Annotated in this window: 59 protein-coding genes, 1 tRNA gene and 1 pseudogene (1 of these 61 only partly in view); 16 read left to right on the top strand and 45 right to left on the bottom strand. The window is 61.6% G+C overall.

Annotation, left to right across the window (positions count from 1 at the left end):
• The 3 genes from ABSE61_RS25705 to ABSE61_RS25695 form a co-directional block, all read right to left on the bottom strand.
• Positions 1-427 carry the 5' portion of a saccharopine dehydrogenase family protein gene (locus ABSE61_RS25705; protein ID WP_423873954.1) on the bottom strand. Its footprint begins 752 nt before the window's first position, so 427 of the gene's 1,179 nt are visible here — the first part of the coding sequence; it begins with the start codon at positions 425-427; the stop codon falls past the left edge of the window.
• Positions 428-455: 28 nt separating this feature from the next.
• Positions 456-1,241, bottom strand: coding sequence for a DUF169 domain-containing protein (locus tag ABSE61_RS25700; RefSeq protein ID WP_423873953.1), 786 nt, complete (start codon positions 1,239-1,241; stop codon positions 456-458).
• 89 nt (positions 1,242-1,330) lie between these two features.
• Positions 1,331-2,134: a YdcF family protein gene (locus tag ABSE61_RS25695; RefSeq protein WP_423873952.1), complete on the bottom strand. Its 804-nt coding sequence runs from the start codon at positions 2,132-2,134 to the stop codon at positions 1,331-1,333.
• A gap of 66 nt (positions 2,135-2,200) precedes the next feature.
• Here ABSE61_RS25695 and ABSE61_RS25690 point away from each other — a divergent pair, with 66 nt between their 5' ends.
• Positions 2,201-3,142, top strand: coding sequence for an acetamidase/formamidase family protein (locus ABSE61_RS25690; RefSeq protein ID WP_423873951.1), 942 nt, complete (start codon positions 2,201-2,203; stop codon positions 3,140-3,142).
• A 108-nt stretch (positions 3,143-3,250) separates the two neighbouring features.
• Entirely contained in the window at positions 3,251-5,002 is a 1,752-nt protein-coding gene (locus ABSE61_RS25685) for an adenylate/guanylate cyclase domain-containing protein (protein ID WP_423873950.1), read from the top strand.
• Here the strand turns inward: ABSE61_RS25685 and ABSE61_RS25680 are convergent.
• Positions 4,999-5,247: a hypothetical protein gene (locus ABSE61_RS25680; protein WP_423873949.1), complete on the bottom strand. Its 249-nt coding sequence runs from the start codon at positions 5,245-5,247 to the stop codon at positions 4,999-5,001. The genes ABSE61_RS25685 and ABSE61_RS25680 overlap by 4 nt on opposite strands.
• Between ABSE61_RS25680 and ABSE61_RS25675 the strand changes: the two genes are divergently transcribed.
• The 3 genes from ABSE61_RS25675 (at position 5,246) to ABSE61_RS25665 (ending at position 10,839) form a co-directional block, all read left to right on the top strand.
• Positions 5,246-8,029 (top strand): di-heme-cytochrome C peroxidase, encoded by a 2,784-nt coding sequence (locus tag ABSE61_RS25675; protein ID WP_423873948.1) that lies wholly within the window; start codon positions 5,246-5,248, stop codon positions 8,027-8,029. The two genes, ABSE61_RS25680 and ABSE61_RS25675, sit on opposite strands and share 2 nt — an antisense overlap.
• A gap of 628 nt (positions 8,030-8,657) precedes the next feature.
• Positions 8,658-10,391, top strand: coding sequence for a methyl-accepting chemotaxis protein (locus tag ABSE61_RS25670; protein WP_423873947.1), 1,734 nt, complete (start codon positions 8,658-8,660; stop codon positions 10,389-10,391).
• A gap of 286 nt (positions 10,392-10,677) precedes the next feature.
• A complete protein-coding gene (locus tag ABSE61_RS25665) occupies positions 10,678-10,839 on the top strand; it encodes a hypothetical protein (RefSeq protein ID WP_423873946.1) in 162 nt (53 codons plus the stop codon).
• A gap of 21 nt (positions 10,840-10,860) precedes the next feature.
• Here the strand turns inward: ABSE61_RS25665 and ABSE61_RS25660 are convergent, their stop codons facing one another.
• Entirely contained in the window at positions 10,861-11,256 is a 396-nt protein-coding gene (locus tag ABSE61_RS25660; protein ID WP_423873945.1) for a YodC family protein, read from the bottom strand.
• Positions 11,257-11,548: 292 nt separating this feature from the next.
• On the opposite strand from ABSE61_RS25660, the gene ABSE61_RS25655 reads away from it, so the two are divergent.
• Positions 11,549-11,938: a hypothetical protein gene (locus ABSE61_RS25655; protein WP_423873944.1), complete on the top strand. Its 390-nt coding sequence runs from the start codon at positions 11,549-11,551 to the stop codon at positions 11,936-11,938.
• 264 nt (positions 11,939-12,202) lie between these two features.
• The gene (locus tag ABSE61_RS25650; protein WP_423873943.1) at positions 12,203-12,388 is read left to right on the top strand and encodes a hypothetical protein; all 186 of its coding nucleotides are present in this window, start codon (positions 12,203-12,205) and stop codon (positions 12,386-12,388) included.
• Between the two features lie 139 nt (positions 12,389-12,527).
• Here the strand turns inward: ABSE61_RS25650 and ABSE61_RS25645 are convergent.
• The 7 genes and pseudogenes from ABSE61_RS25645 to ABSE61_RS25615 form a co-directional block, all read right to left on the bottom strand.
• Positions 12,528-12,605: transfer RNA gene (locus ABSE61_RS25645), tRNA-Pro, on the bottom strand.
• A gap of 147 nt (positions 12,606-12,752) precedes the next feature.
• Positions 12,753-13,322, bottom strand: a complete 570-nt coding sequence (locus ABSE61_RS25640; RefSeq protein WP_423873942.1) for a MerR family transcriptional regulator — start codon at positions 13,320-13,322, stop codon at positions 12,753-12,755.
• Positions 13,323-13,366: 44 nt separating this feature from the next.
• Positions 13,367-13,696: an integration host factor subunit alpha gene (locus tag ABSE61_RS25635; protein ID WP_423873941.1), complete on the bottom strand. Its 330-nt coding sequence runs from the start codon at positions 13,694-13,696 to the stop codon at positions 13,367-13,369.
• Between the two features lie 132 nt (positions 13,697-13,828).
• Positions 13,829-14,806 (bottom strand): beta-ketoacyl-ACP synthase III, encoded by a 978-nt coding sequence (locus ABSE61_RS25630; protein ID WP_423873940.1) that lies wholly within the window; start codon positions 14,804-14,806, stop codon positions 13,829-13,831.
• Positions 14,803-15,866: pseudogene (gene plsX, locus ABSE61_RS25625) on the bottom strand (phosphate acyltransferase PlsX). The gene ABSE61_RS25630 and the pseudogene plsX overlap by 4 nt, the downstream one beginning before the upstream one ends.
• Positions 15,867-16,299: 433 nt before the next feature.
• Entirely contained in the window at positions 16,300-16,893 is a 594-nt protein-coding gene (locus ABSE61_RS25620) for a YceD family protein (protein ID WP_423873939.1), read from the bottom strand.
• Positions 16,880-17,461: a ubiquinol-cytochrome C chaperone family protein gene (locus ABSE61_RS25615; protein ID WP_423873938.1), complete on the bottom strand. Its 582-nt coding sequence runs from the start codon at positions 17,459-17,461 to the stop codon at positions 16,880-16,882. The genes ABSE61_RS25620 and ABSE61_RS25615 overlap by 14 nt, the downstream gene beginning before the upstream one ends.
• A 107-nt stretch (positions 17,462-17,568) precedes the next feature.
• On the opposite strand from ABSE61_RS25615, the gene ABSE61_RS25610 reads away from it, so the two are divergent.
• The gene (locus ABSE61_RS25610) at positions 17,569-18,051 is read left to right on the top strand and encodes an outer membrane protein assembly factor BamE (protein ID WP_423873937.1); all 483 of its coding nucleotides are present in this window, start codon (positions 17,569-17,571) and stop codon (positions 18,049-18,051) included.
• 128 nt (positions 18,052-18,179) lie between these two features.
• On the opposite strand, the gene ABSE61_RS25605 is transcribed toward ABSE61_RS25610, so the two are convergent.
• From ABSE61_RS25605 to ABSE61_RS25535, 15 genes are all read right to left on the bottom strand, one after another.
• Positions 18,180-20,300 carry a sodium-translocating pyrophosphatase gene (locus ABSE61_RS25605; protein WP_423873936.1) on the bottom strand — a complete coding sequence of 707 codons (2,121 nt, stop codon included), beginning with the start codon at positions 20,298-20,300 and terminating at the stop codon, positions 18,180-18,182.
• Between the two features lie 210 nt (positions 20,301-20,510).
• Positions 20,511-21,512 carry a thiamine-phosphate kinase gene (gene thiL / locus ABSE61_RS25600; RefSeq protein ID WP_423873935.1) on the bottom strand — a complete coding sequence of 334 codons (1,002 nt, stop codon included), beginning with the start codon at positions 21,510-21,512 and terminating at the stop codon, positions 20,511-20,513.
• 1 nt (position 21,513) lies between these two features.
• Positions 21,514-22,026, bottom strand: a complete 513-nt coding sequence (nusB, locus tag ABSE61_RS25595; RefSeq protein ID WP_423873934.1) for a transcription antitermination factor NusB — start codon at positions 22,024-22,026, stop codon at positions 21,514-21,516.
• Positions 22,023-22,520: a 6,7-dimethyl-8-ribityllumazine synthase gene (ribH, locus tag ABSE61_RS25590; RefSeq protein WP_423873933.1), complete on the bottom strand. Its 498-nt coding sequence runs from the start codon at positions 22,518-22,520 to the stop codon at positions 22,023-22,025. Before ribH ends, nusB begins: the two co-directional genes overlap by 4 nt.
• 69 nt (positions 22,521-22,589) lie before the next feature.
• A complete protein-coding gene (locus ABSE61_RS25585) occupies positions 22,590-23,198 on the bottom strand; it encodes a riboflavin synthase (protein ID WP_423873932.1) in 609 nt (202 codons plus the stop codon).
• Positions 23,199-24,344, bottom strand: a complete 1,146-nt coding sequence (ribD, locus tag ABSE61_RS25580; protein WP_423873931.1) for a bifunctional diaminohydroxyphosphoribosylaminopyrimidine deaminase/5-amino-6-(5-phosphoribosylamino)uracil reductase RibD — start codon at positions 24,342-24,344, stop codon at positions 23,199-23,201.
• Positions 24,341-24,823, bottom strand: coding sequence for a transcriptional regulator NrdR (nrdR, locus tag ABSE61_RS25575; protein WP_423873930.1), 483 nt, complete (start codon positions 24,821-24,823; stop codon positions 24,341-24,343). The genes ribD and nrdR overlap by 4 nt, the downstream gene beginning before the upstream one ends.
• 12 nt (positions 24,824-24,835) lie before the next feature.
• The gene (glyA, locus tag ABSE61_RS25570; RefSeq protein WP_423873929.1) at positions 24,836-26,146 is read right to left on the bottom strand and encodes a serine hydroxymethyltransferase; all 1,311 of its coding nucleotides are present in this window, start codon (positions 26,144-26,146) and stop codon (positions 24,836-24,838) included.
• A 498-nt stretch (positions 26,147-26,644) separates the two neighbouring features.
• Positions 26,645-26,854: an MJ0042-type zinc finger domain-containing protein gene (locus ABSE61_RS25565; RefSeq protein WP_423873928.1), complete on the bottom strand. Its 210-nt coding sequence runs from the start codon at positions 26,852-26,854 to the stop codon at positions 26,645-26,647.
• Positions 26,855-27,610: 756 nt separating this feature from the next.
• Entirely contained in the window at positions 27,611-28,867 is a 1,257-nt protein-coding gene (locus ABSE61_RS25560) for a L,D-transpeptidase family protein (RefSeq protein WP_423873927.1), read from the bottom strand.
• A 107-nt stretch (positions 28,868-28,974) separates the two neighbouring features.
• A complete protein-coding gene (locus tag ABSE61_RS25555; protein WP_423873926.1) occupies positions 28,975-29,496 on the bottom strand; it encodes a hypothetical protein in 522 nt (173 codons plus the stop codon).
• A gap of 267 nt (positions 29,497-29,763) precedes the next feature.
• Positions 29,764-29,985 carry a hypothetical protein gene (locus tag ABSE61_RS25550; protein ID WP_423873925.1) on the bottom strand — a complete coding sequence of 74 codons (222 nt, stop codon included), beginning with the start codon at positions 29,983-29,985 and terminating at the stop codon, positions 29,764-29,766.
• Positions 29,986-30,026: 41 nt separating this feature from the next.
• The gene (locus tag ABSE61_RS25545; protein ID WP_423873924.1) at positions 30,027-30,251 is read right to left on the bottom strand and encodes a hypothetical protein; all 225 of its coding nucleotides are present in this window, start codon (positions 30,249-30,251) and stop codon (positions 30,027-30,029) included.
• Positions 30,252-30,458: 207 nt separating this feature from the next.
• On the bottom strand, positions 30,459-30,974 hold the full coding sequence (ldtR, locus tag ABSE61_RS25540; RefSeq protein WP_423873923.1) for a transcriptional regulator LdtR: 516 nt from the start codon (positions 30,972-30,974) through the stop codon (positions 30,459-30,461).
• Between the two features lie 332 nt (positions 30,975-31,306).
• Positions 31,307-31,762 (bottom strand): DUF6163 family protein, encoded by a 456-nt coding sequence (locus tag ABSE61_RS25535; protein WP_423873922.1) that lies wholly within the window; start codon positions 31,760-31,762, stop codon positions 31,307-31,309.
• A 361-nt stretch (positions 31,763-32,123) separates the two neighbouring features.
• Here ABSE61_RS25535 and hemB point away from each other — a divergent pair, with 361 nt between their 5' ends.
• The gene (gene hemB / locus ABSE61_RS25530) at positions 32,124-33,185 is read left to right on the top strand and encodes a porphobilinogen synthase (RefSeq protein WP_423873921.1); all 1,062 of its coding nucleotides are present in this window, start codon (positions 32,124-32,126) and stop codon (positions 33,183-33,185) included.
• Here hemB and ABSE61_RS25525 read toward each other — a convergent pair.
• Positions 33,182-34,387: an MFS transporter gene (locus ABSE61_RS25525; protein ID WP_423873920.1), complete on the bottom strand. Its 1,206-nt coding sequence runs from the start codon at positions 34,385-34,387 to the stop codon at positions 33,182-33,184. The genes hemB and ABSE61_RS25525 overlap by 4 nt on opposite strands.
• A 169-nt stretch (positions 34,388-34,556) precedes the next feature.
• Between ABSE61_RS25525 and gcvA the strand changes: the two genes are divergently transcribed.
• The 3 genes from gcvA to ABSE61_RS25510 all read left to right on the top strand — a co-directional run bounded on the left by gcvA (position 34,557) and on the right by ABSE61_RS25510 (position 37,110).
• Complete coding sequence (gcvA, locus tag ABSE61_RS25520) at positions 34,557-35,528, top strand: transcriptional regulator GcvA (RefSeq protein WP_423873919.1); 972 nt, start codon at positions 34,557-34,559, stop codon at positions 35,526-35,528.
• A 106-nt stretch (positions 35,529-35,634) separates the two neighbouring features.
• On the top strand, positions 35,635-36,183 hold the full coding sequence (locus tag ABSE61_RS25515; protein ID WP_423873918.1) for an RDD family protein: 549 nt from the start codon (positions 35,635-35,637) through the stop codon (positions 36,181-36,183).
• 150 nt (positions 36,184-36,333) lie between these two features.
• Positions 36,334-37,110, top strand: a complete 777-nt coding sequence (locus tag ABSE61_RS25510; RefSeq protein WP_423873917.1) for an arginyltransferase — start codon at positions 36,334-36,336, stop codon at positions 37,108-37,110.
• 23 nt (positions 37,111-37,133) lie between these two features.
• On the opposite strand, the gene ABSE61_RS25505 is transcribed toward ABSE61_RS25510, so the two are convergent.
• Positions 37,134-37,607 carry a RidA family protein gene (locus tag ABSE61_RS25505; RefSeq protein WP_423873916.1) on the bottom strand — a complete coding sequence of 158 codons (474 nt, stop codon included), beginning with the start codon at positions 37,605-37,607 and terminating at the stop codon, positions 37,134-37,136.
• A 115-nt stretch (positions 37,608-37,722) separates the two neighbouring features.
• Here ABSE61_RS25505 and ABSE61_RS25500 point away from each other — a divergent pair, with 115 nt between their 5' ends.
• Positions 37,723-38,187: a hypothetical protein gene (locus tag ABSE61_RS25500; protein WP_423873915.1), complete on the top strand. Its 465-nt coding sequence runs from the start codon at positions 37,723-37,725 to the stop codon at positions 38,185-38,187.
• 17 nt (positions 38,188-38,204) lie between these two features.
• Here the strand turns inward: ABSE61_RS25500 and ABSE61_RS25495 are convergent, their stop codons facing one another.
• A complete protein-coding gene (locus ABSE61_RS25495; protein WP_423873914.1) occupies positions 38,205-39,608 on the bottom strand; it encodes an Nramp family divalent metal transporter in 1,404 nt (467 codons plus the stop codon).
• Positions 39,609-39,761: 153 nt separating this feature from the next.
• Here ABSE61_RS25495 and ABSE61_RS25490 point away from each other — a divergent pair, with 153 nt between their 5' ends.
• Positions 39,762-41,000, top strand: coding sequence for an MFS transporter (locus ABSE61_RS25490; protein ID WP_423873913.1), 1,239 nt, complete (start codon positions 39,762-39,764; stop codon positions 40,998-41,000).
• Here ABSE61_RS25490 and ABSE61_RS25485 read toward each other — a convergent pair.
• The 4 genes from ABSE61_RS25485 to ABSE61_RS25470 are packed head-to-tail and all read right to left on the bottom strand — an operon-like array spanning position 40,997 to position 43,761.
• Positions 40,997-42,256 carry an adenylate/guanylate cyclase domain-containing protein gene (locus ABSE61_RS25485; protein ID WP_423873912.1) on the bottom strand — a complete coding sequence of 420 codons (1,260 nt, stop codon included), beginning with the start codon at positions 42,254-42,256 and terminating at the stop codon, positions 40,997-40,999. The two genes, ABSE61_RS25490 and ABSE61_RS25485, sit on opposite strands and share 4 nt — an antisense overlap.
• Positions 42,257-42,306: 50 nt before the next feature.
• A complete protein-coding gene (arsC, locus tag ABSE61_RS25480) occupies positions 42,307-42,711 on the bottom strand; it encodes an arsenate reductase (glutaredoxin) (protein WP_423873911.1) in 405 nt (134 codons plus the stop codon).
• Complete coding sequence (locus ABSE61_RS25475; protein WP_423873910.1) at positions 42,708-43,406, bottom strand: aquaporin; 699 nt, start codon at positions 43,404-43,406, stop codon at positions 42,708-42,710. The genes arsC and ABSE61_RS25475 overlap by 4 nt, the downstream gene beginning before the upstream one ends.
• The gene (locus tag ABSE61_RS25470; RefSeq protein ID WP_423873909.1) at positions 43,393-43,761 is read right to left on the bottom strand and encodes an ArsR/SmtB family transcription factor; all 369 of its coding nucleotides are present in this window, start codon (positions 43,759-43,761) and stop codon (positions 43,393-43,395) included. The genes ABSE61_RS25475 and ABSE61_RS25470 overlap by 14 nt, the downstream gene beginning before the upstream one ends.
• Positions 43,762-43,853: 92 nt before the next feature.
• Here ABSE61_RS25470 and ABSE61_RS25465 point away from each other — a divergent pair, with 92 nt between their 5' ends.
• Both ABSE61_RS25465 and ABSE61_RS25460 read left to right on the top strand, forming a co-directional pair.
• A complete protein-coding gene (locus ABSE61_RS25465; RefSeq protein WP_423873908.1) occupies positions 43,854-44,165 on the top strand; it encodes a hypothetical protein in 312 nt (103 codons plus the stop codon).
• 112 nt (positions 44,166-44,277) lie between these two features.
• Positions 44,278-45,465: an MFS transporter gene (locus tag ABSE61_RS25460; protein WP_423873907.1), complete on the top strand. Its 1,188-nt coding sequence runs from the start codon at positions 44,278-44,280 to the stop codon at positions 45,463-45,465.
• A gap of 18 nt (positions 45,466-45,483) precedes the next feature.
• On the opposite strand, the gene ABSE61_RS25455 is transcribed toward ABSE61_RS25460, so the two are convergent.
• The 11 genes from ABSE61_RS25455 to ABSE61_RS25405 all read right to left on the bottom strand — a co-directional run.
• Complete coding sequence (locus tag ABSE61_RS25455; RefSeq protein ID WP_423873906.1) at positions 45,484-46,386, bottom strand: alpha/beta fold hydrolase; 903 nt, start codon at positions 46,384-46,386, stop codon at positions 45,484-45,486.
• Entirely contained in the window at positions 46,379-47,197 is an 819-nt protein-coding gene (locus ABSE61_RS25450; RefSeq protein ID WP_423873905.1) for an N-acyl homoserine lactonase family protein, read from the bottom strand. The genes ABSE61_RS25455 and ABSE61_RS25450 overlap by 8 nt, the downstream gene beginning before the upstream one ends.
• Positions 47,198-47,323: 126 nt before the next feature.
• Positions 47,324-49,576 carry a DNA topoisomerase IV subunit A gene (gene parC / locus ABSE61_RS25445; protein ID WP_423873904.1) on the bottom strand — a complete coding sequence of 751 codons (2,253 nt, stop codon included), beginning with the start codon at positions 49,574-49,576 and terminating at the stop codon, positions 47,324-47,326.
• Positions 49,577-49,798: 222 nt separating this feature from the next.
• Entirely contained in the window at positions 49,799-50,548 is a 750-nt protein-coding gene (gene recO / locus ABSE61_RS25440) for a DNA repair protein RecO (protein WP_423873903.1), read from the bottom strand.
• A 208-nt stretch (positions 50,549-50,756) separates the two neighbouring features.
• On the bottom strand, positions 50,757-51,122 hold the full coding sequence (locus ABSE61_RS25435; RefSeq protein WP_423873902.1) for a hypothetical protein: 366 nt from the start codon (positions 51,120-51,122) through the stop codon (positions 50,757-50,759).
• A gap of 34 nt (positions 51,123-51,156) precedes the next feature.
• Positions 51,157-52,086 (bottom strand): GTPase Era, encoded by a 930-nt coding sequence (gene era, locus ABSE61_RS25430; protein WP_423873901.1) that lies wholly within the window; start codon positions 52,084-52,086, stop codon positions 51,157-51,159.
• Complete coding sequence (rnc, locus tag ABSE61_RS25425; RefSeq protein ID WP_423873900.1) at positions 52,079-52,894, bottom strand: ribonuclease III; 816 nt, start codon at positions 52,892-52,894, stop codon at positions 52,079-52,081. The genes era and rnc overlap by 8 nt, the downstream gene beginning before the upstream one ends.
• The gene (lepB, locus tag ABSE61_RS25420; protein ID WP_423873899.1) at positions 52,891-53,646 is read right to left on the bottom strand and encodes a signal peptidase I; all 756 of its coding nucleotides are present in this window, start codon (positions 53,644-53,646) and stop codon (positions 52,891-52,893) included. The genes rnc and lepB overlap by 4 nt, the downstream gene beginning before the upstream one ends.
• Positions 53,647-53,893: 247 nt before the next feature.
• A complete protein-coding gene (gene acpS / locus ABSE61_RS25415) occupies positions 53,894-54,313 on the bottom strand; it encodes a holo-ACP synthase (protein ID WP_423873898.1) in 420 nt (139 codons plus the stop codon).
• Positions 54,310-55,098, bottom strand: coding sequence for a pyridoxine 5'-phosphate synthase (locus ABSE61_RS25410; protein ID WP_423873897.1), 789 nt, complete (start codon positions 55,096-55,098; stop codon positions 54,310-54,312). Before ABSE61_RS25410 ends, acpS begins: the two co-directional genes overlap by 4 nt.
• Before the next feature lie 133 nt (positions 55,099-55,231).
• Positions 55,232-55,788 (bottom strand): ACT domain-containing protein (locus ABSE61_RS25405; protein ID WP_423873896.1); only part of this gene is annotated, 557 nt, incomplete at its 5' end.

Here is a 55,788-nt window from a genome sequence, read left to right as displayed (position 1 = left end):
CGTAGCCGCAGGAGAACATGATGCGCGCGCCGCTTCGCTCTGCGCTCGCCTGTTGCGCATCGATGACCTTACGCATCCACGGAACCTCGCCGCACAGATCGAAATAGTCGGTGCCTGAAGCCGCACAAGCCGCCACCAATTCATTTCCGTACAACAGATACGGGCCTACCGTGGTCACGACCGACCTGGTCTGATCGATCATCGCCTTGAGCGAAGCCGGATTGTCGGAATCAGCCACGATCAGCGGCGTATCGGCCGCCGCCCCAATCGCATCACGAACGGAGGCGAGCTTCTCCAGGCTGCGTCCGGCCATCGCCCATTTCAACGACGCGTCGTTCTTGTAATGCGCCGCCAGATATTCGGCGACGAGCTGGCCGGTAAATCCGGTCGCGCCATAAACGACGATGTCGAATTTCGCAGATTTCATTTTCATTCCCTGGCGATAATTGAGCGACTTACTTCTTGCCGTAGGACACGCCCATCCCGGCGCGCACGTCGCTCTGGATACCATAAGGAGCGATCGGATAGCGCAAGCCATTCTTGGCCAGTTGCTTCATTCCGGCGATGGCCTTGGCGAGATCGGACGGCTTGAGCGCCATCAGCATCTCCTCGTCAGGAACGCCGCCATAGCGCCGCTCGGCAAAACATGGCAGCGAAAGCGACGGCTCGCCGGTCTTGAGCGCGCGTCCCCACGAATCCGCGCATGCGGTCTCACCGACCACGCCCCATTCGAACTTCTTGTAGCCGGTATATTGCAGCCCGTTGATCAGGATGATCATCTGGCCCGGCGTCGCATAGACCAGACAAATATCCGGCGGGTTAAGCCGGCCGCTCGCGAGTGGAGAGACTGCCATCGCCTGATACTGGCCGAACGGAACGACGTCGAGTGCTTGCTGGCGTTTGCGCGCATCCTCGGCCGTGCCGTGCCACACCCCGACATAGTTTGCGCCTTCGAGCCATTTCTCATCCTGTGGGCCGAGCCCAATTACCGCGCGGCATTGCGCGCCGACGAGATCGTCTGCCGTGATGCCCACGGTCCAGCCGAGCCGCGAGGCCATGCTGACGATCTGATCCGTGGTGTGGACCGCGGTCGGCCGCCTGATCTTCGGGATATCAGTCATTTCCTCGAGGGTTGCGAACATCTTCAGGCCGATCACCGTCGTCTTGAGGCGAAGCAGGGTGTTCAAATCGGCCGCCATGCCGGCCAGGTCGAGTGTTTCGGATGATGTCCGCTGTTGCATGGCGTTTCCTCCGGGACCGGCGCTTTTGATCGCGCGCTTCTCACCGATCCTAACCCGATTGGCCGGCGGGTGCGACCACGAGGCTAAAGCTAATTCTGGCCTGGCCCCGGCAGGAAATCGTCGGTCTTTCCGGTCAACCGGTAAGCGGTCAAGCCAATCCATTCACGCATGGCGATCTCGGTGCGCTCCAAACCATTCACGGCAACTGAGGAAAATGACAGTGCCTGGGATGGGCTCACGCGCCAATCGACGGGATAGGCCTCCACCTTAAATCCCGCCCTGCGGAACAGGCCGATTGAGCGCGGCATATGAAAGGCCGATGTCACCAACAGCCAGCGCTCGCCTTCCTTCGGATTGGCGACCGTTTTGACGAATTCCGCATTTTCGACCGTGTTGCGCGAATGCCGCTCGGCAGTCAGTCGCGCTTTGGCAACACCGAGGCTCTCGAGCATGGACAATGCGTAGTCGGCCTCTTTTGCGGAATCATCGCCAACCAAATTGGCGTTGCCGCCGGAATAGACGATGCGGGCATTGGGATATTGACGGGCAAGCTCCGCCGCCGCGACAAGCCGGTCGCCCGAGTGGCTGAGGATCGGTCTGCCATGGGCAGCCGATAGATCGGGCTCGATCCCTCCGCCCAGTACGACAATGCCATCCGGGGCGCCGCGCGCGGGGTCCCATGGTGGAAACCGCTGCTCAAGCGGCAGGATCAACAGCTTTCCGACCGGCGAAAATCCACACAGCGCCAAAAGCACAACGGAAGTGGCCAACACCCTGCGGCCGAGCACGGCGTAACGGGTAGTCAAAAGCATAGCGCCCAGCACACCGGCGCCGATCAGGAAGTTCACCGGTAACAACATCGTGCCCAGCGTTTTCGACAACAAAAAAAACACGAGGGACCCCTTGGATTGTCTGATACAGCGTCATACGCGACCTCCTTTAAGCCTATAAGCCCCGTCATGAAGCATCATCACCTGCACGCCAGCCCCGAAACCTGCCACTGGGGCTTCTTCGAAGCCAAACTGCGTCCGGTCCTTACCATCGAAAGTGGCGATGAGATCACCATCGACACCGTCAGCGGCGGGCCCGACGTGGTGCCGGATCGCAGCCGTTTTCACGTTCCCCCGGAATTGGACGACATTCATGCCAAAAGCGAACGGATGGTGCCAGGTCACATCCTGACCGGGCCGGTTGCGGTTGCGGGCGCCGAAGTCGGTGACGTGCTCGAAGTCGAGATCCTCGATATCCAGTTGCGTCAGGACTGGGGCTACAATCTCATCCGGCCACTGGCGGGCACGTTGCCGGACGATTTTCCCGAGCCCCGGCTGATGAATATTCCGCTGGACAAAACGCGGATGGTGGGCCGGATGCCGTGGGGGCTTGACCTGCCGCTGGCGCCGTTCTTCGGCGTCATGGGCGTGGCGCCGCCGCCAGCCTGGGGCCGCATCACCTCACTGGTCCCGCGCACGATGGGTGGCAATCTCGACAATAAGGAACTGACGCCGGGCGCCAGGCTCCATTTACCGGTGTTTGTGCCGGGCGCCCTGTTTTCTTGCGGCGACGGCCATGGCGTTCAGGGCGACGGCGAAGTCTGCGTCACCGCCATCGAAACGGCTTTGCAGGGACGCTTCAAATTGACCCTGCGAAAGGATTTGCGGCTCGGTTATCCGCGCGCGGAAACGCCGACGCATTATATGACGATGGCCATGGATCCCGATCTCGACCAATGTGTCGTCAAGGCGTTGCGTGACATGATCGTGCTGCTGGGTGAAAAACGAAACCTGTCGCGTGAAGATGCCTATACGTTGTGCAGCCTGGCGGCCGATCTTCGGGTCACACAGACGGTCAACGGCTCCAAAGGCATCCACTGCATGATCGCCAAGGCAATTGTTCACGGGTGAACGCTCGCGCAAGTGCCCTTGGACATCGCGCTTAAGCCATTGGATTCAGCGCCCCGACCGCGTACCTTCCGGCACGTCGGGACCACGACCACAGGAGATTGGCTAAGGATGGAAAGACGCCTGGCCGCCATCGTTTGCGCTGATGTCGCCGGCTACTCCCGCATGATGGGCGCCGACGAGGAAGGCACGCATGCGACTTTCAAGGCCCACCGCAGCGCGATCTATCCCGTTATCCTCAATCACGGCGGCCGCCTGGTGAAGAATACCGGCGACGGGTTCCTGCTGGAATATCCAAGCGTCGTTGGCGCGCTCCAGTCGTCCATCGACATCCAGATGCTGATGGCCGAGCGTAACAGCCAGTTGCCTTCGGACCGGCTCATGCAGTTTCGTCTCGGCGTTCACATGGGCGATGTGATGGCTGACGAGGACGAGGTTTTCGGCGACGGCGTCAACATCGCCGTTCGCCTGGAATCCGTCGCCACTCCCGGCGGGGTCGCCGTTTCTGGAAAGGCCTACCAGGAGGCGAGCAAACATATCCACGTTCCCCTGATCGATGCCGGCACCCGCCGCTTCAAGAATATCGAGGATGCGATCAGCGTATGGACCTGGGATCCGTGCGGGTTGGAACCCAACGACCCCGAGCCTCACAACAGGTCGAATCTTCCGGCTCAGTATCGAACCGCTATCATAGGCGTGCTTCCCTTCGTCAATCTCAGCGACCGTGCGGAGGAGTATTTTTCCGACGGTCTTACCGAAGACCTGATTCACGCTTTGTCGCTGCAATCTTTCTTCCGGGTTCTCAGCCGAAACGCGACCTTCTCGTTCAAAGGCAAAGATCTCAGTACCCGCCTCATCGCGCGCGAAATCGACGCGACCTATCTGATCCAGGGTTCAGTGCGGCGCGCCGGCAACAAGATCCGCGTGACGGCGCAACTGATCGCTCCCGAGAGCGGGGAACAATTGTGGGCTGGCCGATATGACAGCGATATCGGCGACCTGTTTGCGATGCAGGATGAACTCACCACGAATCTGTCGGCTGCGATCGCACCGGAAATTTTCCGCGCCGAGGCTTCAGCACCGGCCCGGCCGTCAGCCGACCCGACCGCATGGGACCGGTTCCTGAAAGGCCTCTCCCGTTATTACAGGCACACGAAGACCGACTTCGAAGCCTCGATCGATTTGTTCAGGCAGGCCATCGTTCTCGATCCTTCGCTTTCGATTGCACGCGCCTATCTCGCGACGATCATGGTGCAGGGCATCCAATACGGGTGGATCCAGAGCACCAGGGAATTGTGGACCGAGGCGATGAGCCTCGCGGAAAGCAGCGTTCAACTCGATCCCCGCTCCTCCTTTGCGTTTGGCCTCTTGTCTTACATGCACGCCATGGAAGGAAGTCACGACGCCGCGATGGAAGCGGCGAAGCGAGCGGTCAGCCTCAATCCGTACGACATGGGCGCGCGGGGAATTCTCGGACTATGTCACTTTGCCATCGGCGAGCATGAACAGGCCATCGAACTGTTCTCCACGGCCGTGCAGCGCGGCAACAGCGACCCCCGGTATAAGTGGACGGCGTTGCTCGCCTTCACCCACTATATGCTTAGACAATATGACGCCGCCCTGTCCTGGACGCGCGAAGCGATGTACCTCAATCCCAATCACCTCCAGGTGCTCTCGGTCAGGGCGGCGACGCTGGCGCAAATGGGACAGGCTGAGGAGGCTGCAAAGGCAACGCAAGTTCTTTTGAATTGCTTTCCCTCTGTGACCGTCGAACGGCACTTAAGGAATTTCCGCTGGAAAAACCCTGCCGATATTGCCCACTATCGTGAGGGGCTTCTGAAAGCGGGCGTCCCGGCCAGTTAATTCAGCCGATCGTCCTGCCCCGAAAACGCCTCGACAAAATCAGACAAGCCGTCGATGACGCGCGCGGACAAGCGAAAAATTGCGCAGTGCAATTTGCCTGCGTAGAGTTGACACTGAATCGGATTATGCTGAAGCTCGACCACACCCAGAGGTAGAGCGATGCCGGTTGAAGCTTCTATTCTCATTCCTCTCCAATCCGAAACCGCCCGTTTTGACACTGCCGCATTTTGAGGATTGATGGTCATGTCAGACCCGAACGCTCCCGGCCCCAATCAACCAATTCCCGCTTCGCCCGACAACCCCTGCCCCTTCCTGCGCGGCCTGGTCGCGGGTGGGTATGTCGGCGGGCATATCGTGCCGCTGCCGAAGCTGACAGGAAAAATCGAAGCCGCAAGCGGCACAGAAGGTCTGAAGAAAAAATTCGTCGGAATGGAAACCTTTGGGGTCGCGCTGATCGCCAACGGGCTCAGTCCGTGGCGCCTGCTCAGGAGTTGGTGGTCAGGTGCCGTTCTTGACGCGTTGCGCAATGGCCCCCTGGACAAGCGTGGCGCCGGCTCGCGAATCCTCAATGTCGACGGCGAGGTCGACGAATCCGAGATCACGCGCCTGGCCGAATTTGGTTCGGACTATCCGAATCCTGACGGCGGCACCGAACGCGGGCTGAACTCGCAGCAGATCACGACCTACATGAACGCCAATTTCGAACGCGCCAAGGGGCATCGGCGCGCGATCGACCGCTTGCTGATGAACGGCGAATGGCCGGTGCTGCTCAATATCCAGGGCAAGGGCGAAGGCAATGATCGTTACCTCAGCGTCGCGGAAGTCAGGACGCTGTTCGTGGAGCGGAAATTTCCTGCACGCATCGTGGCGAGACTGGCGCAGCCTGCCCCGGCGCCGGGCTCTGTTTTCAGATTAGCCAAGGCAGCCGTCGGCGTGGTTGCGGCCCTGATTTTGTTGCTCGGGCTCGCAATCACACAATTTCCGGATCTGCTTCGAGGATTCTTGGCGAGCTTGCCTGGCGAGGCGGCGCAGCTGGCGCAGTTGCTGCCTCCGCCGCTGCCGGACACGCCGGCCGTCAAGTCGGCGCGCTGGCTCGATCAGAACTGGTCCACGGAGGACCGGCACTGGTTTCATCATGTGAGCCAGGGCACCAAGACTTTTCCGGTTCCTTACGCCTGGTTCGTGGCGCTGGAGCAGCCGAGAATATATCTATTTTCCCGACCGGGTCTGCTCAGCGACAGCGCCTATCTCGAGCGCTTCGGCTTCATTCCAAGTCCAAAGACTATCCACGCCGACAAGGCCACGCTGCTCAGCTATGGCTATACGGAATCCGCCGATGCACCGGCGTCAACGCCATCGCTTTCAGACAAGTGGCCGGTCGAGAATTTCGACGGTCTGCCCGTCGGCTTTGCGCGCCTGAGCGGCGCGACCGATCCCGCGACCAGCGCGCCCTTGCCCGATATGATCGGCCTGACCTGTGCGGCCTGCCACGTCGGCAGCATTTATTATAGGGGGACCAGCATCCGCTATGACGGCGGCCCGGCCATGGTGAACCTTTTGAAGCTCGAGCAGGCGACCGGTCTCTCCATCGCGTATACGCTTATTTTCCCCACCCGCTTCAACCGCTTTGCCGCGCGCGTGCTCGGACCCAACGCAACTGCTGCCCAACGCGCAGAATTGGAGAAAGGTTTGTCGGACGCGGCAGCGTTCGTGAAGGCACAGGCAACCACGCTGGGAAATCTTTACAGCCGCGTGCATGGGCAGGACACCGAAGAAGGTTACGGCCGGCTCGATGCGCTGAACCGGATCGGCAATCAGGTGTTCTACACCGATATGACCCTGAGCGGGTTCACGGTGTCTGACAAGAACATGCACCTGCGCGATGCGCCGGTCAGCTTCCCGCCGATCTGGACCGTGCCGTGGTTCTGGTGGGCGCAGTACGACGCCTCGATCTCGCAACCGATGATCCGCAATGCCGGCGAGGCGCTCGGCGTCGCCGCGCTGATCAACCTCTCGCCCGACACTGCGCCTGACGCGCTATTCCGTTCCTCCGTCGACATTGAAAATCTGGCGGGCATCGAGGCGATGCTTCGCGGTGACGATCCGTTTAAGCAAAATCCGCCGGAATTCACCGGCCTCAAGTCGCCGAAATGGCCTGCGGATATTTTCCAGGACGATCCTGCCTGGAAGATCGATCGCGAGCGCGTCACCAAGGGCCGCGCGATCTACGCCGAGATCTGTGCGGAGTGCCACCTCGGGCCGGTCAACGACCACGCGTTCGACACGCAGTTTCCGGACAAGAGCTTTTGGACCTCGCCTCAGTTGCAAAAGGACGGCGACGGCCCCGTACTGGATGAGGTCCAGAAGGGCGTGGGCGGAATGGGCACCGACCCGGGCCAAGCCCATGTCCTGATGTTGCGTACGGTCGAGGTGCCCGGTTTTCTGGATCTCGAACCGGACCGCTACCTTGCGAAGCGTTGGGGATGCGGCGGCGTACCGGCCTCCACCACCACCGAGATGTCATTTGCGATCGCTCTGATGATCATGGTCGAAAAGGCCAGCGACAAATGGATGGAAGACCACCACCTGACGGATGAGCAAAAACAGGCGCTCTGGCGCTCTCGAAAAAATTGCCCCAATCCCGGCGACGCCAAGCAAACCCACTACCGCGCGCGTCCGTTAAACGGCGCTTGGGCCACCGCTCCCTATCTTCACAACGGCTCGGTGCCTTCGCTCTACTGGATGCTCAAACCCGCCGCCGAGCGGCCGCAACAATTCTGCATGGGCACGCGCGATTTTGATCCGCACCAAGTCGGCTTCCACGTCGAACCGGGGGAAAAGGCGGCATGCCGCCACGGCGAGACGCTGTTCGCTACGGTCGATTCAAAGGGAGCGGCGATTCCCGGCAACAGTAACCTCGGCCACTCGCTTGAGGGAACGCCGGGGCCCGGCAAACCTGGCGTGATCGGCCGCCTGCTGACCGACGACGAACGTTACGACCTGATCGAATATTTGAAGACGCTGTAGTCGGCTCAACGAATCAAACGGCGACCGAAGCTTTCGCCTCGGTCGCCCGAACATTGAAACCGGTTAGTTGGTGCTGCTGCCGGTGCTGGCTTTGGTCCGCTTGGTCGGCGTGGGCGTGCTGCTTGTGGACCCCTCGGTTGCGCGGGCACCGCCCCACGGGTCAGCTGGAGGTTTGTCCGGAATATTGCCGAGCGAATTTTTGTAGGCCCGATCCTGATTTTTTTCAGCCTCGATTTGCGACGGCGACTTTGGCGGGTCCGAAGGCGGCGGCGGTTGCGCCTTTTGCGCCAGAACGGGCCCGGTGAGCAATAAGGACAATAAGGCCACGGCTCGAAGAACTCTCATTCGTAGAAGCTCCCTTTTGATTCCCTACATATCACTGCGCCCGAAGCGCCGCCAACAAACGCTTGGTCAAACTCTCTGGCAAATTTTGGATCGGACGCCGCGCCAATCGCCGCACCGGATGCCCCGTAGACCTGTTCCAGCTTTGGCTCCGCCATTGACGAAGCGGCCTCAGCAAGAAGGATTCGGCAGAGGTACACCGGTACTATTGTACGCAATCGGTGGGACGATGATCAAATTTTAAACATGTTTCTATACCGTTAGGCGAACTTTAAGGAGCATTTATATGACGATCAGATTTGGAATGCCCTTCAGGCTGAGGCGCTTGAACCTCGGCCCGAAAGCGGCCCTGAGCGCGACGTTATTGATCGCGATCAATGCGGCACTGCTGGTTGGAGCGGGCTACTGGTCGCTTACGCGCGACTTTAACGGCCGCGCCGTGCGCGATATCGATCTCAGCCTTCGCACCCTCGCGCTGGCATTTGGCGAAGCCTATCCGGACGCCAAGATCAGCATTCGCGACGGGGTTGTCGAACGCGTCGAAGTGCCGCGCATGCCGGAATTCACCGACCATCGGATTGTCGATCGGGCAACCTCTTACGTCGGCGGCAACGCCACGCTGTTCGTCTATGACGACGCGGCAAACCAGTTCTTCCGCCGGACGACGAACGTCAAGAAAGAAAATGGCGATCGGGCAGTCGGAACGCAGCTCGCGGCAGACCATCCAGGACAAGCCATCCTTCGTCGCGGTGAAGTCTATAAAGGCCCGGTAGTCCTGTTCGGCCGCCGCTTCTACACGGCGTATCAACCGGTTTTCGATCCTGCCGGCAAGGTCGTCGGCATCATTTATGTCGGCACCGCGATGGCCGAACTCGACGGCATGCTGTGGCAGGCGATGGATGCCATGGCTATCGCGGCCGGCATCGCCGCCCTGCTCGCCCTCGTCGCGACCGCGTTTTTGGTCCGCCGCGTCACCAAGCCGCTCAAAGCCGTCGCCGAAACCCTCACCGTGCTGGCCGAAGGCAGGACCGACGTCGAAGTGCAATACGCCGACCGCCACGACGAGATCGGCGTAATCGCGCGAACCATCGACATCTTCAAGAACAACCGGATCGAGCGTCGCCAGCTCGAGGCCGAGCGCGCCAACGCCGAAAAATCGGCCAGTGAACGGCGCAAGGCAGAACTCAATCAATTCGTCGAGGATTTCCGCACCAAGATCAGCGGAATTATCGAGCAGGTCATGAGCTCGTCCGGCCGCTTCGAGAAAGATGCCCAACAGCTCTCGTTGACCGCGCACGCCACCGCAGAAATGTCGGGCCAATCGGCCGGCACTTCCAGGCAGGCCTCCGAACACGTTCGAAGTGCGGCAAAGGCGTCAAACGAACTGTCGCAATCGATCGTCGAAATCAGCCGGCGCGTCCAGGATTCCAACAACGTCGCAGCCGAAGCGGTCAAGCAGGCCACGGCCACCGACGAGCGCATGGCCGAACTTTCCGCCGCGGGCGACCGGATCGGGGACGTAGTCAAGCTGATCACCTCGATTGCGGAGCAGACCAACCTGCTTGCCCTCAACGCGACGATCGAAGCCGCGCGCGCTGGCGATGCCGGCCGGGGTTTCGCGGTGGTCGCCCAGGAGGTCAAAACTCTCGCGGGTCAGACCGCGAAGGCCACCGACGAGATCTCCTCGCATATCGTCAACATGCAGCGGGCCACGGGAGAGTCGGTCGACGCCATCAAGGCAATCGGACTGACGATCGAGCGCATCAGCGAAATCACCGGCGCGATTTCCTCGGCTGTCGAGCACCAGGGTGAGGCAACCAAAAACATCGCCCACGGCGTCGAGGCGGCTGCCAGCGGCACGGTCGATGTCGCCGAAAATATCGAACGCGTCGCCCAGGGGGCGAGCGAGACCGAGACGACTTCGAGCCAGATGCTGCAATCGGCCAAGGGGCTTTCGGAGGTGAGCGTTCACCTCCGCGATGAAGTCGAAAAATTCCTCGACAGCGTTCGCGCGGCTTGACGTCGGACTGCGCTAGCGGTCCGATTCTAACATTCGCATCCCGTCTCAGTGGCTACTTTTGCGAATGTTAGAATCAAAGGACCACTACCAAATATGGATTTTTAGTGGTGTTTAGGATTTGACATTCGCTTGGCGAACCCGCGGCCAGATGGGTAGCGAATGTCAAATCTACTCCACTAGGGAAAGCGCGCTCATCACGTCGGCAACAAGTGCACCGGATCAGCGAAACGTGCTAGGCTAGCGCCTGGTGCGCGATCTCTACCGGCGCGGGACGGAATATTGCCGCATGCGAAAGATCGGGTTCAAAGCCGTCGGAGCACGCCTGACGCTCAGGCGTCATTCGAGACGGCATGTCAACTGGACGCTTTCGATCGCGGTTTTCTCGACGCTCGTCACCATCGGCCTCGTTGCGCTCTATCTGATGCAGGAAACGCCAGAGTTCCCTTGAAGCACCAGCGCGGCCACTCGGTCAGTTCGCGCTTCTCGATACCGTTGCGGCCGCATCGGCCGGGTATTTCCTGGTAGATGCCGGCTTTGACCGTTCGACAGACACTCGGGATGCATCGCCGTGCCCCTCGGCGGCGTCGTTCATCGCCGCGGCCATTTCGTCAAGAACCGTCTTGTATTCTCCTATCGCCTCAGCGGGCGGCGTTTCGGCCTTCTCGACAGCAGCCTCCCGCGACGGCGCCGCGGCAATCGCGTCCGGATCGAAACGCGCTCGCTCCAGTTTGCTGCCGACAAACCACGCGCACAATATGCCCGTGATCTTGTCGTCGTCGAAGATATCGGTGTTGACCGTATCGACCGTCATGACCGGGCCGCCGGATTTCAAGATGACAAGGTCGCCCGGCTTTAAAACGGTCATCTTCGAAAGCCCACCGTAAGCGCGAAAAAAGAATCGTGTTGCGCCTTTGCAACGAAGATATCAAATCGCCGGACCGTCATCACCGCCGCATCTGATCGCAATGAACACGCTTGCGGCATCACGCACGCGCCTTAAACCGATGCAGGCAGCGTGATCACAAAGCAACACGCATAACTGCAAATAAACAGTCGCCCACGCGTCTCATATTTTTAACATACACTATCACCATCGACTGATTCGCGGCACGAACATTGCTTTAAACGAACTGGCTGAAAAAACTCAGGAGTGCGGCATGCGACGCCTCGTCCTTTGTACAGCGTTCGGTTTTCTGATTGGCGTAGCGAATGCCCGTGATCTCGGGCAGTGGGAAGCAACAGACCCGGAGGTCCGGCAATGGTACCAAGCATTGATGCAGCCGGATAATCCCGCTGTGTCATGTTGTGGCGAAGCGGATGCTTATTGGGCGGATTCGTTCGAAGTCGATGGTGACAAATATGTCGCGATCATCACGGACACCCGACCCGACATACCGTTGCGTCGCAAGCACATCGATGTCGGAACCAAGATCGTCGTGCCGAACCACAAATTGAAATACGACCAGTCCAATCCGACCGGTCACGGCATCATCTTTTTGAGCAGAGGTGATTACGTTTATTGCTACGTGGCGCCCGGCGGCGTTTGAGTCATGCTGTCGGCCGGAACTTGATCGCGCGAATAGACGGCTGAGTCTCATCGATGTCCGGCGGTCCAGAGGATTCCCGCCAGGAGTAATTTCTGTCGCGACACCGACGCGATACCCGTTGTGCTTGCGGCCTGCAACCCATGGAACCATTGACCGATGACCGAGTTGTCAAGCCGAACAGTCCCCCAAGAATGTTCACCCGATAGAAAGGCCCCGTCCCCCACGGGGCTTTTCTTTTTGCGTACTGATCGTGCATAAGGCTCCATGGCAAAAACAAAAGTAACCTTTCGCCCAAAGCGCAACGCCGAAGATGATTGGAAAATCATCGCGGAATACCCTGGCCTGGAACCAAGAGAAATCACCGGTTTCACGAGCAAGGCCGAGATCGATGAGTGGATGAACGGGGAACGCAAGATCGCGTGGCTTCGCTCTCAGGGTTACGCCAAGTAGCAATTTCGTAGCGACTTCCAGTTCTCGTCGGCCCAATTCTCGTCGGTAAAGGCTGCCGCCCTCACCAGGGGAAACCATGGTGCCGATACTTCCGGCAGGAATTCCCGCGCCGCCAAGATCATCGATTTAAGGTGATAAATGGTCGGAGCGAGAGGATTTGAACCTCCGACCCCTAGTCTCCCAGACTAGTGCGCTAACCGGGCTGCGCCACGCTCCGATGCCGTTCCCTTAGCTTCGATCAGGCTGGCGCGCAAGGCGGACAACCCGCCTCATGGGCCATTTGCCAAGGGACCGGCAGCAAGAGATCAGCCTCCAATAGATCAGCATCCTAGGCCGATCGCCTCGGATCTGGCCTCAATTGCCTTCAGCCGTCCTTGAGCGCGGCGTCGAGCATCCGGCGGCACGCGATCAGGTCGTCAAGCACCCCTCTCAGGCGCGCCAGATCGACCACGGGCGAAAGATCGGCGACCCCCGGAATCTCATCCTCGTCGAAACTTTCGACATCTGCGCGGCGGCTGCGCTCGGCAAGCCGAGGAACCCCGCTTTCCCCGGCGCTGTCGTAGTCGTCGTCATCGAGGTCGATCGGCGGGATCCCGTCGTCATCCTGCTCCAGGATGCTCTGGCCCACGACCTCCTCGATCGCACCGAAGGAGGCAACCGCAGATGCATCTGCGAGCCGCTGCACCGAAGCGATGCCGTGCTCCTTCAGGATGCGCTGCACACCGCGGATGGTATAGCCTTCGCCGTAGAGCAGACGGCGGATGCCCCGCAGCAGATCGACATCGTCGGGCCGATAGTATCGGCGTCCGCCGCTTCGCTTCATCGGCTTGATCTGGGAGAATCGTGTTTCCCAGAACCGCAACACGTGTTGCGGAATGTCGAGATCGTCGGCGACCTCGCTGATGGTTCGGAAGGCATCCGGCGCCTTGTCCAAATGCTCGCTCCTCTATCCCTCGCGCTGGCTGAACAACCGCGGCTCTACGCTGGCTTGGCGCCGTTGTTCCCGCCGCCGTGACCGTTGATGCGCTGCTTGAGAATCGCCGACGGCTTGAACACCATGACACGGCGCGGCGAGATCGGCACCTCGGTTCCGGTCTTCGGATTGCGTCCGATCCGCTGGCCCTTCTTGCGCACCATGAACGAGCCAAAGGACGAAAGCTTCACCGTCTCGCCCTTCTCGAGGCAATCGGTAATCTCTTTCAATACCAATTCGACAAACGCGGATGATTCCGTTCGCGACAGTCCTACCTTCTGGTAGACGGCCTCGCACAGATCAACCCGCGTGACAGTTTTTCCGGTTCCGGTCATCGCCTGCCCCACTCTCGGCGAACAAGATATTCGCTACTGAAATTATGAGCTTAAATGCGGACGGTCAACAGCCGTCCTGCTCCGATAACATGAAAGAAAAGCGCAAAACGTCGGGATTAATTTACCCGTCGATTACCAACGTATCAACACCGATCCCCAGGTAAACCCGCCTCCCATGGCCTCCAGCAGGACCATATCGCCTTGCTTGATGCGGCCATCGGCAACCGCGACCGCCAGCGCCAGCGGGATCGACGCCGCCGACGTATTGCCGTGGCGGTCGACCGTGAGCACCACCTTCTGCGGTGCAATGTGCAATTTGTGCGCCGAGGCATCGATGATTCGCTTGTTGGCCTGATGGGGGACGAACCAGTCGATGTCATCGGCGGTCATGCCGGTCGCCTCAAAAGCATCGACGATCACGTCGGTGATCATGCCGACTGCGTGCTTGAAGACCTCGCGCCCTTCCATCCGGAGATAACCCACGGTCTGGGTCGAGGACGGACCGCCATCGACATATAATTTCGACTTGTGCCGGCCATCCGACCGCAGATGGGTCGTCAGGATGCCGCGGTCGGAGGACAGGCCCGGCTTGGGCTGGGCGTCCAGCACCACCGCGCCGGCGCCGTCGCCGAACAGCACGCAGGTGCCGCGATCGTTCCAGTCCAGAATACGCGAAAACGTCTCCGCACCGATCACGAGCGCCCGTTTGAACGCCCCGCTGCGCAGGAAATTATCGGCCGTGGCGAGCGCGAAGACGAACCCCGAACACACCGCCTGCAGATCGAAGGCTGCGCCGTGGTGGATGCCGAGCCCGTTCTGAACCGCAACCGCCGTCGCCGGGAAGGTGTTGTCGGGCGTCGAGGTCGCCAGCACGATCAGGTCGATCGATTGCGCATCGATGCCGGCATGGTCCAGCGCCGCCCGCGCGGCATTGATCGCCAGATGCGAGGTGAACTCGCCATCCGCGGCAATATGGCGTTGGCGGATCCCGGTGCGTTGCACGATCCATTCGTCGGAGGTCTCGATCTGTGTTGCCAATTCGGCATTGGTCAAAATCCGCCGCGGCAGATAAGAGCCGCAGCCGAGCACGACCGAGCGTATTGCAGTCACCAGGTAGCCTCCTGGGTGGCAGGCCCTTGGGCTAGCACGCGCCACCGTTGCGTTTAAGCATTTGATTGATCTTGTTGAGGAGATCGTACCGGGCCATCTCATAGCCAACATCGACGGCATAGGCAAAGCCATCGGCGTCGGTTCCGCCGTGGCTTTTGACCACCACGCCGTTCAGGCCGAGCAGGACGCCGCCATTGGACTTATTCGGGTCGAGCTTGTCACGCAGCGCCTTGAACGCAGGGCGCGCCAATAAGTAGCCGATCCTGGAAAGAAAGCGGCGCGACAGCGCCTCACGCAGAAACTCGCTGATCTGGCGCGCTGTGCCCTCGGCGGCCTTCAGGGCGATGTTGCCGCTGAAACCTTCTGCCACAATCACGTCCGCTGCACCGCGTCCGATGCCGTCGCCTTCGACAAACCCGACATATTCAAGCTGAGGCAGGTTCATTTCGCGCAGCAGTTCCGCGGCCTCGCGGATTTCCTCGCGGCCCTTGATCTCCTCGACCCCGATATTGAGCAGGCCAACCGTTGGCCTTGTCAGGTCGAACAAGACGCTCGCCATGGCGCTGCCGAGCAGCGCCAGCGTCACCAGGTGCTGCGCGTCGCCACCGATTGTGGCGCCGAGGTCGAGCACGACGGAATCGCCGCGCACCGTTGGCCATACCGCCGCGATCGCCGGGCTGTCGACGCCGGGGAGCGTCCGCAGGCAGAACCGTGCCATGGCCATCAGCGCGCCGGTATTGCCGGCCGATACCGCGACATCCGCCTCACCTTTTTTCACGGCTTCGATCGCAAGCCACATCGACGAGGTCTTGCGGCCGCGCCGCAAAGCCTGGCTTGGCTTGTCATGCATACTGACGGCGACGTCGGTATGGATGACCGACGAGACCGCCTTCAATGCGGGGTACTTCGCCAGTTGCGCATCGATTGCTCCGCGCTCTCCGAACAGGAGAAACTCGGCGTCGGGGTGTCGGGTCGATGAAACCGCGGCGCCGGGAATAACGACTGACGGCCCGACGTCACCCCCCATGGCGTCAAGCGCTATTCGAACCTTTTGAGGCATGAACGTCCCGGAAACCTGACCTCTTTTCGGACTAGAGCTCCGATTCCGAAGTTTGCATGATATCGCAGCAACCTCTGATGCGAACTTCGGAATTGAAGGAGCTCTAGCAACTCATTGAGTCTAGTGCGGCCCTGAATTTGGAGTTCCTATAACGAACTTGCCGCAACACCGATAGGAACTCCGAATTCGCCGCACTAGAACTGCCGGCCGCGGCAATCGCCACGGGTTGTGGCGATGGGGCAAGGCACGGCACCGCGCCAAGCCGGGCCGCGACAATAGCGTTTCTCCATACCGACACAACCTCTTGACCACCGACTTTTGCGGCTCAAGTTATCTCGCAGCGCAATCGAGATTGGAAGTGAATGTTAGTTCTTTCAATTACTTAATGCGTAATTCCAAGAAGCTGGCCTAACGCGACCTCCCGCGCGGTCGCTTACAGATCCCCATCGTCCCCGGATGTCCCGGGACGCTTTTTGGCGGGAGAAGGCTTGCCGTCCGATTGCAGCGCCTTCAGCGCCGCAAACGGGTGATCGGCGGGATCCATGATCTCCGCAGGCAGATCAAACGTCGCGTCGGGCCGGCGTGGATAAGGGTCGATCGCGAGGAACAGGGCATCGGTGGCGAGCCGGCCGAGATCGATCACGCCATCGATGATCGGTTCCGGCGGATCGGGGACTTCTTCATCTTCGCTTTGGGCAGCCTCATCGACCAAAGCCGATAGGCTGCGAATTTGCTCCGAAGGTGCAAACATCAGGTCGACCGTCTCGTTGATCTCGTTCTCGATCGGATCAAGCGTCACCACGCAGGTCTGCCCGATCCGCGCGCGCACTTCGCCCGTGACATGCACACGCCCGCCGCTCTTGGGCGTCAGGTCGAACGAAGCGCTCGCCGACGTGACCTCACGCAAATCAGCGAGGTCGGCCATCGCAGCGCGGGTTGCATCGCTGGCCTCGAACGCGCGATGCAGTCCTGTGTCCGGGATTTGCGCCACGACAATGGGGAAGCGCCAGGGATCAGCTGATTTCATCGGCTATCGCCCCCTCCGAATTGGGATCGTCCGCTTCGGCCGGGGCGGCAAAGCTCCATTCGGCGGCCAGGAAGGCGGCGTCGTCAAGGCCGTCCAGATCGGCCATCACGGCTTGCGCATACGTAGCAAGCCGGCGCGCATTTTCCATGTCCTCGCCGTTCAGGATATTTTTTCGCAAGGCATAGGCGGGAACGTCGACGCCCGCGGCAAACGCAGCATCATAGGCTGCGGCGCGGCCGTAAAACGCCTCGCCAAACGCCTGCATGCGCTTGGGCACGGTGAGGTCACCGACACCCATTTCCCTCAAATTGGCGTCCATATCCTCGCAGAATCGATCAAAAAGGACCTGCGGGGCATTTGCCACATTTTGGGCTAAACGAAATCGCCGCAAGACCATCCACATATGCAGCACTAGAAGGTCGAAACGGCCATTAACGGTATCGGGCACGCCCAAGTCCCGGTAAAACAACGGTTCTCGTGTCTGCGTCACGATCATGCCATAGATGGTCTCAATGGTGCCGCGCAGCGACGCCCGAGGTTTGCCGAAGTGATTGAATGGCCAAAGCATCGCGGGTTCCGTTTGCGAGCCCTAAAGGCCCGCGTTTGTTGCAAGCAAGCGCCCTGCCGGGTACGTCAAGGTCTTGCGCGACGCAAGGGGATGGGACGCTTTCCGGAATGATCAAGTCCAATCTGACAGACACGACGCGCGGGTTGACGGCGCGATGGCGGGGCTTGCGGACCACTGCGGTGGTTGTCTTGCTGTGCGCCGTCATGGGCGGCTGCGGCGAGCAGTTCCAGAAGGGCTATATCCTGCCGCCGGGGGCGCTTGAACAAATTCCGATCGGTGCGAGCCAGGATCAGGTGCTGATCGTGATGGGAACCCCCTCCACCGTTGCCACGCTTAACGGCGAAGTCTTCTACTATATTTCCCAGCGCAGCGAACGCCCGATCGCTTTCATGAGCGATCGCATCGTCGATCAGCGCGTGATCGCGGTCTACTTCGACAAGAACCGCCAGGTGCGGCGCCTCGCCAACTATGGAATGAAGGACGGCATGATTTTCGACTTCATCAGCCGCACCACGCCGACCTCGGGCCAGGAAATCAACTACGTCGCCCCGCTGTTCAAGGCGCTCAATATCGGCCAAGGCAGCAATTAGAGACGGCAATTAGCCCTTCGCCGGCATTCGAACCAAAGCGGCAGTTTCGTCGCCTTGAATCAAAAACCCCGCAGGCCAAAAGCCCGCGGGGTTTTCGCATTCACGCGTTATGCCTCAATGCGCTGAGATCAATGAGCCAGGATCGCCAGCAGCAGCAGCGCCACGATATTGGTGATCTTGATCATCGGGTTGACCGCGGGACCCGCCGTATCCTTGTAGGGATCGCCGACGGTGTCGCCGGTCACCGCCGCCTTGTGGGCATCCGACCCCTTGCCGCCATAGTGACCGTCTTCGATGTACTTCTTGGCGTTATCCCAGGCGCCGCCGCCTGAGGTCATCGAGATCGCCACGAACAGGCCGGTAACGATCACGCCCAGCAGCATCGCGCCTACGGCCGAGAACGCCGCCGACTTGCCGGCCGCGCCGCCGCCCGCGATCGCATAGATCAGGAAGTAGACCACGATCGGCGACAGCACCGGCAGCAACGACGGAATGATCATTTCCTTGATCGCGGCCTTGGTCAGGAGGTCGACGGCCTTGCCGTAGTCCGGCTTGTCGGTGCCCTGCATGATGCCGGGCTTTTCGCGGAACTGTCGGCGCACTTCTTCGACGATCGCGCCCGCCGCGCGGCCGACGGCCGTCATGCCCATCGCGCCGAACAGATACGGCAGCAAACCACCGAACAGGAGGCCTACGACGACGTACGGGTTGTTGAGCGAGAAGTCCGGATTGACACCCTTGAAATAAGGGTGCTGCGCGGCGTCGGCGATGAAGAACTTCAAGTCCTGGTTATAAGCCGCGAACAACACCAGCGCGCCGAGACCCGCCGAGCCGATCGCATAGCCCTTGGTGACAGCCTTGGTGGTGTTGCCGACGGCGTCGAGCGCGTCGGTGGACTTGCGCACTTCCTTCGGTAGCCCAGCCATTTCCGCGATGCCGCCGGCATTGTCGGTGACCGGACCGAAAGCATCGAGCGCAACGATCATGCCCGCGAGAGCAAGCATCGTCGTAGTCGCAATCGCGATGCCGAACAGGCCGGCAAGGCTGTAGGTGACGAGAATACCGGCGATGATGACGATGGCGGGCAACGCGGTTGATTCCATCGAGATCGCCAGGCCCTGGATCACGTTGGTGCCGTGGCCCGTAACCGAGGCTGCCGCAATCGACTTCACGGGACGAAAGTCGGTGCCGGTGTAGTACTCGGTGATCCAGATGATCAGCCCGGTCACGACCAGACCGACGACGCCGCACTCGAACAACGCCATGCCGGTAAAGTCCACACCGGCGAGCTTGCCGAAGCCGATCAGCGCGTAGATCACAACGGCAACGCCACCGAGCGACAGGATGCCGGTCGCGATGAGGCCCTTGTAGAGCGCGCCCATGATCGATTGGCTGGCGCCGAGCTTGACGAAGAAGGTGCCGATGATGGAGGTGATGATGCAGATGCCGCCGATGGCGAGCGGCAGCGTCATCATATTGGCGAGGATCGGCGTCTTCGCAAAGAAGATCGCCGCCAGCACCATGGTGGCCACCGCCGTCACCGCATAAGTCTCGAACAGGTCGGCCGCCATGCCCGCGCAGTCGCCGACATTGTCACCGACATTATCGGCGATGGTGGCCGGGTTTCGCGGATCGTCCTCGGGGATGCCGGCCTCGACCTTGCCGACGAGGTCACCGCCGACATCGGCGCCTTTGGTGAAGATGCCGCCGCCGAGACGGGCGAAGATCGAGATCAGCGAAGCGCCGAAGCCGAGCGCGACCATGGCATCGATGACGGTGCGGCTGTCAGGCGCCAGATTCAGCGAAAAGGTCAGGAAGCCGAAGTAAAGCGTGACGCCGAGCAGCGCGAGACCCGCGACCAACATGCCAGTGATGGCGCCCGCCTTGAAGGCGAGTTCGAGGCCGCCGGCAAGCGAGGTGGTGGCCGCCTGCGCGGTGCGGACGTTGGCGCGGACCGACACATTCATGCCGATGAAGCCGGCTGCACCCGACAGGATCGCGCCGATCGCAAAGCCGATCGCAACCAGGATGCCGAGAAAATAAGCGAGCAGCGCGAAGATCACGACGCCGACGACGGCGATCGTAGCGTACTGGCGCCGCAGATAGGCCTGCGCGCCTTCACGTACCGCGGCCGCAATCTCCTGCATGCGCGGATTGCCGGCATCGGCTTTCATAACCGATACGGTCGCCCAGATGGCGTAGACGATGGAAAGCACGCCGCAGAGCACGATCAACCATAATGCTGTCATTGAACTTGCCTCAGATCTCTAGGAATGTCCCCGCGCCACGGCCGAGAAAATTGACCGGCGCACAAAAAGCAGGCCCGCCCTGCCCAAAAGGGGGGCCTGAAATCGGCCGGGACCATGCCAAAATCGCATCCCGGGCGCAACGCCGGGGGCTGAGAAAACCGTCGATTTCGAAAGGTATTTGCGCCGAAGGTGGCAATTTCCACCAAAATCCTAGAAATGGCTGTAGGACCTGCGCGTTAACGCCAGTTCCGCACCCTTTGCGTCCAGAAATTTCGGAGCGGCTTTGCCCGCGACAACGGTCCCGATCTGGTTGATGGCGACCCCCGCACCACTGGCGGCTTCGGCGAATGGTTTGAGGGCGTCCGGGGCAACCGTGCACAGAATTTCGTAGTCGTCACCGCCCGACACGATCTCACTTAGGCTGGCCGCCCCCGCTGCGAGCGCTGTGGACGCGCCCTTCGACAGCGGAATGGTCGCAAGCTCAACGGTGGCCGACACGGTGGACGCCGCGCACAGCTTGGCGAGATCGCCAGCCAGCCCATCCGACACATCCATGGCCGCATGGGCGTGGGCACGGATCGCCTGGGCCAGCGCGTTGCGCGGTTCCGGCACACGATAGCGGCCGACCAGCATGTCGCGCGAGATGGTGTCGTTCGCAAGCGCCGTCGCTACCTTGCCCTTGCGAAGAATGTCGAGACCGAGCGCGGCGTCGCCGATCGTCCCGGTGACCACGACATGATCGCCGGGCCTGGCGCCGCTTCGATGGATCATCATCCCTTCGGGGACGCGGCCGAATGCGGTGATCGAAACCATCAGCGGTCCCGGCGTCGATACCGTGTCGCCGCCGAGAAGCGGGCAAGTGAACGCGCTCGTATCCTCGCTTAATCCGCGTGCGAAGGCGGCAAGCCAGCTCGCGTCGACCTTGCGCAGCGCCAGCGTCAGCACAAAGCCGGCTGGCGTCGCGCCTTTGGCCGCGAGATCTGACAAATTCACCCGCAAGGCTTTCTTGGCGATGGTTTGCGGCGGATCGTCGGACAGGAAATGGACGCCTTCGACGATGGCATCGGTCGTGACGATGATGTCTTGGCCAAGTGCTTTCAGAACAGCCGCATCGTCGCTTAGCCCGAACGCGCCCGGATCGGTCGCCAGCGGCATGAAGTAGCGCGCGATCAGGGAATCCTCGCCGGATGCTGGCGCACCGGGAGCGGTCATCTCAGCCACCGGCCCGCGCGAATTCGTTGGCGCGGAACTGGCGCGCGATCTGATCGAGAACCGCATTCACCATGCCGGTCTCCTCCGCCTCGACAAAGGCGTGCGCGACATCGACATACTCCGACACCACGACACGGCCGGGCACGTCCTTGCGGTGTTCCAGCTCATAGGCACCGGCGCGCATCACGGCGCGCAGGATCGCATCGATTCGTTTCAGCGGCCAGCCTTTCGACAGCGCCTCGTCGATCAGGGGGTCGAGCTTGGCCTGATCACGCACCACGCCCGATACCACGTCGCGGAAGAACGCGGCTTCCGCCGGCAGGTATTTGTCGCCTTCGACCTCGCTGCCGAGCCAATGGCTTTCGAACTCCGCGAATATGTCGTTGATGCCCGCACCCGCAATATCCATCTGATAGAGCGCCTGCACCGCCGCAAGCCTTGCCGCGCCGCGCCGGTTGGCCTTGCGCTCGGGCCCTTTCGCGGGCTTTCGGGTCTGGTTCTTGTCGTCGCTCATGATCTTTGCTGACTAAGCCGGCGCTTGATCCGCAGCATCGCGAGCGCCGCGCGCGCGGCATCGCCGCCCTTGTTGAGTTCGGAGACGCGCGCTCTCGCCCAGGCTTGCGCTTCGGTGTTGACGGTCAAAATTCCGTTGCCGAGCGGGAATTTTTTCGACACCGCCAAGTCCATCAACGCGCGCGAAGACTCAGTTGAGACGATCTCGAAATGGATGGTGTCGCCGCGGATGACGCAACCCAGCGCGATGGCAGCATCGTAAGGCTTGCCCGTCTTTTCGGCGGCATCGAGTGCAATCGCGATCGCGGCTGGAATTTCAAGCGCGCCAGGAACCGTGATGATATCGTGGCTGACGCCGGCCGCCTTCAGCTCGGTGACCGCGCCTTCCAGCAGCGCATCCTGAATGTCGTCATAGAAACGCGCCTCGACAATCAGCGCCCGCGCGCCGGAAATGTCTGTCGGGTCTTTCAACGGTGCGCGCCGCGCATCTGCCATGTGTCTTGCCAATCAGAAAGGAATTGAGCCGCTTTTAGGCGCAGTCATGCGTAAAGCCAAGACCGCGCCTCACTTCATTTCCGTCAACCGCGCCGCATAGCGCGCCATCAAATCGACCTCGATATTGACCTCACTGCCCGCGCGCCAGGACGACAAGGTCGTGACATTGAGCGTGTGAGGGATGATCAGTACGGAAAAGGCCGTATCCTTGACCGTATTGACGGTGAGCGAGACGCCATCCAGCGTGATCGAGCCTTTCGGGGCGACGAAGCGCGCCAGTTCCCGCGTGGTATTGAGTTCGAACCGCGCCATGTCGGGCAGGTCCTCGCGGCCGAGGATCACAGCTATGCCATCCGCGTGACCAGCGACGATATGGCCGCCGAGTTCGTCGCCGATCTTCAGCGCCCGTTCCAGATTGAGTCTGGTGCCGACAGCCCAATGCTTTGCCGTGGTCAGCGAAAGCGTCTCGGCAGCCGCATCGACGTCGAACCAGGTCTTGCCGTCGGCAACACCCGAAGCGACAACTGTCAGGCAGACGCCGTTGCAAGCGATCGAGGCGCCGTCGGCGATGCCAGCACGATCGTAGCCGCAGGCGATACGCAGCCGGTGCAACTGCCCCTGCGCGACGGGCTTGAGGCTTTCGATTTCGCCGATATCGCTGACAATGCCGGTAAACATTCAGGAGTGCTCGTAAACGGTAAGAGTGTCGGTACCGAGGCTTTCGCTACCATGAGCGCGAAAAGCCGACGACTGGGTAATTGCGCTCAGCGGCAATGCATCCAAAGCCACCACGCCGTCGGCGCCGATCGCCTCCCTCCCTCGCAGCAACCAAAATTCGTCGACCAGGCCTGCCGCGACGAAAGACGACGCCACGCGTGCGCCGCCTTCGACCAGAAGCCGGGTGATGCCCCGCTCCGACAGCGCGTGCAACACCGAAGGCAGGTCCAGCCCGCTCGGCGTCGACGCCATGCGGATGACTTGCGCGCCGGCAGCCCCCAGCATCGCGGCCGCGGGCGCCTCCGCCAAATGCGACGTCACCACCCAGAGCGGTGTAGTGCGCGCCGAATGGATCAGGCGGCTTGTGCCCGGCATTCGCAGTGAGCGGTCCAGTACCACCCGCACCGGTGAGCGCGCTTCCATGCCAGGCAGGCGACAGTTGAGCAAGGGATCGTCCGAGAGCACGGTGCCGATTCCGACCAGGATGGCGTCGCATTGCGCCCGCAACAGATGCATGCGCGCTTTGGCGAGTTCGCCCGAAATCGCTACCGGTTGGTGGCCGCTAGCCGCGATCTTGTCGTCGGTAGAGACAGCAAGCTTCAGGATCACGTGCGGACGCTGGTCGCGGACACGCCGGAAATGTCCGGCATGGGCGCGCGCCGCCTCTGCCGCCTCAAGCCCGACATCGACCTCTATCCCGGCATTCCGCAACTTCGCATGGCCCTGCCCCGCCACTTCGGGATTGGGATCCTCGATTGCCGACACCACACGTTTGATGCATGCAGCGATCACCGCGTCGGCGCATGGCGGCGACTTGCCGATGTGCGAACAGGGCTCGAGCGTTACATAAAGCGTGGCGCCGCGCGCCGCGTTCCCTGCCTGTGCCAGCGCCACCGGCTCGGCGTGCGGACGGCCGCCTGGCTGCGTCCAGCCCCGGCCGATGATCACGCCGTCCTTGACCACCACGGCGCCGACCGCGGGATTGGGATGCGTGCGTCCCAAGCCGCGCCGGCCCAGCGCCAGCGCCAGCGCCATGAAGCGCCGGTCGGCCGCTTTCGATTCCGTATTGCTTTGCCCCGAATGCTCTTCCGCGCCGGGGAAGATCATTTGCGTAACAAGGCGACCCGCGCGTCGTCGTCGCCGGAGAGTTCGCCGAGCACCGCCTCAAAGTCCTTGGCCTCGCGGAAATTGCGGTAGACCGAGGCAAAGCGCACATAGGCGACGTCGTCGAGCTGGCGCAGATGCTCCATCACGATCTCGCCGATCGCCTCCGACGAAACTTCCGCTTCCCCGCCACTCTCGAGTTCGCGCACGATGGTGGAAACCATCTTTTCCACCCGCTCCGGATCCACCGGGCGCTTGCGCAAGGAGATTTGCAGCGACCGCACCAGCTTGTCGCGGTCGAACGGCACCCGGCGGCCATTGCGCTTGATGACGGTCAATTCGCGAAGCTGCACGCGTTCGAACGTGGTGAAGCGGAAATTGCAGGCGATACATACGCGCCTGCGCCGGATCACGGCGGAATCTTCCGTCGGACGGGAGTCCTTCACCTGCGTATCGAGACTGTTGCAGCTTGGGCAACGCATGCGGAAGAGACCTTAATTGTAAATCGGGAAGCGATCGGTGAGCGCCTTGACCCGTTCCTTCATCGCCGCTTCCACGAGCGGCGCGGAGCCGTCCTTGGATTGAGCGACCGCATTCAACACCTCGGCGATCATGCTGCCGACCTGCTTGAATTCGGCAACCCCGAAGCCGCGCGTGGTCGCAGCCGGTGTGCCGAGACGAAGGCCCGAAGTGACGAACGGCTTTTCCGGATCGAAGGGAATGCCGTTCTTGTTGCAGGTGATGGCAGCCCGCACCAACGCCTTTTCCGAGATGTTGCCTTTCAGGCCTTTGGGCCTGAGATCAACCAGCATCAGATGGTTGTCGGTGCCGCCGGAGACGATATCGAGACCCTCGGCGCGCAACGACTCCGCCAGCGCCTTGGCGTTTTCGACGACGTTTTTGGCGTAGATCTTGAAATCCGGGCGCAGCGCTTCGGCAAAGGCAACCGCCTTCGCCGCGATCACATGCATCAACGGGCCGCCCTGCAGCCCGGGGAAAATCGCCGAGTTGAATTTCTTGGCGAGCGCCTCGTCATTGCACAGGATCAGGCCGCCGCGCGGACCGCGCAACGATTTGTGAGTGGTGGTGGTCGTCACGTGCGCGTACGGCACCGGCGAGGCATGAACGCCGCCGGCCACCAGCCCGGCGAAATGCGCCATGTCGACCAGGAGATAAGCGCCGACATGGTCTGCGATTTCGCGAAACCGCTTGAAGTCCCAGGGCCGCGAATAGGCCGAGCCGCCGGCGATGATCAGCTTGGGCTTCACCTGCTCGGCTTGTTTGGCGACCTCATCCATATCGATGAGATGGTCGTCGCGGCGCACGGTGTAATGCGAGGCCTTGAACCACTTGCCGGACATGTTGACCGGAGAGCCGTGGGTCAAATGTCCGCCGGCGGCGAGATCGAGGCCCATGAAGGTATCGCCGGGCTGCAACAGCGCCAGGAACACCGCCTGATTCATCTGACTGCCGGAATTGGCCTGCACGTTGGCGAAGCTGGCGCCGAACAGCTTTTTCGCGCGCTCGATCGCGAGCGTCTCCACCACGTCCACCCATTCGCAGCCGCCATAATAGCGGTTGCCCGGATAGCCTTCCGCATATTTGTTGGTGAGCACCGAGCCCTGAGCTTCCAGCACGGCGCGGCTGACGATGTTTTCCGACGCGATCAGCTCGATCTCGTGGCGCTGGCGGCCGAGTTCGCCGCGAATGGCGGCTGCAATGTCCGGATCTGCCTCGGTCAGGGTAGCGGTGAAGAACGAGTCGGGTGCGGAAGTGGTCTTGGCGCTTAGGGGCGAAGAGCTCATGAGCGAAATATCTCCACCGCCGCAACCAGATAGAGCGTCACGGTCGGTCAATTATGGCGGTCGAAAGGGTATCGCGGAATACCACATTGCCCGGTCATGGCCAAGCGCTTGCGGTAGGCGCCTGATATTTATGCAAGATATGGTGGGGATACACCCACTGGAAAGCGCCGCCTTTCCACGGCGCACACTCGAGTCGGACATCGCGACAAGTCTGAAATGCGCCAAACCCGGAAGACGGGTGCCCCCAGATCGCCGCCCGACCGCCACGAACTCGCCCCACGACTCGGTGATGCCAGATTTACTGACTGGAAGAGCGGTCAATGTACGAAGCGCCGAAACATTACGTAGCGACAAGTGCGGGCGCGTTAGTCCTCGCAATCTTGTCGCTGTTGATCGCTATCGCCGCTCGAAGCTTCGCCGCCACTGATGTTGCGGCGGACTCTGTCGACATCAGATTTGAGCTGAGGAAGTCGCCGTCGCCGTAAGCCAGCCCTGACGTCAATGCGGAAGGCGCCTGTCCGCGTTCTTCCGTGTCAGGCTAGGCTGAACCGTTAGGCGCATCGCGACCTCGCGCGAGCCGTCAAAGACTTCGAGCAAATGATTGCAACTCAAGCAACGAAACTCGCCGCTCTCGCCCGGGCTCGACATCAGTTCGATGCGTCGATAGCCGGCGTGGCACTTCGGGCAGATCACATCGGACGTTCGCATGACCGAGAAACCCTCATCTTCAACCGCCGGAGGAGATCGTAAAGTCGCGCTGGCGAGTTCGCCATACATAAATTATTCACAGCCCCGTCAAACAAGTTGACTACGATAATGCCCTGGGGATTCGTGAGATTTGTGCCGCTGGCCTGGAGTTATCCACATGCTGCCAAATGCCTGGACGATGAACCTGACCGAGACGACCCTCTTCCTGATCGTTGTGTTGGGTTTGGCTGGCGCCGGAACGTGGGTGTCGGTCGTCGGCTGACCGCCTGTCGCCGTCTCCAGAAACGGCCCGGTTTCTTTTGACCCCGGGGGCTGGTCGCCGCGGACATCGACATCCAGCGACAAGAGGCGACATGCGCGAGGTTTGCGTGCACCTTTCGACAGACAATGCGTCAGCCAACCTGGCTGCAAATCTCGACCAAAAAGCCGTTAAGGTCGCGCACGTAGGAAACAATTTGTCCCCACGGCTTCGTTATGGGCTCAACATAAGCGACCGCGCCGCCTGCTATAGCCGCAGCGAAGGCCTTCGGTACGTCTTCGGCAACTAGCGCCACCTCGGCACCGGCCGGGGCCTCGCCAGGTCTGTTAGGGTGTGCGCACAGCAATACCTTGACCGACGGGAGCGCCGGTAGATGGCTTTCCTCAGCGCAAACGAAAGTGCGCGGCAATCTGCTCGCAGGAATCGACGTCAGCCCCAGGCCGGCCTCGACCGCGCCGATCCGTGCATGATAGTCCACACCGGCGAGCCGCGTCGGCTCAACTCACGCCGTCGCGGTTGTAGATGTCGTCGCGGAATTGCACGACGCCGTCTGGCGTTGCCCACGCCGTGACGTAGACCCAGTAAAGCGGCAATGGCTTTGCCACCTTGGCGTCCTTGCGCTCGCCGGACTTGATCACCTCGTCGATCTCGGTCTTCGACCAGCCCGGCGTTTCCGACAGAATCCAGTAGACGAGCTCGCGCACATTCTGCACGCGCATGCAGCCTGAGGACGCAAACCGGAAATCCTCGCCGAACAGGTTCTTCGACGGCGTGTCGTGCATGTAGACGCCGTCGGGACTCGGGAAATTGATCTTCAGCGATCCGAGCGAATTGAAATCGCCGGCGTCCTGCTTGAATTTGTAATTGACCGCTTCGGTCGAATACCAGTCGATCTGCGACGGCTGGAGCTCGTTGTTCTTCGGATCGAAGATGCGGATGTGATTGCGCGTGAGATAGTCCGGCTCCGCCTGCATCTTTGGAATCAGATCCTTGCGGATGATCGATACCGGCACGGTCCAGAACGGGTTGAAATTGATCTGCGTGATCTTGGTGCGGAGATCCGGCGACGGCCGGTCCGGCTTGCCGGCAACCGCCGTGTGACGCGTTATCGCCACGCCATTTTCGATCGCCTCGATCTGGGCGGCAGGAATATTGGCGACCACGATGCGGTTGCCGAGATTGCCGGTGAGCGCTTTCAGCCTGACCGCGTTGGTGCGCAACTGCGCGAGCCTTCGATCGGCCGAAACGTTGAGCGCATGCAAGGTGGCCTCATGCACGACGCCGTCCGGATGCAGCCCGTGGCGCACCTGAAAGCGATGCACGGCCGCATCGACATAGGAATCGAACACCTGCGGGTCACCTGAATTAAGCTCCAGGTCGCCCGCAATCGACAGCCGCCGGCGCAAGGCGGGTACGGCCGGCCCCTTGGCGCCGACGCGCAAGCCATCGGCCGAAGCCGGCACGTCGGGCCATCCACCCTTGGCGACGATGGCCTCGTATTGCGCGATCGAGGTCTGTGTGGTTTCCGCGGTCGAGGGCGACAGCGTCGGCAACGACTTCTTCGGCAGGCGGACGTTGCGCGACGAGTTATCGAAGCCGCTGCCGAGCCCGTTCTCCTGGTTTTCCCGCATCAGCTCATCGAGCATCTGATCGGAGGTTTGCCCTTCAGCCGCCCGCGCGCCGCGCGCAAGCGCGCTTGCCGCAAGCCCGGTGGCGGCGGTTGTGAGGAAGGATCGTCGGGTGATCGCGCTCATGGCTTCTTCAAGTCCCAGGCGCTGTTAATAGCAAACCCGGCCCGCAGCGATAAGGGCGCAAATTCCTTCAATCGCAAATACGTGAAAGGCGGGAAAGCTAACTGCGCTCAGCCGCAGCTCTTGATGTCGTTGGCGAGGCTCCAGGTCTCCTTGGTCCTCAGATTCATCGTCCGGTAGACCCGGCCGCGAAGGTCCTTGGGACATTCCTTGGGGACCTCGACCAGGCACATGTTGACCTTGTCGAAGACCTGGGAGTGGACGATGGAGTTCTCCCGCTTGAGCGAGACCTGAACGCCCGAATTGGAGAACCTGACGATGGTGCCGGGATCGGCGCCCTTCTTGGCGCGCGCACTCAGATCGTCGCCATACCGGTCCGTGATGGAAGTGATCGTCGTCTCGGCGCACTCGCCGACCTTGCCCGGCAATTGCGAAATGCGCTCGGTGCCCGGCATCACTTCGTCATCCACGGGGTCCGGCGCCGGCTCCCAGCGGTCGGGCGGCGCGGTGCCGGGATTGATCCGCTCTTTGGTCGGCGGCGGTTGATCGGCAAACGAGGTCAGAAAGCTCGGCTGCGAACAGCCCGCAACAACAAACAAGGACAACAGACCCAACAGGCGCCGATGATTCATGCAAGGCGATGGCATCAGTTTGCAAGCCGGCCAACGCCGCCCTTCCCGACCGAGCGCCTCAATGGTTGATCCACAAAAAACTCCTTAGCCCTTCGATGCACCGTCATATCGCCGGGATCGCGCCGAATCTTCGATCTTCCGGATGGGATGACAGGCGATAATGCCTAATTCGGCAATTTTAAGGGCGCAGTCAAACAACCTCGCCCGGACGGTTGTCCGAGCGAGGGATGTTTTTACCTGAGCCTTTGGAAACCAGGAGTTTAAGGCTTATAGCCCGGTATAGCCGGCCTTGACGGGATCGCTCGATCCATCGAGTTCGCGCAGATAAGTCAGCCCGCATACCGTCAGGCGGTGCATGTCTTTCTCGCCGGCCTCAAACAGGGTCGTGACATATTGGGTCACTTTGGTGCGCGCTTCGGCGCTGGCGGCGGCCGAACGGTTCAGCAGAAGATCATAGGTCATCATGATACGATCGATGGCGGCTTCCATGAATTCCTCGTAGTTCAGATCCAAACTTCCAGATTGATCCGTCAGGCGATTTCCAGCGCCTCGAATTGAGCGATCGCCTTGTTGGCAAGCCTGATCTTGTTGTATTCACCGCGTTCGAACAGCCTGATGATGACCGCAAGCAGCCTTTCGTCGGTCGCGAACGTGTCGGAGATGGCGCCGGTCCGGCACAAATAGTTGGCCGCGATCGCGTAGGCGTCGCTGACCACTCCGACATTCATGACCCGTAGTCCACGCTCGACCAGCATCGCTATTCTCCGATGTCAGGTCGTTAAGTACGGCGGACCGCAAAAGTTCCATCTGGGGCCTTGTCATTTTGCAGGTGCAAAAGACAAAACGCACCGGCTTCGGAAAATTCCGAACCGGTGCGTCGTAGGGGAAGTCTCTTTCAGTCGGTTAAAGGCTGCCGGTCTTCTTGTCGCGGCCGGCTTGGCCCAAACAGAGCTAAAGCGGGTTCAGAGACGGTAGAGGATCTGGTCGGTCCAGAACCGCTCGAGGCGATGCAGCGACTTGTTCAGCGTCGCGAACTCCTCGTTCGAGATGCCGCCGACCTGCTCCACGGTCTTGACGTGCTTCTGATAGAGCGTATCGACGATGCGGCGGATTTCCTGGCCCTGTGCGGTGAGGCGGATGCGGACCGAACGGCGATCGACGCGCGAACGCTGATGATCGAGGAAGCCGAGTTCGACCAGCTTCTTCAGATTGTAGGAGACGTTGGAGCCGAGATAGTAGCCGCGCGTGCGCAGTTCGCCCGCAGTCAACTCCTTGTCGCCGATGTTATAGAGCAACAACGCCTGCACCGAATTGATATCGGCACGGCCGCGACGATCGAATTCATCCTTGATGACATCGAGCAGGCGGCGGTGCAGCCGCTCCACCAACGTCAGAGCTTCGAGATAGAGCGGCTGAACCGGAGTTTGCCCCGGCGCGCGCTCGACGGCTTCCGCCGCCGTTGCAACGGCTTTCATCATGACACTTCCCCTGTTGTCGTTTTATCGACTTATTCGACGAAACTTTTGTCCCGCCTGATAGCGACAACTTAAGGGGCGCGTTTGAAGATCAGCTTAAATAAGAGAATAAAGAGATCATGAATTTAAGACAGTGAATCGCGGATTAAGCCTGCAATATAAGGGCTTTTCGCAACCTTTCGTTCACGCTGCGCCTGCCCTGTTCACGCTTCGTCTGGGTACGCTGTCACATATGGAAACAGCGGCGAAGAAAGCTGAAACGCTTGCGTAACCGGTGTGGCAAACAGACCGCAGGGTGACCGAATGGTTACCGCGATTTCCAAAGATTTCAGCAACTATGGCGGCCGTTCCCGCGCGGCCATCCACGCCAGCGCCAGATAAGCGGCCAGCATCACGGCTTCAGCGACGACGACCGCAAGGCTGCCGCCATAGATCGCCGGAAACATCAGTTCGATCACCGTCATCGAGACGACGGTGATCAACCAAACCACCGCGCCCCAGGGCGTCGCGAGCCAAAGCCCGACCGCGGCGACGAGCTCAATCACGGCGAAATAGACCGTTGAGGCCTGCCATGCGAGCGACTGGTTCTCGAAGGCTTCCTCTTCGCCGCCGACGAAACCCGTGACCTGCGCCCAGTGATAAAGGCCTTTGGCGACGGAGACGACCGCCATGATGCGCAGGAACAGCACCAGCCGGCGCGTCCAGACATTGTCCCCGGAATCGATGCGCTCCGACGATATCGCTTCGACCGATATCGCATGGTCTCGGGAGGAATCGCGCGAATCTGACATCGGTTATATGTTGCCGGCCGGTCTTGAGACGTGGGATTTGAGACGAATTATCAGGGATTGCTGTTTTCGGGGGCTAGAGCTCCGATTCCGAAGTTCGCATGATATCGCGGCAACCTCTGATGCGAACTTCGGAATCCAAGGAGTTCTAGTAACTTATTGATTCTGGGGCGGCCATGAATTTGAAGTTCCTATGATGAGATTGCCGCGAAAATGATAGGAACTTCAAATTCGCCGCACTAGTCATGGCCCGTCGGCACGGCAAAATCAATCGGGTGTGCGAAGAGCCCGCGGTGACGGAAGCGGGGCAAAGTGCTAGGGTCGCTCGCAATCAATAGCCAGCCGTCCCGGGAGACAACATCAAATGGCGATCAAATTTGGGCGTCCGATCGAAATGCGCGATACGCCGCGCCGGGAGGACACCCTCTCCGCACCGAGCCTTGATCTCGCCATCCGCCCCCGCCGCAACCGCAAGGCGGAATGGGCGCGCCGCATGGTGCGCGAAAACGTGCTGACGACCGACGATCTGATCTGGCCGCTATTCGTCTCGGACGGCCACAACAAACGCACCGCGGTCGCCTCGATGCCGGGCGTCGAGCGGCTCAGCGTCGATCAGGCAGTGCGCGAGGCCGAACGCGCGGTCAAACTCGACATCCCCTGCATCGCTTTGTTTCCCTACACCGATCCGAGCCTGCGCGACGAGCATGGTTCGGAAGCGGTCAATGCCGACAATCTCGTCTGCCAGTCGGTGCGCGCGATCAAGAAGGAATTCCCGGGCCTCGGCGTGCTTTGCGATGTCGCGCTCGATCCCTATACCAGCCATGGCCATGACGGGCTCTTGGAGGACGGCAAGATCCTCAACGACGCCACGGTCGCGGTATTGGTGCGGCAGGCGCTGGTGCAGGCGGAAGCCGGATGCGACATCATCGCGCCGTCGGACATGATGGACGGCCGGGTCGGCGCCATTCGCGAAGGGCTGGATGCGGCCGGATTCCTCGACGTGCAGATCATGTCCTATGCGGCGAAATATGCCTCCGCCTTCTACGGTCCGTTCCGTGACGCCGTGGGTTCGGCGAAAACGCTCAGCGGCGACAAGCGCACCTACCAGATGGACAGTTGCAATTCGAACGAGGCGCTGCGCGAGGTCGAACTCGATATCGCCGAAGGCGCGGACATGGTGATGGTCAAGCCAGGCATGCCCTATCTCGACATCCTGCGCCGGGTCAAAGACACCTTCGGCATGCCGACCTTCGTCTATCAGGTGTCCGGCGAATACGCGATGCTGATGGCCGCGATCGGCAATGGCTGGCTCGACGGCGAGCGGACGATGATGGAAAGCCTCACCGCGTTCAAGCGCGCCGGTGCCGACGGCATTCTCACCTATTTTGCGCCGCAGGCGGCGGAACGGCTAAAGAAGGGCGGCTAGCTCGCCAACTCAGTGGTCGGAAGCCTTGGCGCCAATGCAATGGCGAGCGGCAGGATGACCGCGGCCGTTATCGCGGTCGCGATGATCGCGGCATGTGCGCCTACGGCATCGCCCAATATGCCGAACAGGATAGGCGCGGTCGCGCTGGCACCGATTGTGCCGGTGTAGAAAATCGCGAACGCCTTTTCGGTGCGGCCGGCCGGCGCCACTTCCGGCACGGTGCCGTAGAGCACCGAGGACGTGCCGTTCAGCAGCAGCCCGACGACGGGCAACAGCACCAATATCCCCGCAAGCGGCAGCACCAGAACCGCCAGGATGGCAACCGCCGTGCCCGCCTCGGTCACAAGTACCGTGGCGAGCACGCCTAATCGTGCCCCCAACCAGCCGCAGGCAAATTTGCCGGCCGCGCCACCGATAAACACCAGCGCGAGCGCCTGGCCGATCGTCGAGAGCGACGCGCCCTGCTCCTGAAGCAAGAACGGCAGGAAGGTCAGAAATCCCATGCGGACGCTGGAATCGAGCATCCCGACGATCAGCAGCAGCGCAAATCCGCCGCACCCACCGGAGGCATGGCGTTCAGCCTTCGCTTCGGAGTGTATCGGCCGCAGGCTCGCCGGCAGGAATATCGCAACCGCGACGGCAACAACGACACCAAGTGCGGCGATCGCCCAAAGCATGTGATGCCACGACATCAATACCAGCAACAACGAGGCGCCGCTCGGAATCGCGGCCTTGCCGATATCGCCGGCAAAATTGTAGGTGCCGAGAGGACCGCGTGCATCGCCCTGATAGGCGCGCGAGACCGCGGCCGATGCGATCGGATGCTGTGTGCTGAGCCCGCATCCCACCACGACCAGCGCAACACATAGGCCGATGAGGCCCGCCGAATAGCCTGCGATCACATAACCGATGGCCGCCAGTGCGGTGCCGAGTGCCAGCGTCGTGCGCCCGCCGATGTGTTCCGCGACGCGGCCCATCGGCACTTGCAGTCCCGCCATGGAAGCAGCCGCCAGTCCACGCAGAAACGCCAGCGCGCCGTAGCCGATCGCGAACTCGGCCTGCCATATTGGCAGCAGGAGATAGATCAGGTCGGTGTAGCCGTCGTGCAGGGCATGCGCGGCGCAGGCGGTCCACAGCGTCCGTGTGCGCGACGGGATTCCTTGCGCCTCTGCGTTTCTCGTGTTCGCACTTAACGTCGTCATGGGGAGAATTCCTCCCAAGGCAGGGCCTTGGGCTATTAGCTTTCGAATATCTGCAAGCTGGCTTAGTCCTCTGGCGAGGACTCTTCAACTGAGCTATTTTCTCCTTGAATGGGAGAAAAAGTCACCCTCGGAAAGTACACTTGGAAACTCACTCTCGGAAAGTCATCCTTTGGCGAGCGAACCCGAATTACCCCTGAATGCGATCCGGGCCTTTGAGGCCGCCGCCCGGCGCGGCAGCTTTGCGGAAGCGGCAAAGGATCTGCACGTCACGCATTGGGCGATCGGCAAGCAGATCAGGCTTTTGGAAGACTGGCTCGGCGTGCCCCTGTTCGAGCGGCGCACGCGCGGCGTCGCGCTGACGGACCAGGGTGCGGACCTCCTGACGGATGTCACCTCTGCGCTCTCGCGTCTGACCTCGGCGACGGGCCGATTGAGAGGGCCTGACCCGGCCCGCCGGGTCTCCGGCGTGGTGCGCGTCAACGTGTTGCCGAGCATCGCGCTTCGCTGGCTGCTGCCCCGCCTCTCGGAATTCCAGGAATCCTTTTCGAACGTCGAGGTCAAAATCTCCACGACCTCGCGCAAACTTCGCTACGTCGGAACCGCTTTCGACATCGGCATACGTTCGGGCGTCGAGCACGGGGCAGGCATTGCGTGCGAGACCTTGATGCCGGACCTGCGGCTTCCGGTGTGCTCCCCGCGGATTCTGCGCGACCGCCCGATCGAGACTGCGCACGATTTGCGGCGGCATACCCTGCTGCACTCCACGACGACGCGATCGGCCTGGGCGAAATGGTTTTCGGCGGCGGGTGCCCCAGGCCTCGTGCCGGTGCGGCACCTTGAACTCGACCATACCTATCTTCAGCTTCAGGCGGCCGTGGATGGCCTCGGCGTCGCCTTGGGATCGCTCCCCTTGATCGAGGCTGATATCGCGGCAGGCCGTCTCGTGTGCCCGCTCGCGGGCCCCGAATTGCGAGATGACGACTATCAACTCGTCATCGCCGAGGATCGCCGCCGCGATCCCGCGATCAAGGCCTTCCGAAGCTGGATCCTTGCCGCCGCCAAGGAGCCAATAACGGGCGGCAAAACACAACGTCAGGGGACAGACGCCCGGCATAAACAGCCAAAGCGTGGCGAACGATAATCATTCGCAGGCGGCCACAAATATTGCCGTGTAGTTACCCAAGAAGGGGCTTGCAACCGCCTCGCCGGTTCCCATGTCCTGTCCGACTTCCCCGGGAGGACGGATCATGTCGTATAGCGGTTCTGGAAATACCGGCGGCAGCTGGCGTAATGACGGCGGAGTTCCGCCGCAGGCGTTCGACCCGGACCTCGAACCGGAATTGTTTCGCGGCGTGCTGACGCGGCGGGTATTCGCGTTCCTGATCGACCTGGTGGTGCTTTCGGTACCGGTCGTCTTGGGCTACGTCTTTATCGCGGTGTTCGGGCTGCTGACGCTCGGGCTCGGCTGGGTGCTGTTCTGGCTGGCGTGGCCCGCCTCGGTGATCTGGGCCATCGTGTATTACGGCGCATCGCTGGGCGGCGCCCATTCCGCCACGCTGGGCATGCGGGTGATGGATCTGGAGCTGCGGACCTTTTACGGCGCCCCCGGTTATTTCGTGCTGGGTGCCATGCACGCCGTGCTGTTCTGGGTGTCCATATCGTTTCTCTCGCCGCTGGTGGTGCTGGTCGGGCTTTTCAACGGTCGGCGCCGTCTTTTGCACGATATTGTGCTGGGAACCGTGATCATCAACACCTCGGTGCGCAGCCCGATCGGCCAGCCGGCGCGGACTTTTTGATCCTGCCTCCTGAAATTTGATCGTCATGGCGGAAATCCGCCGACACAGATCGCGCAGGCAAACGGTTTGCAAACCAATTGACCGTTAGGCTTGGCGGCGCGATGCTGCGTCGGTTCTCGTATGCCTCGCTTTTAGGACCGACGACATCCCGTGACCCAGCATTCGCGTGATACCCCGCAATTCTACCTGACGGCGCCCTCGCCCTGCCCCTATTTGCCGGGGCGGCACGAGCGCAAGGTGTTCACGCATCTGGTAGGGGACAAGGCCGGCGACCTCAACGACCTGCTGACCCATGGCGGCTTCCGGCGCAGCCAGTCGATTGCCTATCGTCCGGCCTGCGACCAGTGCCGCGCCTGCGTTTCCGTCCGCGTCGTCGCCAACGAATTCCGGCCCTCGCGCAATTTCCGCAAGATCATGGCCCGCAACGCCGACATTGTCGGCGAGCAACGCAGCGCGGTACCGACTTCCGAGCAATATTCGATCTTCCGCGCCTATCTGGACCAGCGGCACCGGCATGGCGGCATGGCCGACATGACCGTGCTGGACTACGCCATGATGGTGGAAGACAGCCACGTCGAAACCCGCATCATCGAATACCGCCGCCGCGGCGTCGATACCGCCATCAACGGACGCGGCAACGAACTCATCGCTGTGGCGCTGACCGACGTGCTCTCCGACGGGCTGTCGATGGTCTATTCCTTTTTCGAACCGTCCGAGGAAAACCGTTCACTCGGCACCTTCATGATCCTCGACCACATCAACCGGGCGCGAAGACAGGGGTTGCCTTACGTCTATCTCGGCTACTGGATCGAGGGCTCGAAGAAGATGGACTACAAGGGCCGTTTCCTGCCGCAGCAGCGGCTCGCGCCTTCCGGCTGGATCCGCATCGATGCCTCAGGCGAAACGCTGACCGAGCCGCAGGACTGAGACAGCAGTAGCCTCAAAGCCGCTTACTTTTTCACGGGCGCGTAGAACGTCCCCTCGACCTCGCAGATATCGTCGCCATTGAGCCGTTGCACTTCGATGATGGTGCGCGGCGGATATGGCCCCTTGCCCCAAAACTCTTCCTGGATTTTGTTCACGATCGGACGGAAGCGATACATGTCGCTCACGTAGACGACGAGGCGCGTCGCGTCACGCAAGGTCGCGCCCTCGGATTCGGCGATCAGCTTCATGTTGGCGAAGGCCTGACGGATGCGCGGCTCGTCGCCCTGGACCTGCAGGTCGGTTTTCGGATCGATGCCGCGCATGCCGGCGATGTAGATGTAGTCGCCCGCGCGCGTCCCCAAGCTCCAGGGCCCGGTCGGTTTGATTGCGCCCTCGGGCGAGAGCGTCTTGACGCCCGACGGCGAAAGCGGCAACGGCTCGGCGGCGACGGGCAAAGCCCACAGCAACGCGACAATCAACAGCATCGTCGTTTTCAAGTCACATCTCCGTGTTTTTGTTCAAGCTGCGCAGGTGGGCGATAGCGAATGTCAAATCCACTCCACCAGGGCATGGTATGCTGTGATCCCGCGCAAGCAAATGCAGGCGGAAACGATGTGGAAAGCGCTTTGGAAGAAATGGACCATCGATAAGCCGGCGCTGTTCGGCGACTTCCTCTGGGAAGTCTTTGTCGTGCAACTGTCGGCAGCGCTGCACGACCGGCTGACGTGGAAGCGGATTTTTGCATTTCTCTCCCTCGCCATTCTCATCCTGGCTTACTACCACCGAATTCCCATTCCGCCGGAACTAATGCTCGTGGGCGATCTGCTGGCATATATCGACATCTTCGCGGTGGTATTCCTGCTTGGAATTCTGAGCCGCGCCGCGACGATCCTGTTCGTCATCAAGCAGGCGAGCGCGCGTATCGCAAGGTTGGCCGGCAACCTGATGACCGCGATGCAGCGGGTCGATTTCCGGAATCGGCGCGAGCGTGGCACCAAGAGCAGGCAACGGCTGACCGGCGGCCGTAAAGACGACGATGACGGGCCCGTCACGGTTGGCGATTTTGCCTGGGCCTAAGTCGGGCGGAGGGGTGCCTAAAGCCCACCAGCCCAGAAATCCCAGACCAGCTTGGCGTTGAGCGCGATAATCACGGCCGCCGTCACGATCGCCAATCCGCTCAGCCAGCGCGGCGCAACGAAGGCGCCCATCTTGCGGCGGCTCGAGGTAAACATCACGAGCGGCACCACCGCCAACGGCAATTGCAGGCTGAGCACGACCTGACTCAGGATCAGCAAACGGCCGGTGGCCTTTTCGCCGGCCAGAAGCGTCACCACCACCGCCGGTACGATCGCGATCATCCGCGTCACCAGACGCCGCAGCCACGGCGCGATCCGCCAGTTCAAAAAGCCTTCCATCACGATCTGGCCCGACAGGGTCGCGGTGATGGTCGAATTCAATCCGCAGCATAAGAGCGCAATCGCAAACAGCGTCGGCGCCAGCGTCGAGCCGAGCAATGGCGCGAGAAAAGCGTGCGCCTGATCGAGCTCGGCGACGTCGGTTTGGCCTGTACGATGAAATGTCGCCGCCGCCAGGATCAGGATCGAGGCATTGATGGTCAAAGCGAGACATAGCGCGATCGTGGAATCGATGGTGGCAAGCTTGATCGCCTCGCGCTTGTCCTGGCCGCTCTCGCCGATGAAGCGGGTCTGAACCAGCCCGGAGTGCAGGTAAAGATTATGCGGCATGACGGTGGCGCCGAGAATGCCGAGCGCCAGATAAAGCATCTCGCGGTTGGCGATAATGTCCGATGTCGGCAAGAAGCCGCGAAGCACCGCGCCCCAATCCGGATCGGCGAGCGCGATCTGGATCGCAAAACAGGCCGCGATCACGCCCAGCATGGTGACGACGAACGCCTCGATCCAGCGAAAGCCGAAGGCTTGCAGTGCCAGGATCAGGAACACGTCCGCCGCCGTCAAAATGACGCCGATGGAGATCGGAATGTGAAACAGCAAATTGAGGCCGATCGCAGTCCCGATGACTTCGGCCAGATCGGTCGCCGTGATCGCCAGTTCCGCCGACAGCCACAGCGGTATTGATATCCAGCGCGGGAATGAATCGCGGCAGGCTTGCGCGAGATCGCGCCCCGCACCCACGCCAAGCCGCGTACAGAGCGACTGCAACACGATCGCCATCGCGTTCGACAGCAGCGCCACAGACAGCAGCGCGTAACCGAACTTCGAACCGCCGGCGAGCGAGGTCGCCCAGTTGCCGGGGTCCATGTAGCCCACGGCGACGAGATAGCCGGGGCCAAGGAACGAGAGAAGCTTGCGCCAGAACGGACCTTTGCGGGCGGTTCCCACGGAAGCGAACATGTCCGCCAACGACGGCGTGCTGCGCTCGCGGCGCCAACCGCCACCGCCCGAGGCAATGCCCAAGGGAACGTCAGAGGCGGGCTTTGCGAGCGAATCCGGGGCCAAATCGGGGGACCGAGCATCCATTTCAACACGATGGCCGATATCAATCTTTATTGCAACTCATTTGCAACTGCATCTGACTCGTGCGGGTTCCCCAAGCCGATCCGGAAACGGGTGGGTTTGTCGGCCCTGCACGCCGAGATTGGGGACAAATCACTCCTTCCGGGAAATTTGCCTATGTCCGCCCTCAACACCACGCGCCTGCCTTCCACGTTCAACCGCCTCGCCTGGTCCAACCTCGCCGCGCAATCGGCCGAACAGGTCGCGCTCGCCGCCAGCCCCATTGTCGCGGTGCTGTTGCTTGGCGTCGGCGAAGGCGAGACCGGGATGTTGCAGACCGCGCTGACGCTGCCGTTCGTGCTGATGGCGATTCCCGCCGGGCTCCTCGCCGACCGCATCTCGCGGCGTCACCTGATGGCGGGCGCCGAAGCGTTGCGGGCCGTGGCGCTGCTCGCCATCCTGCTTCTGATCGGGCTCCATCAATTGACGCTGCCGCTGCTTGCTCTCGCCGGCTTCGTCGCGGTGTGCGGAACAGTGGTTTACAGTGTCGCGGCGCCTGCGCTGGTGCCCTCTCTGGTGTCGCCGCAACAATTGCCCGCGGCCAACACCAGAATCGAACTCGCCCGCACCATCGCTTTTGCCGGCGGGCCGGCGCTGGGCGGCTTTCTGGTGGGATGGCTCGGTGCTGCGCCCGCTTTTGCCTTTGCGGTAGCACTATCCGTGATCGCGGTCGTGTTGCTGTCGGGCCTTTACGAGCCACAGCGCACGCCAGCGCCCCGGCGGCATCCGCTGCATGAGATCAAGGAGGGCGCGGCCTTCGTGACGCAGCATCCGCTGCTGCGGCCGGTCTTTGTCACGCAGTTCATTTTCAACACGGGCTCGTTCCTGATACTTGCCGTCTTCGTCCCCTATGCGGTGCGGCATCTCGCTTTGTCGGCCAGCGGCGTCGGCATCACGCTCGCGATGTACGGCGTCGGCATGGTGGTCGGCGCGCTGCTGGCCGCGCGGGTGATGCGCCTGATAACGTTCGGCACCGTGATTGGACTTGGCCCGGTCACCGGCCTCATAGCCTCCGCCGTCCTGGCGCTGACCACGCTCATTCCAGCAGCACCTCTCGCCGGCCTGGGCTTCTTTCTACTCGGCGTTGGCCCAATCCTCTGGGTCATCTCCACCACCACATTGCGGCAATCGGTGACACCGCCGAGCCTGCTAGGCCGGGTGTCGGCCATCAACATCCTGAGCTACGGCGCCCGTCCGCTCGGCTCTGCGTTGGGCGCCATCGTCGGTGGTCTGTACGGCGCGGAGGCATGCCTCTATCTCGCTGTGGCGATCTTCGCAGCGCAAGCGCTGGTCATCCTGATGTCGCCGGCAGTCACGCTGGCGCGGCAGCCGGACATGGTCGGAGAGTGCGCCTAATTCTTCAGGTAACGCTCGTAGCGTTCGGCCAAAGCCTGATCCCTCGCAATCGCCGGCTCGAGCGTATAGAGATCCTGCGCCCGCCCGATGCCGCGCAGCGCAAAGCGGCCGGTGGAGACGAGGTAGTGCTGTCCTGCCGCGTCAAGGCCGTCGCGAAAGGCTGCCGAAACCAAGAGTTCACGATCGACCGAGCGGCACATCGAGGCGATGCGGCTGACTTCGTTCACCGTCGGTCCCACGACAGTGAAGTCCAGCCGGTCGTCATGGCCGATATTGCCGTAAAATACCTCGCCGACATGCAGGCCGACATAGGCCGAGGTAACCGCCCTTCCCTCGGCGCCGCGGCTGGCGTTGAGTGCGATCATGTTGAGGCGAAAGCGATGCTCGGCCCGCAGCGCCGCGCGTTTGGCGTGGCTGAGGTTTTCACCGGTGAACATCGCAAGCACGCCGTCGCCGATCAGTTTCAGCACATCGCCGCCGGAATCGTGAATGGCATCGATGGCGGCCTGCGCGTAATCATTGAGAAACGGGATGATCTCGTCGGGCGAAATGCTTTCGGTGATCGAGGTCGACCCGCGCAGATCGGAAAACCACAACACGGCGTTGATCTGCTCGGTAACGCCACGCGAAATTTTCCCATGCAAGACCCGCTCGGAAGCATCGCGTCCAAGATAGACCCGCCCTAGCGTCCGCACGATGTCGACCTGCTGCGCCGACTTGATGACCAGCCCCAGCACCGGCACCAGGTCGCGCAGCGCCGCCAGTTCACGGTCGTTGAATCCCTCCACGCGCCGGGTCAGCCAGTAGGAATAGAAACAGTCCATCTGCCCGAGCGCGCCGGCCTCCCCGAAACGATGGACGAAGCCGACCATATGCCGATGGCCTTTTTCGGCCAGTTCGGGAAGCATCGTAAAACCAAGCTTCGGGTGATCGGCCAAATCGATCAGCATCTCATCGTGGCCGTGCTCAAGCATGTGAAAGAAGACCGAGCGGCGCCAATTCTGGGCTGCGTCGCCTTGATCGGTCGGTCCATATTCGAAGGAATCGGCTTCGTTGGTCTCCGAATCGTTCCAGCGGAATCCGCGCCCTTCGAAGATCGGGTGCAGCGTGTCGATGAAAATAAGGCTGCGCGACAGATCGAGGCCCGCGGCGCGACAGCGCTCGCAGAAGCCACGGACGAGGTCGTTCTCGGACAAGCCTGTGAGGCCCTGGCTCGTCAGCCAGTTCGTCAAGTCCATCCGGGTCGTTAGTTCCATGTCGGCGATTATGCCGCGCGACCGCGACGGCGGAAAGACCTGAGGCTACCTTATGTCCGGGTGACCATCTCGCCGTCTTCCTTGACGAACGAGGTCACGGGCCCATCCATGAGATCCAGCACCGTTTCCGAGGGCCGGCATAATTTGGTGCCCTTCGCCGTCACCACGATCGGCCGGTTGATCAGGATCGGGTGCGCCAGCATGAAGTCGATCAGCTCGTCGTCGCTCCATTTGGGATCGGCGAGCCCCAGTTCCGCGTAAGGCGTCGCCTTGTCCCGCAGCAGCGCGCGAACAGAAATGCCCATGGCCCGGATCAATTCGAGCAGCCGCGCGCGATCGGGCGGCGTCTTCAGGTATTCGATGACTTCCGGCTCCTCCCCGCTCTGGCGGATCATCGCCAGCGTATTGCGCGAGGTGCCGCAGGAGGGATTGTGATAGATCGTGACTCTGCTCATGCGCGAAGCTCCTTTGACAGGACCGCCTCCTCGCCGCTCGATCGCAGCAGCCAGTTCATCAACCAGAGTGCGGCAAGCGCGCCGGCGAGTTCGGCGGCAATAAACCCGGGAAGATCGACTGGCCGGATGCCGGCGAACGTATTCGTCAGCGAACGCGCAATGGCAACCGCGGGATTTGCGAACGACGTGGAGGACGTGAACCAATAGGCCGCGGTGATGTAGAGGCCCACCAGCCAGGGAATGGCGGGCCGGTTGAACTTCAACCCTGCCAGAATGGTCACCACGAGGCCGAAGGCGGCGATGCCTTCGGCGAGCCATTGCGGACCGCCGGTTCGTATCTTCAACGAAGCGTCCCACAGCGGCAATGCGAACATCGCATGCGCTAGCACCGTCCCCGCAATGCCGCCGGCGATCTGCGCGAGCATATAACCCAGCGCCTCGCCGGGCACGAGCTCGCGCTTGAGCGCGAGCACCATGGTGACCGCCGGATTAAAATGCGCGCCCGATATCGGGCCGAAAATCGTGATCAGCACAACCAGCATTGCGCCAGTCGGCAGCGCGTTGCCGAGCAGCGCTAGCGCCACATCCCTCGTGAGGCTTTCGGCCATAATGCCGGAGCCAACAACCGTCGCCACCAGAAACGCGGTGCCGAGCGCCTCTGCGGCGAGACGTCGGCTCAGGTCAAAGCTTGGCATGCGCGCGTTTTTTGCTCGAGGGCGGGCAGCACGGCGCCAATTGCTCAATCAACGGCGCGCAGATTTCGGGACGCCCCTCGCAGCAATCTCTGAGCATGAACAGCATGACTTCGCGCAGATGCGAAAGCACCGGCCGGTAGACGATCGAGCGACTGAAGCGCTCGGCTGAAATCAAGCCGGCGCGCGACAGCACGGCTAGATGCGCCGACATCGTGTTTTGCGGCACGGCCAAAGCGCGGGCGATATCGCCGGCGGCGAGCCCGTTCGGCTCGTGGCGGACCAGAAGCCGAAAAGCTTCAAGCCGCGTCGGCTGCGCCAGGGCGGCCAGCGCCAGAACGGTCTCTTCAGATTTCATATATCCAGAAATATAGATATATAACAGGCAAGTCAATTGCCTGGAATCGATGGCTGTGCGATTCGATTTCAATACGAGAAAGGCGCAGCCGAATGGAATGGACGTTTGCCAATCTGATCATTCAGATCGTGGCAGGCCTGATCGGGTCACATATTGCCGCCGCCGCAGCCCATGAACACCGGTTCGGCTTTTGGCGGCACAGCCTCGTTGGCCTCTTGAGCGGCGCCGTTGGCGGGTTCTTCCTGCAGAAATATGCCTCGACCGTGGTGACCGCGAGCGGAAGCCTCAACGAACCCACCCACGTCCAGATCATCGCATCGCAGGTGCTGACGGGGGCCGTGCTCGGCGCAATCGCAATGATGACGATCGGCTTGATCATCAATGAACGCTCGAAAGGCGATTGAGGCGCGTGAAGCCGGTTGAAACAGCCCATGCCGTGACGGCGCATGGGTTTGCACCGGGAGGTGTTGACGCCTGCGACACCGGCGATGCAAATGCCATCTTCCAGGAATTTTAATGGCGTCTGAATCCACCCGCCAACTCCCGCTCATTTTGGCACTCGGCACCACGCAGACGCTGGCCTGGGCTTCGAGCTACTATTTGCCCGCGATCCTGGCCGATCCGATCGGGCACGACCTCGGCATGTCCGCCAACTGGATCTTCGCGGCCTTCTCGGCGGCGCTGGTGATTTCGGCGCTGCTCGGGCCCCGCATCGGCCGGCAGATCGACCTGTTTGGCGGCCGGCCGGTGCTTTGTACTTCCAACCTCACCATCGCCGCAGGCCTGGTGTTGCTCGGCGTCACCAGCTCAATTCCCCTGCTGATCCTCGCCTGGATCCTGCTCGGAATCGGCATGGGTTACGGCCTTTACGATGCGGCCTTCGCAGCGCTGGGGCGCATCTATGGCCACGCCGCGCGCGGGCCGATCACCGGCATCACGCTGATGGCCGGCTTTGCGTCCACCGTCGGATGGCCGCTGACCGCGTACGGCCTCGACCATATCGGCTGGCGCAACACCTGCTTTGCTTGGGCGGCCGCGCATCTTTTGATCGGGCTGCCGCTCAATTTCTTCATGCTGCCGAAGATTGCGGGCACGAAGGCAACTGCCGCCAATGCGGTCAAGCCGCATATTCCGATCGATCGCACCATGATCCTTCTCGCCTTCACCTTCGCGGCCGGGTGGACCGTGACCGGCGCGATGGCGGCACACATGCCGCGGATACTCGCAGCCGGTGGGGCGACCGCCGTACAGGCAGTCGCCGCGGGTGCGCTATTCGGACCGGCGCAGGTGTTTGCGCGCATCCTCGAAGCGACATTCCTCAAACGCTACCATCCGCTGGTCTCGACGCGACTCGCCTGCCTCACCCATCCGATTGGGGCCGCGATCCTTGGCGTGGCAGGAGGCGCGGCATCGGGCGCGTTTGCGATCTTTTTCGGGATGGGCAACGGCATCCTGACGATTGCGCGCGGCACCCTGCCGCTCGCGATCTTCGGCCCCAAGGATTACGGCTACCGCCTCGGCCTGATCGGCGCGCCGGCACGCATGGCGCAAGCCGCGGCGCCGCTGGCGTTCGGGCTGTTGATCGACCTGATCGGAATCAAGGTGCTGATCGTCTCGTCCGCGCTCAGCCTTTCGGCGTTGCTGGCGCTTTGCCTGCTGCGGCCGGGTGCGCAACAGCCGGTTTCCGGCGCTGCCGACGGCTGACGAACCTTATTTTGACGTCTACCGCGGCAGTTTGCCGATCCAGGCGAGGATCGCGGCTGTGACTGCGACCGGCTGCTCGGGCAACAGGGCATGGCTGGCGTTGGGTATCACCACCACCGAGACGCGCTCGCCGAACTCCTCGCGCATCTCGTTTGACATCGCGCGAGGCCTGAAAGGATCAAGTTCACCTTGAAGATCGAGCAAGGGCGCCGTGCCGCCTGACCACCATTCCGATTGCTTTATCGCACGACCTGCCGCGGATTGCACTTCGTCTGCGGCGGGATGCCAACCCTGAAGCCAAACACTGGCATCGCTATTCGGTGCGAAGAAAGCCACTCGCAGATATCCCAGCCGTTCGGATTCCGGCAGCGCGAAATCGCCCGATTTTCGCACCGCTTCCGACAACGCCTTCGCGCCGTCGAACCCTGCCGGATAGGCCTTGGCTGCGGCGGCGGCCATCACCACGCCACGCACGAGTTCGGGATGATCGGCAGCTGTCATGCGCGCGACCCAGCTGCCAAAAGCATGACCCACGATAATTGCAGGACCACCATCGCCCGCGTTGCGGATGACGGCGGCGACATCGCGGGCCAAATCGTGAAGCGTGAGGTTTTGCATCGGCCCGCGGCTGAGTGCAGCGCCGCGCGGCTGCGGCCTCAACACACGAAATCCAGCTTTGACCAGTTCGCCCGCAACGTCGTCAAAATCCTCCGCGCCGCGGCCGCGCGAGGGCAACATGACGATCAGCGGCCCGCTGCCCTCGCTAAGGACTTCGATGCGGACGTCGTCATAAAAGGCCAGCCTCCACTCAGGTTCGGCCCGTGCGGGAACGGAGGCGAATATCATCGATGCAGCAACAAAAGCTGCCGCAATGTAGCGTCCCCGACGCTGGTCACCGAGAGGTAAAGTTACGTCAGTCATAAAACTCCGGCGACATCTTCAAGCTGTCGCGCTGGGCCTTGTCGTGATTGATCCAGAGCTGCGCCTTGTCTTTCGCGAGGGTGTCCGAGATCTTCTGCATCGATGCCAGCGTCTGTTCCTTGCTGACATTGTTGACAGGCACGCCGCGGTTTTCCCAATTGCTCTTGAAGTGGACGGCATCGCCGGACAGAACCACTTCACCAGTCTTCGGCAACTTCACGAGCAGCGACTGATGCCCGGGCGTGTGACCGGGCGTGGAGAGAACGACGAGGCTGCCGTCGCCGAAAATATCGCGGTCACCCTCGAGTTTGGTGACGGGATGCTCAGGTTTGAAGCGCGGCGCATTGTTGGCGCCCGGCCATTCATATTCGGCCTTCTGCACATACAGCATCGCATCCGGGAACATCTCGACATTGCCGATATGATCGGGATGGGTGTGCGAGATCGCCATCGCCTTGATATCGGACGGCTTGACGCCGAGTTGCTCCAGCTGAGCGGCGAGTTTCTTCGGGCGATGCCAGGTCACGGCCTTCGGGTCCGCCGGCGCAAGGCCATTGGGCATGTCGGCGACCGCATCCGTGATGCCGGTGTCCCACAGGAACCAGCCCTGGCTGTGCTTGATCAGGTAGCAATTGTCGACGAAGTCCATCGACTTGCCTTCGTTGACGCCGGGCGACCAGCGCGAGATGTCGCCGGCGACGCCCTCGCCGCAATTGAGGATGTAAAGTTTCTCGACACCGGCATTTGCGGGCTCGGCAATGCCTATCGCCGCGAGGCTCAAAACCGCCGCCAGAACCAATCCCTTTTTCATGTTGCTCCTCCCCGATTTTATGTTTTTCAGCTCGATTTTGGGCCTTCGATACGACCCTTTCGTGACGGACGCCGACCACACAACCGTGACCGGCGCCCTTACGTCATAACATAACCGGAACGGGGATTATTCCACACCCTTGCCGAACTTGTTCGACTTCGGCAGGCCATGCGCGAGGCGGCCGGCATCGGCGCGGTTGCCGCGCCAGTCGGACAGCTCTTTCAGCGTCATGCTGTGCTCGCGAGCCGATGAATCCTTCCACGTCAGGCCTGCCTTGGAATCGAACACCGTGACATCCGAGAGCGAAGCGCTGGTGTACTTCTGCAAGCGCACCCCGCGGCCGCGCGCCATCTCCGGCACCTGATCGATCGGGAAGACCACCATCTTGTGGTTGGTGCCGATCACCGCCACCGTGTCGCCAGCGACGGTTGCGATCGCGCGCGCCTCGTTCGGCATCTCGACATTGAGCACCTGCTTGCCCTTGCGGGTGTTGCCGACGCAGTCGTCCTCGTTGACGATGAAGCCCTGGCCTTCCCCGCTTGCGATCAGGAATTTGCGGCCGCCCTTGTTGACGAACAGCGACACGATCGCGGCATCCTGATCGAGATCGATGAACATGCGGATCGGCTCGCCGTGGCCGCGGCCGCCCGGCAGTTTTGCCACGTCAAGCGAGTAGAATTTGCCGTTGGTGCCGAACAGAAGCAGCTTCGACGTCGTCTCCGCAAAGAAGGCGTGGTCGAGCTTGTCGTCGGTCTTGAAAGTCAGTCCCGAGAGATCGGCGGCGTGACCCTTGAGCGTACGCACCCAGCCCTTCTCGGAAATCACGATGGTGACCGGCTCGCGTTCGACAAAGGCTTCCTCGATCGCGGCGAGATCATGCTCGGGCGCGTCGGCAAATTGCGTGCGGCGCTTGCCGAGCGGCGTTTTCGGCCCGAACATGTCGCGGACTTTCCGCACCTGTTCGCCGATCTTCGCCCATTGCTCGGCTTCCGAACCGAGCAGCCCCTTGATGCCTTTCAATTCGGCGCGAAGCTCCTTGTCTTCGCCGCGGATTTCCATTTCCTCGAGCTTGCGCAAGTTCCGCAGGCGCATGTTGAGGATGGCTTCGGCCTGGATTTCGGTCAGCTTGAACGCCTTGATCAGCACCGGCTTCGGCTCGTCCTCGGTACGGATGATCTTGATCACCTTGTCGATGTTGAGGTAGGCGATCAGGTAACCGCCGAGGATCTCCAACCGGTGCTCGATCTGCTCCTTGCGGTAGTTGGAGCGGCGGAGCAGCACATCGCGCAGATGGTCGAGCCATTCCCTCAGGCACTCGGCAAGGCCGACCACCTTCGGAATGCGGCCCTTCAGCAGCACGTTGAGGTTCAGCGGAATCCGGCTTTCGAGTTCGGTCAGCCGAAAAAGCGACTCCATCAGTAGTTCGGGATCGACCGCGCGCGATTTCGGCTCGATCACCAGGCGGACGTCCTCGGCGGACTCATCGCGGACATCGCCGACCAGCGGCAGTTTCTTCTCGTTGAGGAGTTCGGCGATCTTCTCGACCAGGCGCGACTTCTGCACCAGCCACGGAATCTCGGTGATTACGATCACCCAAGTGCCGCGCGCGCCCTCTTCCTGATTCCATTTCGAGCGCACACGAAACGAGCCGCGCCCCGTGATATAGGCTTCCGTAATGCTCTCTTTTGAATCGACGACGATGCCGCCGGTCGGAAAGTCCGGGCCCTTCACCCATTTCAGAAGCGACTTTGACTTCGCGTCCGGCTTGTCGATCAGGTGCAGCGCGGCTTCGCAAAGCTCGGCAGCGTTGTGCGGCGGGATCGAGGTCGCCATGCCGACCGCAATGCCCTGCGAGCCGTTGGCGAGCAGGTTCGGGAAGCCGCCGGGAAGAACCGAAGGTTCCTTGCCGCTGTTGTCATAGGTCGGCTTGAGTTCAACAGCGTCTTCGTCGATGCCATCGAGCAGGAGACGGGCGACATCGGTGAGCCGCGCCTCGGTGTAGCGCATCGCGGCCGGGTTATCGCCGTCGATATTGCCGAAATTGCCCTGGCCATCGACCAGCGGGTAGCGCGAGGCAAAATCCTGCGCCAGCCGAACCATGGCGTCGTAGATCGCCTGATCGCCGTGGGGATGGTACGAGCCCATCACTTCACCGACGATCTTTGCCGACTTCTTCGGGACTGAACCGGGATTAAGACTGAGCGACCGCATGCCGTAGAGGATGCGCCGATGCACCGGCTTCAAGCCGTCGCGGGCATCCGGCAGCGCGCGCCCCGTGATGGTCGACAGCGCATAAGCGAGATAGCGCTCCTCGAGCGCATCGCGCAGCATGACTTCGTGTATTTCGGCCGGCTCAGGCGGAGGTAGTCGTTTTCCCATGGGGACGAATTAGACTCTGGCAATCGATCGGGCAAGAAACGAATGGAGGCAATATTGCCGGGCGCCGTCCCTGCGAACGCAGGGACCCATAACCACAGGAGTTTATGGCAATAATAGCTACCGCCGCGGCTTCAGTTGAGAGCGCCCGGAGTATGGGTCCCTGCGTTCGAAGGGACGACATATCGAAAAAGCGAGGCTAAAACCGCCGAACTGATTCGTGCGTTACGAAACCGCAAGCTTGGCTCGCGGTCGCGTCACCGCGTTGATAAAGCCGTCGCGGGCGTCGGAATGGGTCTGTCCGCGTGGCTCCAGCACGTGGCGGAGCAGAAAACGGCCTGTCAAGGCAAAGCCATCTTTGAGATCTTCCTCCGACCAATACGCCGTTCCTTCTTCGCTTTGCCGCAAAAAAGCCGGCAGCCTCAGCAGGCGGTCGTGAAATGGCGCGCCGGCGCTTCGCGACACCGCGCCGCCGGATTTCGGCGACACGTAGATCAGATCGGCGGTCGCGCCCGTCGCGGCGCAAACTTCCAGATCGAGCCCAAAACCGAGTTCGGCGAGCATTGCAAGTTCGAACCGGATCAGATGCGCGGCCGCTTCACCGGCCTCGTCGAAATGGTTCAGCACGTGGTCGAGCATCTCGTAGATGTCTTCGTGCGGGTCGCGCTCGGGCAACAACCGCGCCACCGAGGCCAGATGGGTCACGCCATAGACCGCATGCGAAGAGGCAATTAAATTCGCCGCCCGCAGGCGGGTGCCTTCGATCACATAATATCCAAGGTGCTCGTCGAGCCGCGCCCGCCATACCGCCGTGACGCTGTTGCCCGGTTGCAGCAATGGCCGCATCCGTTTTCCCGCGCCGCCGCGAACCAATCCGAGATGCCTGCCATGGCTACGCGTCAGGAGTTCGACGATGGCGGAAGATTCGCCATGCCGCCGCACCCCCAAAACGATGCCTTCATCGGTCCATTCCATCGGCTGACTTTACCGGATTCTGACGAGAGGCGCAGCCCTCGTTACGACCTTCCCCGGACGCTGCGCAGCGCGCAAGCGGTGCGCAGCGTCCGGGGCCCATCGTCGGGTTTCAAATTTCGCCAGGTCCCGGCTCAGCGGAGCAGCGCCATAGCGTGTCGAAGACGTGCGTGAACGAACTTTTGAGGCGCAGCACCGCGTCCGGGACAAGTCATGCGTTGAACCAGCCCTGGGCGTCGCCGGTGTAGGAGCAGTAGAGGCCGACCGCCGTCAGGACGCAGGACACCAGCTCGATGCCACTATCGATCTCGATGCCGTTTTCGGCGAGCACCGGCAGCAGGGAAAATACCGAAAGCACCAGGAGCGCCGTCAGGACCCATCGCGGCCAGTTCTTGCGCTTTTGGGCCGCGAGGTGAACGAAATAGGCCAGCAGCAGGATCAAACCGGCTTCCAGGATCATCGGCCCGAGCAGATCGCCACTCCCCGTCCGGTCCTGGAACGCGACCGACAGCGCGTCAAGCGTCAGCGACAGATACAGAAGTATTTCGAACCAGACGACATTGTTTGGAATCTTCATCGCGAAGCCGATTTTCTTTTTCTTGAAGCCACAATCATTCGGTGGGGAACTCGAGCCCCATCTCGCGGTAACGCTCGGGATCTTCGCCCCAGTTCTCGCGCACCTTCACGAACAAGAACAAATGCACGGGCTGCTCGATCAGCTCGGCGATTTCCTTGCGCGCATCCGCCCCGATCGATTTGATGGTGGCGCCGGCCTTGCCTAGCACAATTTTGCGCTGGCTCTCGCGCTCGACGAAAATCGTTTGTTCGATGCGAACGGATTTGTCCTTCCGTTCGGTCCAGCTTTCGGTCTCGACCGTGGAGCTGTACGGCAGTTCCTGGTGCAATTTCTGAAAGATTTTCTCCCGCGTGATCTCGGCCGCCAGATGGCGGATCGGTGCGTCCGACATCTGGTCCTCGGGATAATGAAACGGCCCCGGCGGCACCATACTGGCCAAGGTTCGGCGCAAATCGTCGACGCCATCGCCCGAGCGCGCCGAGATCATGAAAGTCTGCGCGAACGCAAGGCGATCATTGGCGGCCTTGGCGAGCGCCAGCAATTTTTCACGCGGCACCAGATCAACCTTGTTGAGCACCAGAATCTTGGGATGCGTCACGTCCACGAGCCTGGCGAAGATGGCGTCCGCCTCTTCATTCAGCCCTTCGCGGGCATCGAGCAGCACGCAAACGAGATCGGCATCGTGGGCTCCGCTCCAGGCGGTCGAGACCATCGCCCGGTCCAGCCGGCGTTTTGGCGCGAAGATGCCCGGCGTATCGACCAGAATGATCTGCGCATTGTTCTCGACCACGATGCCGCGGATCAATGCCCGCGTGGTCTGCACCTTGCGCGAGACGATCGTGACCTTGGAGCCGACAAGCGCATTGACCAGCGTGGATTTGCCGACATTGGGCGCGCCGATCAGCGCGACAAAGCCGCAAGCCGTGGCGGGCGGCGCGGCGCGATCCGGGAGTTCCTCAGTCATTGCCGCCGCCAACGCCCTCGCGCGCGATCATGGCGGAGGCCGCGGCCTTCTCGGCGGCGCGCTTGCTGCCGCCGGTGCCTTCGGCCAATTCAAGTCCGGGCAATTCGACCGCGATGCGGAACTGCGGGTCGTGATGCGGGCCGGTGCGTTCGATCTCGCGATAAACCGGCGTCGGCAGCCCCTTTCCTTGCGCCCATTCCTGCAACGTGGTCTTGGGATCGCGCAGCGGCCTCCGCAGCTTGTGCATCCGTTCGGTCCAGTTGGCCTCGACGAATTGAGCCGCAGCCTGATAGCCGCCGTCGAGGAAGACCGCGCCGATGACGGCCTCGCAGATGTCGCCGAGCACGGATTTGCGCAGACGCGCGCCGACCCCGGCGCCGACCGCGCCCAGCTTGATGTCATCGACGAGCCCGAGGGTCTTGGCGACGTCGGCACAGCTCTCCTTGCGCACAAGATCGGCCAGGCGCTTCGACAATTCGCCTTCGTCGGCGTTGGGAAATGCGCGGTAGAGCATGTCCGAGACGATCAATCCGAGCACATGGTCGCCGAGGAATTCGAGACGCTGGTAACTGTCGCCGCGTTTGCGCGAGGGTTTCAGCGCGGAAACATGCGTGAGTGCAGTCGCGAGCAACGCGCTATCGGAAAACTTGTGCCCGATCCGCGCTTCAAGCGCGGCGGTCGCAGCCTTGGAGCCGGACCTTGGCCGCCTCTTCTTTTTTCCCGCCGCGACCTCGCGACCTGCTTCGATTTGCGGGCTCGCCTCGCCGGATGCCAGTGGAGTGATGATGTCGGATACGTCGTCGTTCATCGCACAAATTTGAATATGCGATTCCAGCGCACGGCGACCGGCCAACGCCAGATCATCCAGGCGTGCTCGCCCTCAGCGATCGAGAAGAAAATCATCTGGGCGCGGCCGACGAGATTCTCAAACGGCACATAGCCGAACACGCGGCTGTCGCTGGAGTTATCGCGGTTGTCGCCCATCATGAAGAAATCGCCTGGGGGCACCTCGTATACTTTGGTTGTGTCGGGAAAATCCGGGCTATCGACGCAGTCGAGCGATTCGTAAGCGACACCGTTGGGCAGGGTTTCCTTCCAGCGTTTTACCTGCGTCGTCGCTTCCGATCGGCCGCAGGGATCTTCGCCGATAAAGTCGCTCACGCGCTCGCGCTTCACCGGCGTGTCGTTGATGTAAAGCAGCCCCTGCTTCATCTGGATGCGGTCGCCGGGCAGCCCGATCACGCGTTTGATGAAATCGGTCGAGACATCGTTCGGCGGACGAAACACCACGACGTCGCCTCGCGCAGGCTCCGAGCCGAAGATGCGGCCCGAAAACAGCGGCGGCGAAAGCGGGAATGAGTACTGGCTGTAGCCGTAGGAATACTTCGAGACAAAAAGATAGTCGCCGACGAGCAGCGTTGCCTTCATCGATCCCGACGGGATGTTGAAGGGCTGGAACAGAAAGGTGCGAATGACGAGCGCAATCAGAAGAGCATGAATGACGACGCGAATGGTTTCGCCCAGGCCGCCTTCGGATTTGGTGCTGGATGTCACGCTCATGGCTTTCTTGGCTTCCTGCTCTTTATTGGCCGCCGCGCACGGCGACAGAAAATGATCCTCACGCGATCAGCCATCCGCTTCGCGTCTAGGAAATCACCTGATTCTGGTCGTGTGGACTCGGTCCGAACGCGCTTTCGCGTTTTAGACGGTTGTCGTGGGGCGCGCAATCAACGGCGGCATCAAAATTTCATAAGCCCCTGACAAATATCGGGTTTTAGTTTTAAATCGACCCTCGCCAGTGGCCGCCTCAGGCATTACGGGCATCATGGGCCGAAATGATGACAAAAGCCTGCGCCAAGGGCCAATCGTCGGTGATGCTGAGGTCAATTTTGGCCTCAAATCCAGCCGGCGTGAGTTCCTCCAGCCGGGCGAGCGCCCCACCCGTCAAGTGCATGGTCGGCCGGCCGCCCGGCAGGTTGATCACGCCCATGTCGCGCCACCAGACGCCCTGCCGGATGCCGGTCCCCAACGCCTTGGAACAGGCCTCCTTGGCCGCGAAACGTTTGGCATAGGTCGCCACCACCATGTTCTGGTTCTTGGCGCGGCGCTCGGCCTTGGCGCGTTCGGCGGCGGTGAATATCCGATCGAGAAAGCGTTCGCCATGGCGCTCGATGACCTTGGCGACCCGGCGAATATCGATCAGGTCGGAGCCGATGCCGATGATCATGCCGCGCCCGCCCCTCGCAACAGACTGGCGCGGCCTTTGTCCATCGCGGCCCGCATCGCGCGAACCGTTTCCGCAAGGCCGACGAACAGGGCCTCCCCCATCATGAAGTAGCCGATATTGAGTTCGGCAATTTCGCCCAGCGTCGCGATCGTTTCCGCGGTCGCGTAGTCGAGGCCATGACCGGCATGCACTTCCAGGCCCGCCGAGCGCGCAAGCGCTACGCCACCGACGATGCGCTTCCATTCCGCTTCGGCCTTTTGGGCATGACCATCGACAACGGCGTCGCACCAGGCGCCGGTATGGATTTCGATGACTGGTGCGCGCAGGCGGGCGGCCATTTCGATCTGGGCCGGATCCGCCGCGATGAACAGCGATACCCGCACTCCCGCATCGTTCAATCGGGAAATATAGGGCGCAAGCGCATTGTGCTGCCCGACCACGTCCAGACCGCCCTCGGTCGTGAGTTCTTCCCGCCGTTCGGGCACTAGGCACACGGCGTGAGGTTTGGTCGCGAGCGCAATCCTGAGCATGTCCTCGGTCGCAGCCATCTCGAAATTCAACGGCTTTGAGATTTCCGCCTTCAGCCGCGTCATATCCGCATCGCGGATATGGCGGCGGTCCTCGCGCAAATGCGCGGTGATGCCGTCGGCGCCGGCCTCGATCGCCAGCAGCGCCGCGCGCACCGGATCGGGCCGTGCGCCTCCCCGCGCATTGCGAAGTGTGGCGACGTGGTCGACGTTCACACCGAGACGTAACGGCAATGGACACGGCAAAGGACTTGGCATCTCAACTCTCGACGAAGCTCACGATCCTCATGGTGAGGCGGCGCGAGCGCCGTCTCGAACCATGAGGCCCCGGTCAGGCCTCATCCTTCGAGACGCGGCGCAACGCCGCTCCTCAGGATGAGGGTTGAAGGTTTCACCCGTTGACGCGCTCTACCCGTGCGACCACGGCCTTGGCGCGCAACTGGGCGATAATAGCGCTGAGATGCTTGAGGTCATAGACCTCAAGATCGATGGTCAGTTCGGTAAAATCGGGCGAGCGGCGGGACATATTGATGTTGTCGATGTTGCCGTCGTGCTCGGCGATCACGGTCGCGATCTGGGCGAGGCTTCCGGGCTCGTTGACATTGTCGAGCACGATTCGCGCCGGAAAGCGTTGCGGCGTCGTCTCGTCGACATCCCAGCGAACGTCGAGCCAGCGCTCGGGTTGCTCCTCGAAATCCTTCAAGGCGGGCGACTGGATCGGATAGATCGTGATGCCTTCGCCCGGAGAGACGATGCCGACGATGCGGTCGCCCGGCACCGCGCCGCCATTGGGCGCAAACTTGACCGGCAGGTCGGAATTGATGCCGCGGATCGGAATGGCCGAGAGGCTTCGGCCGGTGGCCGGCGGGTTCGTCTTGAGCTTGTCGGGAGCGCCCTTCTTGGCGCCGTATCGCGCCAATCTCTCCTCCTTGTAGTCGGGATACATCG

It is taken from the genome of Bradyrhizobium sp. (assembly GCF_049519115.1).
Lineage (GTDB): Bacteria > Pseudomonadota > Alphaproteobacteria > Rhizobiales > Xanthobacteraceae > Bradyrhizobium.
The sequence above is the reverse complement of the archived record's forward strand: the minus strand, read 5'-3'. Positions and strand labels throughout refer to the sequence as shown.

Bases quoted from the DNA above. Each gene is read 5' to 3' on its own strand.
- ABSE61_RS25700 (WP_423873953.1), bottom strand. From the start codon at position 1,241: ATGCAACAGCGGACATCATCCGAAACACTCGACCTGGCCGGCATGGCG.
- ABSE61_RS25690 (WP_423873951.1), top strand. From the start codon at position 2,201: ATGAAGCATCATCACCTGCACGCCAGCCCCGAAACCTGCCACTGGGGC.
- ABSE61_RS25685 (WP_423873950.1), top strand. From the start codon at position 3,251: ATGGAAAGACGCCTGGCCGCCATCGTTTGCGCTGATGTCGCCGGCTAC.
- ABSE61_RS25675 (WP_423873948.1), top strand. From the start codon at position 5,246: ATGTCAGACCCGAACGCTCCCGGCCCCAATCAACCAATTCCCGCTTCG.
- ABSE61_RS25680 (WP_423873949.1), bottom strand. From the start codon at position 5,247: ATGACCATCAATCCTCAAAATGCGGCAGTGTCAAAACGGGCGGTTTCG.
- ABSE61_RS25670 (WP_423873947.1), top strand. From the start codon at position 8,658: ATGACGATCAGATTTGGAATGCCCTTCAGGCTGAGGCGCTTGAACCTC.
- ABSE61_RS25665 (WP_423873946.1), top strand. From the start codon at position 10,678: ATGCGAAAGATCGGGTTCAAAGCCGTCGGAGCACGCCTGACGCTCAGG.
- ABSE61_RS25660 (WP_423873945.1), bottom strand. From the start codon at position 11,256: ATGACCGTTTTAAAGCCGGGCGACCTTGTCATCTTGAAATCCGGCGGC.
- ABSE61_RS25655 (WP_423873944.1), top strand. From the start codon at position 11,549: ATGCGACGCCTCGTCCTTTGTACAGCGTTCGGTTTTCTGATTGGCGTA.
- ABSE61_RS25650 (WP_423873943.1), top strand. From the start codon at position 12,203: ATGGCAAAAACAAAAGTAACCTTTCGCCCAAAGCGCAACGCCGAAGAT.
- ABSE61_RS25635 (WP_423873941.1), bottom strand. From the start codon at position 13,696: ATGACCGGAACCGGAAAAACTGTCACGCGGGTTGATCTGTGCGAGGCC.
- ABSE61_RS25620 (WP_423873939.1), bottom strand. From the start codon at position 16,893: ATGAAATCAGCTGATCCCTGGCGCTTCCCCATTGTCGTGGCGCAAATC.
- ABSE61_RS25615 (WP_423873938.1), bottom strand. From the start codon at position 17,461: ATGCTTTGGCCATTCAATCACTTCGGCAAACCTCGGGCGTCGCTGCGC.
- ABSE61_RS25610 (WP_423873937.1), top strand. From the start codon at position 17,569: ATGATCAAGTCCAATCTGACAGACACGACGCGCGGGTTGACGGCGCGA.
- ABSE61_RS25605 (WP_423873936.1), bottom strand. From the start codon at position 20,300: ATGACAGCATTATGGTTGATCGTGCTCTGCGGCGTGCTTTCCATCGTC.
- thiL (WP_423873935.1), bottom strand. From the start codon at position 21,512: ATGACCGCTCCCGGTGCGCCAGCATCCGGCGAGGATTCCCTGATCGCG.
- nusB (WP_423873934.1), bottom strand. From the start codon at position 22,026: ATGAGCGACGACAAGAACCAGACCCGAAAGCCCGCGAAAGGGCCCGAG.
- ribH (WP_423873933.1), bottom strand. From the start codon at position 22,520: ATGGCAGATGCGCGGCGCGCACCGTTGAAAGACCCGACAGACATTTCC.
- ABSE61_RS25585 (WP_423873932.1), bottom strand. From the start codon at position 23,198: ATGTTTACCGGCATTGTCAGCGATATCGGCGAAATCGAAAGCCTCAAG.
- ribD (WP_423873931.1), bottom strand. From the start codon at position 24,344: ATGATCTTCCCCGGCGCGGAAGAGCATTCGGGGCAAAGCAATACGGAA.
- nrdR (WP_423873930.1), bottom strand. From the start codon at position 24,823: ATGCGTTGCCCAAGCTGCAACAGTCTCGATACGCAGGTGAAGGACTCC.
- glyA (WP_423873929.1), bottom strand. From the start codon at position 26,146: ATGAGCTCTTCGCCCCTAAGCGCCAAGACCACTTCCGCACCCGACTCG.
- ABSE61_RS25565 (WP_423873928.1), bottom strand. From the start codon at position 26,854: ATGCGAACGTCCGATGTGATCTGCCCGAAGTGCCACGCCGGCTATCGA.
- ABSE61_RS25560 (WP_423873927.1), bottom strand. From the start codon at position 28,867: ATGAGCGCGATCACCCGACGATCCTTCCTCACAACCGCCGCCACCGGG.
- ABSE61_RS25555 (WP_423873926.1), bottom strand. From the start codon at position 29,496: ATGAATCATCGGCGCCTGTTGGGTCTGTTGTCCTTGTTTGTTGTTGCG.
- ABSE61_RS25550 (WP_423873925.1), bottom strand. From the start codon at position 29,985: ATGGAAGCCGCCATCGATCGTATCATGATGACCTATGATCTTCTGCTG.
- ABSE61_RS25545 (WP_423873924.1), bottom strand. From the start codon at position 30,251: ATGCTGGTCGAGCGTGGACTACGGGTCATGAATGTCGGAGTGGTCAGC.
- ldtR (WP_423873923.1), bottom strand. From the start codon at position 30,974: ATGATGAAAGCCGTTGCAACGGCGGCGGAAGCCGTCGAGCGCGCGCCG.
- ABSE61_RS25535 (WP_423873922.1), bottom strand. From the start codon at position 31,762: ATGTCAGATTCGCGCGATTCCTCCCGAGACCATGCGATATCGGTCGAA.
- hemB (WP_423873921.1), top strand. From the start codon at position 32,124: ATGGCGATCAAATTTGGGCGTCCGATCGAAATGCGCGATACGCCGCGC.
- ABSE61_RS25525 (WP_423873920.1), bottom strand. From the start codon at position 34,387: ATGACGACGTTAAGTGCGAACACGAGAAACGCAGAGGCGCAAGGAATC.
- ABSE61_RS25515 (WP_423873918.1), top strand. From the start codon at position 35,635: ATGTCGTATAGCGGTTCTGGAAATACCGGCGGCAGCTGGCGTAATGAC.
- ABSE61_RS25500 (WP_423873915.1), top strand. From the start codon at position 37,723: ATGTGGAAAGCGCTTTGGAAGAAATGGACCATCGATAAGCCGGCGCTG.
- ABSE61_RS25495 (WP_423873914.1), bottom strand. From the start codon at position 39,608: ATGGATGCTCGGTCCCCCGATTTGGCCCCGGATTCGCTCGCAAAGCCC.
- ABSE61_RS25490 (WP_423873913.1), top strand. From the start codon at position 39,762: ATGTCCGCCCTCAACACCACGCGCCTGCCTTCCACGTTCAACCGCCTC.
- ABSE61_RS25485 (WP_423873912.1), bottom strand. From the start codon at position 42,256: ATGGAACTAACGACCCGGATGGACTTGACGAACTGGCTGACGAGCCAG.
- arsC (WP_423873911.1), bottom strand. From the start codon at position 42,711: ATGAGCAGAGTCACGATCTATCACAATCCCTCCTGCGGCACCTCGCGC.
- ABSE61_RS25475 (WP_423873910.1), bottom strand. From the start codon at position 43,406: ATGCCAAGCTTTGACCTGAGCCGACGTCTCGCCGCAGAGGCGCTCGGC.
- ABSE61_RS25470 (WP_423873909.1), bottom strand. From the start codon at position 43,761: ATGAAATCTGAAGAGACCGTTCTGGCGCTGGCCGCCCTGGCGCAGCCG.
- ABSE61_RS25465 (WP_423873908.1), top strand. From the start codon at position 43,854: ATGGAATGGACGTTTGCCAATCTGATCATTCAGATCGTGGCAGGCCTG.
- ABSE61_RS25460 (WP_423873907.1), top strand. From the start codon at position 44,278: ATGGCGTCTGAATCCACCCGCCAACTCCCGCTCATTTTGGCACTCGGC.
- ABSE61_RS25455 (WP_423873906.1), bottom strand. From the start codon at position 46,386: ATGACTGACGTAACTTTACCTCTCGGTGACCAGCGTCGGGGACGCTAC.
- ABSE61_RS25450 (WP_423873905.1), bottom strand. From the start codon at position 47,197: ATGAAAAAGGGATTGGTTCTGGCGGCGGTTTTGAGCCTCGCGGCGATA.
- parC (WP_423873904.1), bottom strand. From the start codon at position 49,576: ATGGGAAAACGACTACCTCCGCCTGAGCCGGCCGAAATACACGAAGTC.
- recO (WP_423873903.1), bottom strand. From the start codon at position 50,548: ATGGAATGGACCGATGAAGGCATCGTTTTGGGGGTGCGGCGGCATGGC.
- ABSE61_RS25435 (WP_423873902.1), bottom strand. From the start codon at position 51,122: ATGAAGATTCCAAACAATGTCGTCTGGTTCGAAATACTTCTGTATCTG.
- era (WP_423873901.1), bottom strand. From the start codon at position 52,086: ATGACTGAGGAACTCCCGGATCGCGCCGCGCCGCCCGCCACGGCTTGC.
- rnc (WP_423873900.1), bottom strand. From the start codon at position 52,894: ATGAACGACGACGTATCCGACATCATCACTCCACTGGCATCCGGCGAG.
- lepB (WP_423873899.1), bottom strand. From the start codon at position 53,646: ATGAGCGTGACATCCAGCACCAAATCCGAAGGCGGCCTGGGCGAAACC.
- acpS (WP_423873898.1), bottom strand. From the start codon at position 54,313: ATGATCATCGGCATCGGCTCCGACCTGATCGATATTCGCCGGGTCGCC.
- ABSE61_RS25410 (WP_423873897.1), bottom strand. From the start codon at position 55,098: ATGCCAAGTCCTTTGCCGTGTCCATTGCCGTTACGTCTCGGTGTGAAC.